Source organism: Myxococcus sp. AB036A, from assembly GCF_006547355.1.
Lineage (GTDB): Bacteria > Myxococcota > Myxococcia > Myxococcales > Myxococcaceae > Myxococcus > Myxococcus virescens.
The window spans coordinates 1-57,671 of sequence record NZ_VHLC01000039.1; the positions used below are offsets into that span (position 1 = coordinate 1).

The following is a 57,671-nucleotide window of genomic DNA, read 5'->3' on the forward strand; positions in this document are numbered from 1 at the left end:
GGGTGGGGGCCCGGGAGGGAGCTCCACACGGTGATGCAGGTCCGCACCTGGGTGCCCGCGAAGGCGCCGGGGCCCAGGTCCACCACCTCGCGCAGGGAGAGTGTCTCCAGTAGCGACTGGCGCAGCGGCGCGTACATGAAGGCGTCGAGGAAGCTCGCGGGGATGATGAAGGCGAGCGCGCCGGGACGGGTGGCCAGCCGGTGCGCGGCCACCAGGAGGAAGAAGGCGAAGTCGTCTCGCAGGCTGGTGCCAGGCATCAGCGCTAGGGGGAGCAGGGCGCGCAGCCGCGCATAGGTGCGCGGGTCCTTCAGCACGGAGGAGGTGCCGTTATAGGGCGGGTTGCCCACCCACAGCTCCTGGTGGTCCGGCGGAGTGGTGGCGAGCAGGGGCTCCAGTCCGTCTCGCAGCGCGTCTCCCGCGCGCACGGTGGCCTCGGGCACGCGGGCCTGGCAGAGGCGGGCGACCTCGGGGTCCAGCTCGAGGCCGCAGAGGCGGACGCCGGGCCGCAGCCGCGAAGCGGCGGTGAGGAAGGCACCCGCGCCGCACGAGGGGTCCACGACTGTGAGGGGGCCTCCGCCCACGTGCTGGAGCGCGAGCGCGAGGGTGCGTTCCGCCAGCGGTGCCGGCGTGAAGAAAGCACCCACGGCCTTGCGGTCCAGGCTGGGGAATTGAAGGACGAGCTTCTCCTCATCCACTTCCAGCGGCCTATGCGCGGTGCGAGGCATGGAACCGCATCCTACCCAGCGTGGTGCGGAGTGAACGTCGGGGGCCTGCTTTCTGACGGATGTTTCATCGAGTTGTGCGCTTGGCATCAACAGACCTGCCCTGGAGTCGCAGGAGGGTGTGATGTCTGGGTGGGGCTCGCTGCTGGGTTGTGACAGGTTGGCTCAGGAACGTGGCGGGTGCGCCAGGATTCCCGGCGGCTCGCGAGTCGATGTCATGGCGTGTTTGCGTGGGCTCCGGGCCGGATGGGCAGCTTGCTGTTCGGAAATGTCGGGGGTTTTCCGCCACAAATGTCCCGACATTTCCGAACAGCAAGCCTTGAGCCGGTGCCGTCCCCCCTGTACCTCAATGTGTGAGGCTGTCTTGCGCGCTGACCGGTGCCATCAGTCCACAAGCGCGGTTGGCGGGAACCGCCACGTCGATGAGCTTGGGCTTTGGCAGGCCCAGGTTGTTCATGAGCTGGATGAAGCCATCGCGGCTCCGGCCGGCCACGCGCGGGTTGTGTCGCTTCTCCTCGCCGATGGTCGTCACCGTCAGCCCTTTGTAGTCATGGGCCGGGTACACGAGCGTCTCATCGGGAAGCGCGAACAGCACCCGGGTGATGGAGTCATACAAGGTGCCGGCGTTCCCATTCTGGAAGTCTGTCCTGCCATTGCCACGGATGAGCAGGGCATCCCCGGTGAAGACACGGTCTCCCAACAGGTAGCTCACGCTGTCATCCGTGTGGCCCGGCGTCGCGAGCACCTGGAGCGTGAAGGTCCCGGCGCGCAGCGTGTCGCCATGCTTTACGTGGATGTCCGCGCACGGTGCCCCGGCGGGGCCGCCCACCACCTTGGCGCCCGTGCGAGCCCGGAGCAGGCCGGACGCAGTGACATGGTCCGCGTGCACGTGCGTGTCGAGCACATGGGTGAGGGAGAGGCCCAGCTCCCGCAGCAGCGTGAGGTCCCGGTCGAGCTTCTCCGCGACGGGGTCGATGAGGAGTGCCGTTCCTCGCTCCTCGTCCCCAAGCAGATAGGTGTACGTCGACGACGTCGTGTCGAAGAGCTGGCGGAAGAGCATGGTTGCCTCCAGGGAGGGCATCGAGAGCCAGGGCTCCGTCGATAAGTTTCACCCTGTGAGGCGCATCGGCCGGAAGCGGACGCTCGTTCCGCCTCCGTTCGGTCCAGGAAGCGCCCGGCCGCCGGTACGGGGGCGATGCGAGCGCCCGCGACCTAGAGCCCGTGACCGCAGTGCTTGCAGAAATGCGCATCCAGGTCATGCCCCTGCTGGCCACAGGCGGGGCACGCCCGGTTGTCCACCGCGTGCCGCGTGGCGGCGGCCAGCTCCACGGAGACGATGCCCGTGGGCACCGCGATGATGCCGTAGCCCATCACCATCAGAATGGAGGCGATGAACTGCCCCGGCACTGTCTTGGGCGTGATGTCGCCAAAGCCCACCGTCGTCACGGTGACGATGGCCCAGTACATGGCGCGGGGGATGCTGTCGAAGCCATTCTCCCGGCCCTCCACCACGTACATCAGCGCGCCCATGATGACGACGATGGTCAGCACCGTGCCCAGGAAGACGGTGATTTTCGGGCGGCTGGCGCGCAGCGCGGTGAGCAGCACCTCCGCCTGTCCGAGCAGGTGCGTCAGCTTGAGCACGCGGAAGACGCGCAGCAGCCGCAGCACCCGAATCACCAGCAGGGATTGCGCCCCGGGGAGAATCACGCTCAGGAAGGTGGGCAGGAGCGCCAGCAGGTCCACCAGCCCGAAGAAGCTGCGGGCGTAACGCAGCGGCTTGCTGACGGAGAAGAGCCGGAGCAGGTACTCCAGGGTGAACAGGCCCGTGAAGAACCACTCGACGCCGAGCAGCACGCTCCCGTACTGGGCCCGCACGGAGGCGACGCTCTCCAGCATCACCGCGATGATGCTGAAGAGGATGGCCCACAGGAGGCCGACGTCGAATGCCCTGCCCGCGGGCGTCTCCGCCTCGAAGATGATTTCGTGCAGCCGACCGCGGAGGCCCTCGGTGGGGCCCTGCTCTGAGGCGTTGGACACGGGCCCAGTGTAGGCGACCCGAGCCCCAGGGGAACGCCCGTCCTCAGGCCTTGGCCTCGCTGCCCGTGGCGGCGGGGCGGGGCGGCCCATCCGCGGGCTTCGATGCCACGGCGGCCACCGCGGGGACCGGCTGGGGCACCCCCACGTGCATCCGGTGCTTCACTTCGGCGAAGCGGGCGGCGGACTCGTGCTCGGGGAAGAGCAGCGACACCGCCGCGCCCACGATGAAGGCCAGGGGAATGGTGATGACGCCCGGGTTGCGCAGGGGGAACAGTGCGGACGTGTTGCCCAGGAGGTCCACCTGCACCGTGGGGGACAGGAAGATGAAGAGCACCGAGCTGATGGCGCCCGTCAGCATGCTGGCCACCGCGCCATTCGTGGTGAACTTCTTCCAGGCCATGGACAGGAGCAGCGCCGGGAAGTTGGCGCTCGCCGCGATGGCGAAGGCCAGTCCCACCATGAAGGCCACGTTCTGCCCCTTGAAGGCCACGCCCAGGATGATGGCCAGGACGCCCAGGAAGAGGCTGGCCAGCCGGGCCACCTTGAGCTGCTCCGCCTCGGGGGCCTGGCCCTTGCGCACCACGCTGGACCACAGGTCGTGGGACAGCGCCGCCGCGCCGGACAGCGTCAGGCCGGCCACCACCGCCAGAATCGTGGCGAAGGCGACGGCGGAGATGAAGCCCAGGAAGCCCGTGCCACCCACGACTTCGGCGAGCATGGGCGCCGCCATGTTGCCGCCCTTGTCCACGCCGGTAATCGCCTGACGGCCCACCAGCACGGACGCGCCGAAGCCCAGGATGAACGTCACCAGGTAGAAGTAGCCGATGAGCCCCGTGGCGTAGAAGACGCTGCTGCGCGCCGCCTTCGCGTCCGGCACTGTGTAGAAGCGCATCAGGATGTGCGGCAGGCCCGCGGTGCCGAACATCAGCGCCACGCCCAGGGAGATGGCCTCCAGCGGGTTGTTCACCAGCTTCCCAGGTGCCAGCACCTCCGCGCCGTATTGGGTGGCGGCCTCGTTGAAGAGGCGCAGCGGGCTGAAGCCAAACTTGGACAGCACCATGCCCGCGAGCCCCGTGGCGCCCGCCAGCAGCAGCACCGCCTTGACGATCTGCACCCACGTGGTGGCAATCATCCCGCCGAAGAGGACGTAGAGAATCATCACCGCGCCCACGATGACGACCGCCGCCTCGTAGGACAGGCCGAACAGCAGGTGGATGAGGTTGCCGGCGCCTACCATCTGCGCAATCAGGTAGAAGCTGACCACGGTGAGCGTGCCCACCGCCGCGGACAGGCGCACCGGCGTCTGCTTCAGCCGGTAGGCCACCACGTCCGCGAAGGTGTACTTGCCCAGGTTGCGCAGGGGCTCGGCGATGAGGAACGTCACGACCGGCCAGCCCACCAGCCAGCCCACGGAGTAGATGAGCCCGTCGAAGCCGGACGTGGCCACCAGGCCCGCGATGCCCAGGAAGCTGGCGGCGCTCATGTAGTCGCCGGCGAGCGCGAAGCCGTTCTGCGCCGCGCTCACGCCGCCGCCCGCGGCGAAGAACTCCGAGGTCGTCTTCGTCTTGCGCGCCGCCCAGTACGTAATCGCCAGGGTGATGCCGACGAAGAGGAGGAAGAACAGGATGGCCGTCGCGTTCGGCTGGCCGAGCTGCGTCGTCGTTTCTGCGGGGTTCATGCCTGCCTCACTTCCCACCGCGGAGTTGGTGCAGGGCGCGGTCGTACTTCCCGTTCGCCCACAGCATGTAGATGCCCGTCAGCGCCCAGGCCGCGACGATGACCAGCGCGCCCAGCAGGATGCCAATGGACAGGCCGGGGACGAGCTGCTGCCCCATGAGCGGCTTGTTGAACGCCACCAGCAGGATGAAGCCCAGGTACGCCACCAGCGTCGTCACGGTGAGCACGCCGGCCACGCGCCAGCGCGCCGCCGCGAGTGCTTCCAGCGCTTCCTCATTCGGATTCGTGGACATGGGATGCCTCCTCCGGTCAGCGCTTCGCCTGTGGGGGTGTGGCCTTCGCGAGCAGTTCGTCGAGCACCGACGGGTCCGCCAGGGTGCTGGCGTCACCCAGGTTCTCCACCTCGCCCGAGGCAATCTTGCGGAGCATGCGGCGCAGAATCTTCCCGGAGCGCGTCTTCGGCAGGCCGTTGACCAGCACCACCCGGTCCGGCGTGGCGATGGGGCCAATGACATGCCGAACCTGCTCCTTGAGCGCGCCCACCATCTGCTCGGAGGCGGACTCCTGCCAGTCCGGCTTCACCGTGACGAACGCGCACACGCCCGTGCCCTTGAGGTCGTGCGGGAAGCCCACCACCGCGGCCTCGGCGACGGCCTCATGGGCCACCAGCGCGCTCTCCACCTCGGCGGTGCCCAGGCGGTGCCCGGAGACGTTGAGCACGTCATCCACGCGGCCGGTAATCCAGTAGTACCCGTCCTCGTCGCGGCGGCACCCGTCACCGGTGAAGTACAGGTTGGGGAAGCGCGCGTAGTACGTCTCCTTGAAGCGCTGGTGGTGGCCATACAGCGTGCGGGCCTGTCCTGGCCACGAGCGCGCCAGACACAGGTTGCCGCTGACGCCGTTGCCTTCGATGACGCGGCCCTCGTCGTCCACCAGCACCGGCTCCACGCCGAAGAAGGGCAGGGTGGCGGAGCCCGGCTTGGTGGGCGTGGCCCCCGGCAGCGGGGCAATCAGGATGCCGCCCGTCTCCGTCTGCCACCACGTGTCCACCACGGGGCAGCGGCCTTCGCCCACGACGTCGTGGTACCAGCGCCACACCTCCGGGTTGATGGGCTCGCCCACGCTGCCCAGGAGGCGCAGCGACTGGCGCGAGGACTTCTTCACCCACGCGTCACCCTCCTTGATGAGCGAGCGCAGCGCGGTGGGCGCGGTGTAGAGGATGGTGGCCTTGAGGTCGTCCACCACGCGCCACAGCCGCCCCGCGTCCGGATAGGTGGGCGTGGACTCGAACATCACCGTGGTGGTGCCGTTCATCAGCGGCCCGTAGAGGATGTAGCTGTGGCCGGTGACCCAGCCCAGGTCCGCCGCGCAGAAATAGACGTCCTCCGGCTGGATGTCGAAGACGTAGCGGAACGTGGTGGCCGCGTAGACGAGATAGCCGCCGGTGGTGTGCAGCACGCCCTTGGGCTTCCCCGTGGAGCCGGAGGTGTAGAGGATGAAGAGTGGATCCTCGGAGTCCATCCACTCCGCGGGACAGACGCCGCGGTGCTTCGCCATCTCCGCGTCCAGCCAGTAGTCGCGGCCGGCGAGCATGGGCACTTCCTTGCCCGTGCGGCGCACCACGAGGATGGACTCCACCAGGGACAGGCCCTCCACGGCCTCGTCCGCGATGGCCTTGGTGGGCACGAACTTCGGGCCGCGCGGCCCTTCGTTGGCGGTGATGAGCACCTTGGCGCCGGAGTCGAGAATCCGCTCGCGCAGGGCCTCCGATGAGAAGCCGGCGAACACCACGGAGTGCACCGCGCCGATGCGCGCGCACGCGAGCATGGTGTAGGCCAGCTCCGGCACCATGGGCAGGTAGATGCAGACGCGGTCGCCCTTGCGCACGCCGTGCGCCTTCAGCACGTTGGCCACGCGGCCCACGTGGTGCTGGAGGTCGCGGTAGGTGATGGACTCGTACTCGCCCGGCTCGTTCTTCGCCCAGAGGATGGCGACCTTGCCAGGGCGCTCCGTGGCGTGCCGGTCGATGCAGTTGTAGGCCGCGTTGAGCTTGCCGCCGCCGAACCAGGAGAAGTCCACCTGCTCCGCGTTCAGGTCCATGATGGCGTCTGGCTTGTGGAACCAGGTGAGCTGTTCGGCCATCTCGCTCCAGAAGGCCTCGGGCTGCTGGATGCTGCGCTGGTAGAGGCGCTGGTAGTCCTCCAGGCTCTTCACGTGGGCTTTGCGGCTGAAGGCGTCCTTCGTGGGAATGAGCGCGTCCTGCGTCTGGGCCATCGTTGGCTTCCTTGGGAGTGGAGGAGGGTTAGTAGAAGAGCTGCAATTGGCTCGTGCCCGTCACGGCGGCACGTGCCTGGGAGATGTCGCCCGTCCACGCGACGGCGACTTCTGTCCGGAGGTTGAGCGTGTGCTTCTGGAACCAGATGTTGAAGCCGGGCTTGAGCGCGAGCAGGTCCTGACCTGCCACGCGCGCGTTGAAGTACTCGCCGGAGATGAGCGGCTGGAACTTGCCGAAGCGCCAGCCCGTCTCCGCGTAGAACCCTGTGCCGCTCTGCGGGTTGTCCAAGCCCTGGCGGTAGTGGAAGAGGGTGGCGTTGACGACGAACTCCTGGTCGTTCGCCAGGGGCACGTCGAGGAACACGTCCGCGGCCGTGCCCAACGCGTCATGGAGACCGGATTCCGTGGCCACCGCCTGGGGCTGGTAGTCGGCGCCGATGCCCACCGACAAGCGCGGCTCGGAGGCGAAGTAGATGCCTTGGAAGAAGAGGTCCTCCTCGCGCGTGAAGAAGTTCCAGCGCGCCATCGCCGTGACGCGAGGCAAATCGTCCGGGTTGAGCACGGTGCCCTCCGGGGTCGTCTTGCCGTTGACGCCATTGAAGATGGCGGCCCGGAACCCCAAGGGGCCGGCGAAGCCGCGGACCTGCACGCCGATGTCCCGCCACACCTTGCCCACGCCAGGTGCCCAGCGGACCAGGCTGGAGTGGTAGTCCACTGCCTGCAACGCGACGGCGCCCTGGAGGACATGGCGCGTCAGCGGCGGCAGCAGCATGCCCACGTCAATCCAGACTTTCTCCGCCACCTCATAGGAGATGAACGCGTCCTGGACGAAGAAGGCGACGTTCCAGTCGCCGTTCTTGCCGAAGTTGGGCTGGTCCGTCTCGGCGAAAAACGACAGCTTCTGGGTGACGTGGCCGAAGACGAGCAGGCGCGTGCGCCGCAGGAACATGTCGGAGCTGGGGCCGCCGGACGGCGCGCCTTTGTCGACAATCTGGAGCTGCGGCTGCAGGAGGATGGCGACGTTGAGGTAGGACTCCTCGCTGATGGGAATCTTGAATGCGCTCGACGGCGTGGCTGACAGCAGGACCGCGAGCGCGGCCATGAACGACAGCATGCGTGCGGGGGCAGTGCGCATGCCCCAGCACTGAGCAACGTGTCTGCCAACACGCCGCGCTCGGAGATTCAAGACGTTGCAGGTTGGCTCGGCGCGTCAGGACGTTACCGAAGGTGACGTTCGCGTTACCGCGGTAACGCTTCATGCGCTGCGTCGTAACGCTTCGCGCGCGGCGTCAGGTCTGCTTGGAGTTCGAGTGGTCGCTTGTCTTTCCTAGCAGGTATCCACCATGGCTGATGGCCAGCAGGGCGAGCATGCCTTGCGACAGGGCGGGCATCGCGTGGGTCGTCCCGCGCGCCACCGACATGGCCACGTCCATGAAGTAGCCCACCGCTGCGATGAGCGTGAAATAGAACATCTGCACCTTGGCCAGGTCGATGTGCGCGGTGTTGCCCACCTCGTCTCCCTGGAACATGTCCGCCATGCGCGCGTCCGTCATGTTCGCGTTGGCGTAGAGCACGCCCTGGCGGTGCGCGTCGATGTCCGCGGGGGCCTCCGCGAGCTGGACGGAGGTGTTCTGCACCAGCTTCTCGTCCGGGCTGCGCGCACGCTTGCCGCCCAGCACCAGCGGTGTGCCCAGCAGGGACGTGGTGGAGATGCCCATGGCAATCCAGAGCTCCTGGGGGATGTCGACCCCCACGGCGTTGGGCGCGCCAGACTTCACGCGGGAGAGCGTCATCGTCAGGTAGCCCGCCATCACCACCACGGTCCACACGAGCGCCTGGAATCGGGAGAGGCTCATCAGGTTGCGCTCACTGATGAGCAGCGCCAGCGGCACGCCCGCGATGGCCTTGCCCAACACCAGCAGGAAGCCGGTGAGCATGGCGGCCGTTCCGAGCAGGTTCCATCCCGGCGGCAGGAACCACGTCGTGGCGATGACGGCCATGGGCATGACCGTGGTGAGCACCACCATCCGCCCGTACTCCGCGCGAGGAATGACGCCAACGACGTCCCCCGCGCGATTGCCAGCCCCACTGCCAATCACAGGCACGCTGTCTGCCATGAGCTCCCCCCAACGGTGTGTTGGCGGAAATCCTAGCGATGGGGCGCGGCAGGCGTTCCGCCGTGCCGGGGCGGCGCCTCTGGCGGACGGGCTTCCAGCACTGGAGGGCAGTGGACAGGCGCGCAGGCGCCGTGCCTCAGGCGCGCGTGCGAGGGATGCCCAGCTTCTGGCGCTTCTCCCACAAAGCCTTGCGGCTGATGCCCAGGCGCTTCGCCAGCTCCGTCTCGCCCATGTGCTCCTGGTGCTCCATGACGAAGCGGCGGAAGTACTCCTCCATGGAGTCCGGCGAGGCGCCGCTGGCTTCCTCGGCGGCGGCAGGGCTCGTGTCGGCGGATTCGGTGGACGCTCCGAAGCTGTCCGCCGTGTCGGGCAGCTCCAGCGCCAGGAGTCCCGTTGTCACCACCGGGCCATCCGCGAGGATGACGGCGCGCTCCAGGGCGTTCTCCAGCTCGCGCACGTTGCCCGGCCAGGGATGGGAGGTGAGCGCTTCCAGGGCCTCGGGAGACAGGCTCGCCGTGGGGCGGCCGAGCTTGCGGCTCGCCTTCTCCAGCAGGTGCCTGGCCAGCGCGGGCACGTCCTCCGTGCGCTCCCGCAGCGGCGGCAGGCGGATCTCCACCACGCGCAGGCGGAAGTAGAGGTCCTGGCGGAAGGACCCCTCCTGCACCCGGCGGGGCAGGTCCCGGTGGGTCGCCGCGACGATGCGCACGTCCACCTTGCGGGGCCGCGTCGCGCCTACTCGCCGCACTTCGCCGTCCTGGAGCATGCGCAACAGGCGCGCCTGCGCGGGGGCGGGCAGCTCGCCAATCTCGTCCAGGAAGAGCGTGCCGCCGTGCGCCGCCTCCACGAGCCCCGGGTGCGCGGCCTGCGCGCCGGTGAAGGCACCCTTCTCGTGGCCGAAGAGCTCGCTCTCCAGCAGTCCTTCGGGAATGGCCGCGCAGTTCACCGCCACCAGCGGCCCGTCCGCCCGGGGGCTCTGGGCGTGGAGGGCCCGCGCCACCAGCTCCTTGCCCGTGCCGGACTCGCCCAGCACCAGCACGGTGGCGGGGGAGGGCGCCACCTTGCGGACGCGCTCGAAGACCTCGCGCATCGCGGCGCTGTTGCCCACCATGCCGCTGACGGGGTGGGCCTGCTCCACCTCGCGCTTGAGCGCCGCGTTCTGCCGCGTCAGCAGGCCTTCGCGCAGCACCCGCTCCACCTGCATCAGCAGCTCGTCGTGGTCGAAGGGCTTGGCGATGTAGTCCACCGCGCCCAGCTTCATCGCGTCCACCGCCGACTTCACGGTGGCGTAGCTGGTCATGATGAGCACCGGTACGCCTGGACACATGGAGATGATGTCCGTCCCCGGGGCGCCCGGCAGGCGCAGGTCCGACAGCACCAGGTCGAACGAGTCCAGCGGGTAGTCGCTCGATGCCTCGTGCACGGAGCCCGCTTCGGACACGTCGTGCCCCGCGCGCACGAGCAGCCGGCGCAGCTCCGTGCGGATGATGGGCTCGTCTTCGATGACCAGGATGCGGCTCATGCCGGGGCCTCCCGCTCGGGGTTCACGCTGGCTTCCATCCGGCGTGGCTCCGGAAGGCTCACCACGACGCTAGTCCCTCCCCCCTGCCGCTTGTCCACCTGCATCGTTCCGCCGTGCTCTCGGACGATGCCCGCCGCGAGCGCCAGGCCCAGGCCCGTTCCCTCGCCGGGGCCCTTCGTGGTGAAGAAGGGCTCGAACACGCGCTGCGCCAGCTCGGTGGGAATCCCGTGTCCCCGGTCCATGACGCGCAGGCGCACCGCGCCACCGTCGATGTCCGCTTCCAGCTCCACCACGCCGTGCTCGGGTGAGGCGTCCATCGCGTTGGTCAGCAGGTTGACGAGCACCTGCTCCAGCCGCTGGGCGTCGCCTTGCACCTCCAGGCCCTCTGGACAGCGATGCTCGAAGCTCACCCCATGCTGCTGCGCGCCAGCCGCGCCAGTTGCACGGCTTCGCTCAGCAGGGGCGCCACGGCGACGCGCGTGAAGGGCCGCGCCTGTCCGCCCACCGTGCCTTCGTGGCTGAAGCCCACCAGCGTCCGGACGATGGCGTCGATGCGCCGGCACTGCTGGAGGATGAGCCCCGCGCGCTCCTGCACCGCCGCCGGGTCCTCCAGCTCGTACTTGAGGTTCTGCGTCAGGCTGGCGATGGCCGTCAGCGGGTTGCCAATCTCATGGGCCACGCCCGCGGCCACGCGCCCCAGCGAGGCCAGCCGGTCCTGATGCGCCATGCGCGCGTCCACGGCCTTTCGCGCCGTGAAGTCCTCCACCAGGAGGGCCATGCCCTCGGACGTGCCCGTGCCCTGCTCCGCGGGAGAGAGCCGCGAGCGGTGCAGCCGGAGGATGCGCTCGACGCCCGCTACGGTGACACGCGTCTCCGTGTCTCCGTCCACACCGCTGGCGAAACCGGACAGCAGCGGGCCCCAGGGGGCGGGCAGGGCCTCCAGGGGATGGCCGCGCACGGTGTCCACCGGCACGCCGGAGAGCTGCTCGAGCGTCGCGTTCCAGATGACGACCTCACCATCCGGCCCCACCGCGCAGACGCCCACCGGGAGGTCCTCCAGGATGCGGCGCAGGTAGCGGCGCACGGCCTCCAGCGCCGGCACCGGGCCTTGCAGTCCCCTCGCGTCGCGGAGGCGCTCCTCGACGAAGCGGAGTTGTTCGGCCAGGGCCGTGCGCGCGCCGGGCTCCAGCCGCAGCGCCTCCTCCACCGTCATGCGTGCGAGCACGGGGCCCAGCAGGCCCGACAGGTTACGCTCCACGCCGTCGCGCAGGCGGCGCAGTTCGGAGGGCCGGCGCTCGTCCTGCGGCAGCGACAGAGACTTCAGCGCCCGGTCCACCTCCGCCGTCGCGGCCTCCTCACCCAGCAGCGGGGCCAGCTTGCGGCGGAACTCGTCGGGCGAGCCCGCCACCACGCCACCCGCGGCGGGCGCGGCCTCCTCGCGTGTGCAGGCCCGCGCGGCCTCTGCTTCCTCGGCGGACTGGCGCGTCGCCAGCGACACGCCGATGAAGGCCAGCCCGTTGAGCGTGAGCGAGGCGAAGGTGGCGAAGCCCCAGGGCTCACTGTCGGAGAACCCGAGCAGCGCCGCCATGCGGTGCGTCCACGCGACGACGCCCGGCGACGCCCATAGGGGCACCACCAGCGTCAGGAACCACAGGCTGGCGCCCGCCACCAGGCCCGTCAGCAGCCCGGCGCGCGTGGCACGCTTCCAGAACAGCAGCCCCAGCACGCCCGGGATGAACTGCGCCACCGCGACGAAGGACACCAGCCCCAGGTCCACCAGGCCCGTGCCGCGAATGTTCAGCAGCCAGTGGAAGCCGTAGCCGGCCAGGATGATGATGCCGATGAGCAGCCGGCGCGCCCACAGCAACCAGCCGTAGAGATTCGGCTGCCCGCGTGCGTAGCCCAGGGGCAGCACCAGGTGCGTGAGGCACATGGGCGCCAGGGCCAGCGTGGTGACGATGACCATGGCGCTGGCCGCGGAGACACCGCCCAGGAAGGCCCCCAGCGCCAGCCACGTGGCGCCGCGTGACGCGGGCACCGCCAGCACGTGGAAGTCCGCGGGCCAGGGCAGTCCCAGCGCCTCGCCGCTCCAGAGCACCACGGGGACGACCAGGTTCATCACCAGCAACAGCAGCGGGAAGGCCCAGGTGGCGGTGGCCAGTCCCTCACGCTCCGGGGCCTCGGTGAAGGCCACGTGGTAGCTGCGCGGCGTGAGGAACGCGGCCGCGCAAGAGAGCACCAGCAGCGGTGACCAGGAGGCATCTCGCGCCGGGCGCTGAAGTGCGTCGATGGCCTCTGGATGCGCGTCGACCCAGGCCAGCAGCCCGTCCACGCCGCCGAACACGTTGGAGACCGCCCAGACGCCCACGGCCACCAGTGCGACGAGCTTCACCGCGGACTCGAAGGCGATGGCCAGCATCAGGCCTTCGTGCCGCTCGCGCGGGGTGAGGTGCCGTGCGCCGAAGAGGACGGAGAAGACGGTGAGGACCGCGCAGAAGCCCAGGCCCACCAGCGTGGGAGACGCGGAGGGACTGAGCACGCGCGCGGACTCGACGACGGCCCGCACCTGGAGCGCCAGATAGGGGAGGCTGCCCGCCAGCAGGAACAGCGTCACCGCCGTGCCGGTGGATTGCCCCGGGTAGCGAAAGGCCAGCACGTCCGCTAGCGACGTGAGCTGCAACTCGCGGGACAGGCGCAGCAGCGGGCGCCACAGCACGGGAATCAGCAGGCAGGCCAGGGTGACGCCCAGGTAGATGCCCAGGTAGCGGAAGCCATGCCGGGCCGCGTAGCCCACGCTGCCGAAGTAGGACCACGACGTGGCGTACACACCCAGGGCCAGCGCGTAGACGAGCGGATGCTGGGTGATGCGCGCGGGGATGGCGCCTCGCTCCGCCGCGTAGGCCACCAGGAAGAGCACCAGCAGGTAGGCGACGGACGCGGCGACGAGCGAGCCGAGCTCGAGCGTCATGGGGCACGACTCCGGTGCGCCGCCCAGCCGCCCAGGAGGATGACGCCCAGCCACACCGCGAAGGGCAGGTACCCCGGCGCGCCCTCCGCCAGCCACAGTCGGCGCAGGGGAGAGCCGAAGAGGAGCACCGCGACGGCGAAGACGAGCAGCGACGGCATCACGGGGGCGTCGGGCTCGGTAGGGCGCTTCATGACGGCGAGGATACCAGCCGTGTCGCCTTCGGGTGACGAAGCCACCACACGCGTCGTGTGGACGCGGTGGGCCTGTTCGCCGGGCACGGGAGGCGCATCCTCACGGCGCACCTGCTGTCCGGACGTGGGCGCACGGGCCTGCCTGGTCGTGGATTGTGGCTCGACAGGCAGGCCGGGCCGTCCTGAGAATGCGGGCGGCCGAGCGGCGCCTGCGTGCGCCATCGGGGAACGGAGATGTGCGTGGAGACGCAGCCTGGCGGCTTCGGACCGCCGCGAGACGAACGTGAGATGGCCGCCGTCGCGGACATCATGATGCAGTCGTATGCCCTGTCACCCGCCGATATCGCCGCCTGGGTGCAGCGGGTGTCGCGGCCGGACCTGCGGTTGTTGCGCGAGGGCGGCGAGGTGGCGGCCACGCTCGTGTTCATCCGCATGGGGCAGTGGTACGGCGGGCGCAGCGTGCCCGTCATCGGCGTGGGCGGCGTGGGCGTATCTCCCGTCCACCGGGGACGCGGCACCGCCACGCGATTGATGCAGCACCTGCTGCGCGAGGCTCGCGCGACGGGCGCTCCGCTGTCGGTGCTCTATCCCGCGACGCAGCCGCTCTACCGGCGCGTGGGGTACGAGCACGCGGGCACGCGGCAGGAGATTCGCATCCAGGTCCCATCGCTGGACTTCAGTGAGCGGACGTTGTCGCTCCGGGCCATCGAGGAGAAGGACACGCAGGCCATCGTCCTGAGCTACCAGCGCCACGCGCGTCACCGGCCGGGCTGGCTGGACCGCGGGGACTTCTCATGGGGCCGCGTCCGCAACATGCGCGGCGAGGTGGCACATGGCTACCTGGTGGAGGGCAGCGCCGGTGTGGAGGGCTACCTCTACGTCATCCGCCGGCAGCTCAAGGACTTCAATCAGGAGCTGTTCCTCACCGACGTCGTGGCCCATACGCCCGCGGCGGCGCGGAGGATTCTGAGCTTCCTGGGGGACCACCGTTCCCTGGCCACGGATGTCTTCTGGTACGGCGGCGTGGACGACCCGCTGCTCCTGCTGCTTCGCGAGCAGACGTACGCGGTGAAGCAGGCCACGCACTGGATGGTGCGGGTGCTGGACGTGGCCTCCGCGTTGGAGGCGCGCGGCTGGCCGGAGGGACTCTCCGGCACCCTCCATCTGGACGTCGAGGACGACCTCTTCCCGGAGAACCAGGGCCGCTTCGTGCTGGAGGTCTCGGACGGTCAGGCGCGCGTGCGCCGTGGCGGCGACGGCGGCCTGCGGCTGCACGTGCGGTACCTGGCGCCGCTCTACACCGGCCACCTGTCCGCGGCGTCGCTGCGGGCCATGGGCGCGCTGGAGGGTGATGATGCCTCGGTGCGCGCGGCGGGCAGTCTCTTCGCCGGGGCGCCGCCCTCCTTGCGCGACATGTTCTGACCCGGGCCGGGCGCTCTATCGGGCCCGGCGCGGGAGTGCTAGGAGCGCAAGCAGTCCTTCACAGGAGCGTGCAGGCAATGCGGGCATTCGTCACCGGTGGTTCAGGCTTCGTGGGCAGGCACCTCCTCACCGCGCTGAAGGTGCGCGGGACGCCCGCTCGGGCCCTGGCGCGCTCGGCCGCGGCACTGGCCTCGGTGACGGAGGCCGGCGCAGAGGCCTTCGAGGGCGACCTGTCGGACGTGGAGAAGCTGAAGGCCGGCATGCAGGGCTGTGACACCGTCTTCCATTGCGCCGCGGTGGTGAAGAGCTGGGGCGCGCGCAGCGAGTTCTATGAGACGAACGTGCGCGGCACGGAGCGGGTGCTGGAGGCGGCACGCGCCGCGGGCGTCAAGCGGCTGGTCCACGTCAGCACGGAGGCGGTGCTGGCGGATGGCTCGCCCCTGGAGCGGGTGGATGAGACGATGCCCCTGCCTGAGCGCCCCATTGGCGACTACCCCTCCACCAAGAGCGAGGCGGAGCGCCGGGTGCTCAGCGTGAATGCGCCGGACTTCGTCACCGTGGCGGTGCGTCCCCGCTTCATCTGGGGCGCCGGTGACACGTCGCTGCTGCCGCAGTTCCAGGAGGCGGTGCGGACCGGGCGCTTCCGGTGGTTCGGCGGCGGCCGTTACCTGACGTCCACCTGCCACGTGGCCAACTGCGTGGAGGGCATGCTGCTGGCGGCGGAGAAGGGCCGCGGCGGCGAGGCCTATTTCCTCACCGACGGGGAACCCGTGGAGTTCCGGGGCTTCATCACCGCCATGCTCGCGACGCAGGGCGTGGACGCGGGCGAGCGCACCCTGCCATATGGCGTGGCCGCGACGGTGGCCACGGTGGGGGACTTGCTGTGGGGCACCTTCGGCCTGGGAGGCCGGCCTCCGCTCACCCGCACCGAGGTGTTGCTGATGGGGCGAGAGGTGACGGTGCGAGACGACAAGGCCCGCCGGGAGCTGGGGTACGAGGGCCGCCGCTCCCGTGAAGAAGGGCTCCGGGAGATGAAGGCGGAGCATCAGAGCACGGCGTCGCGTATGCTCTGAGGCATGCGAAGGTTCGAGTTCGTGGAAGGCTCCAGCTCCAAGTTCTGGGAGCCGGAGCTCAAGGGCAACACCTTCATCGTCACCTTCGGCCGCATCGGCACCGCCGGTCAGCGGCGGGAGAAGGCTTTCGCGGACGAAGCCGGCGCCCGGAAGGAATACGAGAAGAAGGTCGCTGAGAAGCTGCGCGAGGGCTACCTCGAGGTGACGGAGGGCGGCGCCGCGGAGGCCGCGCCCGCGCCACCGCCCGCGCCGAAGAAGGCGGAGCTTCCCCGCCGCGTGCCCGCGGCCACGCCCACGCCCGAGTCGCTGAAGGCCGCCGCCGAGGCGCTGGCCGCGCTCCGGGCCCGGCTGGGGTGGCGGAGCTGGGAGGTGACGTCGCGGGCCCGGCGTGCGAAGCGCGCGCTGCGGGCCCTGGGCGGCGTGGACCCCGCGGCCCACTCGGAGCTGGCGGGCACCTTCACCGCGTTGATGGAGCGCGTCGTCGCTCCGAAGAAGGATGGCCGGCTCCCGCTGCGGCACGCGCTCGCGTTGCTGGGCGAACTGGACGTGGCTGCCTTCACCCGCGCGGCCGAGGTGTGGCTCGCCGCGCCGGACGCCGTCCCCGCCGCGACGACCGTGGCCCGGCAGGCGTCGGCGCTGGGGCAGCCCGAGCTGGCGCTGCGCATGGGCATGCTGCTGGCGGAGCGTCCCGGTCAGGCGGGCGCGCCTTCCGAGGAGGGGTGGAGCAAGCGGTGGACGCGCCTGCGGCCGCACGTGGAGGAACAACTGTCCTCCAGCGGCGGCTCGCTGGCCACCTGGGCCCAGTCCATCGATGCCTCGAAGGACGCGCACCTGGCCAGCCGGTTGGCCCGCCTGGAGGCGTGAGGCGCCGGCGTCGTTGGCTTTCAGGAGCGCGTGGGAGTGCCCCACGCGCTCCGCGAGAGGCGGTGGGCTAGCCCGGGCCGCCGTCGCTGGGCGCGGTCGACTTCTTGGCGGCGCCCTGGCCCGAGGACGGGACGCTGTCGGGCTGTCGGTCCATCTCCGCCGTCGGATAGGCGCGCGCGGCATCCAGGTAGGACTGGGGCTTGATGCGCCGGCGCATGCGCCACGACAGGTTGTCGGGCTGCACGAGCACGGGCTCACCTTCGGCGCGCTGCTCCACCAGGTGTCCGTCGCAGAAGCGCCACAGCTTGCGGCCGTCCACCTCCTGCCGCGCGTAGAACAGGTCCGTCTGCCCCACCTGGGGGTTGGGCGGGCACCAGGTGCGGCGGGCGGCCTCCTCCCGCTCGGGCATCTCCTCGCGCCACTGCCGGCGGGCATCCTTCAGTGCCACGGCAGCCAGCACCTTGGGCCCTTCTTCCAGCCGGGCATCCACCTCCGTCAGCAGCTCCTGGCCACGACGGGCAATCTCCGGGAAGGCCCCGGTGTTGCGGAAGCCGCACTCCTTCAGGCGGTTGAGCGTGTAGCGGTGCACCTCCATGAGGGGCGGAAGTGAGCCGGTGGCCTCCCGCATCATCGCCAGTTGGCGAGCGTGGTCCGGCGCGTCCAGCTTGGAGAGGTTCTCCGTCTCCCGGAGGAAGCGGGCCATGGTTCCATTCACCGTCGTCAGCTCGTCCGCCAGCCACCGCGGTTCCGAGGACGCACAGGGGTCCGCTTTCGCCTTCTTGTAGTCCCGGTACTCCGCTCGGGACATGCCGAGCGAATAATGCTCCACCGGAGGAGCGGGCTTGGTCGCGCACGCGCTCAGCGCCGTGCCCAGGCCCGCAAGCACGAGCTGCCGAATGTTTGGCGTCATCCGCCCATTCTGGCATGTAATTTGTGTTCAAACAAACGTGCAGAAGCGGACACTTCGGGTTTCAGGCCCGGGGCCCAGGCGGGCGTGCCGCCTCTGTACGGCGTCGCGGAGGTTGCCTACAAGGATGCTCAGGCGCAGAGCACCCGTTCCCAGAAGTGCGAGCCGGTCCATGAAGCCCGCGGTCCTCATCATCATCGGGGTGCTCACTGCGTTGGGTGGGGCCCTCTACCTGTCTTCGCGGCGCGCCGCGGAGCGAACGGAAGAGGCGCGTCCCGCGGCGCAGGCGCCCGTCTCCACCCGCGCGGTGCGGACGGAAATCACGTTCCTCTACAGCACGGAGAAGAAGGCGTGGGTGGAGGAGGCCGCGGCGGACTTCCAGAAGGCGCATCCGCTCATCCGGGTGAACCTGGTGGGCCAGGGCTCGCTGGAGGCCGCGCGGGCCATCCTCGAAGGCCGTGAGCGGCCCACCGTGTGGAGCCCCGCCGACAGCGCGGTGCTGCGGATGCTGGAGTCGGACTGGGCCACGGACGCCACGCGCGAGCCGCTGTTCGCCTCGGAGGGCGAAGCGGCGCCGCGGCCGTTGGTGAAGACGCCGCTCGTCTTCGTGGCGTGGGAGGACCGGGCGGAGGTGCTCCTGCGCGCCAGCGGCGGGGGCGCGGTGTCCTGGAAGGTCATCCACGACGCGGTGTCCAGTGACCAGGGCTGGCCGGCGGTGGGCGGCCAGCCGGAGTGGGGCTTCGTGAAGCTGGGCCACACGGACCCCACGCGCTCCAACTCCGGGCTCCAGGCGCTGCTGCTGGCGTCGCTGGAGTTCTACGGCAAGCAGAGCGGATTGACGGTGGCTGACCTGCTGGAGCCGCGGTTCCAGACATGGCTGAGCCAGTTGGAGCGGGGCACGGGCCGCTTCGAGCAGTCCACGGGCGCGCTGATGGCGGACATGGTCCGCTTCGGCCCGTCCCGCTACGACATCGCCGTGGTGTACGAGAACCTGGCCATCGCCCAGCTCTCCCAACCGCCGGGGAACTGGGGGGCGCTGAAGGTCCTGTACCCGACGCTCACGTCCTGGAGCGACCATCCCGCGGCGGTGCTGGACGGGGACTGGGTGCTGCCTCGCCAGCGTGAGGCCGCGCTGGAGTGGCTGCGCTATCTGCACAGCCGGCCGGTGCAGCAGCGCGCGCTGGCCTTCGGCTTCCGCCCCGCGGATGCCTCCGTGCCGCTGACGCCCCCCGGAGAGGCCAGCCTCTTTCCCCCGCTGGCCGCGCGGGGCCTCCAGGTGGACGTGCCGGACGGCGCGGCAGTCCCTGATGGCGCGGTGGTCCGCAACCTCCTCACGCTGTGGACGCGGCGGGTGGGCAATGCGCGGTCGCCGTAGCCCGTCGCTTCGCCCGGTGCTCCGCCATCAGCCGCCGCGCGCCACCAGGTCGATGAAGCCGCGAATCCAGATGAGATTCACGGCGTCGCAGGCGTCACGCGGTGTCGGCGTCGTCGTCTCCAGCGCGGCCGTGTAGGGCACGCCCTGGCGCGTGTACCAGTCGGTGACGCTGCCGTCGTGGTACTCGATGAGGCCGTCCGCGTCGGTGAAGCTGTGGTCGTCCACCTTCTGGCTGCGCACCACCGCGACGTGCTTCGCGCTGGCTTCCACCAGCGGGCGGTAGGCGGCCTTGTCTCCGAAGGTGTACGCATACGTCGACGCCCCGCCCAGGTAGTCGTCCTGGTGGATGTCGAGCGCGGCGGCCGGAGCGGCATAGCGCGCCAGCTCGCTGCGTATCGCGCGCGTCTCCTTGGGGCCTCCGTCATACAGCGCCCAGCGGAGGAAGGGGCGCGCGACGTTCAATTCGCCTACCCACTCCCCGGGGGCGACTTCGTAGCGGAGGAAGTCGTTGTTGGGCTTCTCGCCGCTGCGGTTGTACCGGGTACCCGCCTCGAAGCCGGACGGGTTGATGCAGGGGTAGACGCGCAGCCCCACGCCGCGCTCCACCGCGTACGCCGCCACCGCTGGGAAGTGCTCGGCCAGGGTGAGGGGGCCGGCGGGTTCCTCTCCGTGGAAACCGGAGGTGATGACCAGCCAACGCTCTCCCGGGACGACGAGCCGGAAGAGAGGGTAGTCCTGGTCCCCCTCCGTCACGCGGCCGTATTCGGAGATGTCCGCGACCTGGGCGTGGGCGCGGATCCGCTTTGCGTAGTCGGTGTAATTCACGCACCTAAACTAGCCGTGCTCCGCCGCCCCGCCCACCCTTTCCCGCAAGCGCACACCCCACCTGTCCTGACGCCACGGTGGCGTGCGCGCGGACTACGGGCCTACGTGCTCGCGGTACTGTTCGGCCAGCGCCTTGCGCTGCTGCGGCGTCAGCGTGCCGTGGACCTCCAGGGCGGCGTCTGTCGCCTGGTGAGCGAAGGCGCGCATGGCCTCGATGCGCGCGTCCACCAGGTCGTGGAGCTTCTGCCGGTCCGGCGTGTCCGACGCGAGTTGTTGGAAGGCCTCTTCGCGCACCGCGCGGTGCTCCTGCATCAGCTGCACCCCGTCGGAGAACAATCGGTCCTTCACGGCGTGGATGGACTGACGCTGGGACTCCGTGGCGTCCAGCGTGTCCAGCTTGTCGTCGAGCTTCCACGTCACCAACTGCTTCACGCGCTCTGGGTCCTTGCCCCACCGGGGGCCTCCCCGCAGCGCGAAGCCGCTGAGCAGCGCGACGGCGAGCATCGCGGAACCGACGACGGCGAACCTCTTCATCATGGCCTTCTCCTGGGTGGAGCGCGGACGGCTCCACGTGAAGTCGCCACCCCTCGCGGCGACGGTGGCAATGTGCCGGCCCGCCGTTGCTGGGACTTGTACGAGGCGTGAAGAAGTATGAAGCCGCCCGTGCGCTCACCGGCCCAGGGGCCACGTCCCGGCGCCTGGGGTTGGACCCATCGTGATTTCCACGGAGACGGGCGGTGGGAAGGGCGGGCCGTTAGCGTTCCGTCCAGGGCTTCCGCTCATGGCGGAACGCCGCAAGAGGCCGATTTTCCGGCTTCCCCCGCGCTGCTCCGCCAGGGGCAACACTGGACTGGCGAGCAGGGGAGCACGGCCCTAGTGTTCGGTGTTCGGTTGCACCCCGGCCTCCAGGAGCGGAACGCGCTTATGTCCTTTACCCATCTCCACCTGCACACCCTCTACTCGCTCCTCGATGGGGCGATCCGGATGAAGGACCTCATCAAGACGGTGAAGGAGAAGGGGATGAGCAGCGTTGCCGTGACGGACCACGGCAACATGTTCGGCGCCATCGACTTCTACAAGAAGGCGAAGGACGCCGGCATCAAGCCGATTCTGGGCATGGAGGCCTACGTCGCCGGGCCCAAGGGGCGTGAGGACCGCTCCGAGAAGGTCTCCCACCACCTCATCCTGGTGGCGAAGAACGAGGAGGGTTACGCCAACCTGCGCTACCTCTCCTCCACCGCGTACATGCACGGGTTCTACTACCACCCGCGCATCGACAAGAAGGTGCTCGCCGAGCACAGCAAGGGCCTGTTCGCGCTCACCGCGTGCCTGGGTGGTGAAGTCACCAGCGCGTGCTTCCGCGGCGACATGGACCACGCCCGCCGCGCCGCGCAGGAGTACAAGGACATCTTCGACCCGGGGCACTTCTTCCTGGAGGTGCAGTCCAACGGGATGCCGGAGCAGGACAAGGCGAACGAGAACCTCAAGCAGCTCTCGCGCGACCTGGACATCCCGCTGTGCGCCACCGCGGACGCGCACTACATCAAGCGCGAGGACGCGCGGGCCCACGAACTGCTCATGTGCATCGCCAGCGGCAAGACGCTGGCGGACGGCAAGCGCATGAAGCACTCCACGGACAAGCTCTACGTCACCAGCCCCACGGAGATGCTGGAGTTCTTCAAGGACACGCCCGAGGCGGTCCACAACACCCAGCGAATCGCCGAGCAGTGCAACCTGGAGCTCAAGCTGGGCAAGCCGATGTTGCCCACCTTCAAGGTGCCGGACAGCCACACGCCGGACAGCTTCATGGCAGAGCTGGCGTACGAGGGCCTGCGCGAGCGCTTCAAGGAGCTGGCGGCCACCGTCACGTACCCCATCGACCGCGAGCAGTACCAGGCGCGGCTGGCGCTGGAGATTGGCGTCATCCAGAAGATGGGGTTCAGCGGCTACTTCCTCATCGTCCAGGACTTCATCAACTGGGCGAAGAAGATGAACATCCCGGTGGGCCCGGGCCGTGGCTCCGGCGCCGGCAGCCTGGTGGCCTACGCGCTGCGCATCACCGACGTGGACCCCATCCCGTACAACCTCCTGTTCGAGCGCTTCCTGAACCCGGAACGCGTGTCGATGCCCGACTTCGATATCGACTTCTGCCAGGACCGCCGGGACGAGGTCATCCAGTACGTCGGCCGGAAGTACGGCGAGATGAACGTGGGGCAGATCATCACCTTCGGCTCGCTCAAGGCGAAGAGCGTGCTGCGCGACGTGTGCCGCGTGTTCGCGCTGCCGTTCAGCGAAGGTGACCGCATCGCGAAGCTGGTTCCCGAGGTGCTCAACATCACCTTGAGGGAGGCCATCGAGATGGAGCCTCGCCTCAAGGAGATGATGGAGACGCCCTCCAACATCGGCGAGGTGGAGGGCAAGCCCGTCACCACCAGGGACGTGCTCGAAATCGCGCTCGCGCTGGAGGGCCTGCACCGCCAGCCCGGCATGCACGCCGCAGGCGTGGTGATTGCCGACAAGCCGCTGTGGGAGTTCGTGCCCGTCTACCAGCCGCCGGGTGAAAAGACGCTCATCACCCAGTTCGCCAAGGACGAGGTGGAAGCGGCCGGCCTGGTGAAGTTCGACTTCCTCGGTCTGAAGACGCTCACGGTGATTCAGCACGCGCTGGACCTGGTGAAGCGCAACCACGGCAAGGACATTCCGCGGCACGAGATTCCGCTCAACGACGAGAAGACCTGGGAGTTGATGGCCAAGGGCGACACGGCCGGCATCTTCCAGATGGAGTCCAGCGGCTTCACGGAAATGGTCGTGAAGCTCAAGCCGAACTGCTTCGAAGACGTCATCGCCGCCGGCGCGCTCTACCGCCCGGGTCCGCTGGACTCCGGCATGGTGGACGTCTTCATCAACCGCAAGCACGGCCGGGAGAAGGTGTCGTACCCGCACCCCGCGCTGGAGCCGGTGCTCAAGGACACCTACGGCGTCATCGTGTACCAGGAGCAGGTGATGCAGATTTCGCAGGTCCTGGGTGGCTACACCCTGGGCCGCGCGGACCTGCTTCGCCGCGCCATGGGCAAGAAGAAGGCCGAGGTCATGCAGGCCGAGCGGGCCGGCTTCCTCGAGGGCTGCGCGAAGAACAACGTCGACCTCAAGGTCGCCGGTGAAATCTTCGACCTGATGGAGAAGTTCGCCGAGTACGGCTTCAACAAGAGCCACTCGGCGGCCTACGGCCTGGTCACCATCCACACGGCCTGGCTGAAGGCGCACTACCCCTGCGAGTTCATGGCGGCCCTTCTCTCCAGCGAGAAGGACAACACGGACAAGGTGGTGAAGCACATCGGCGAGGCGCGCGAGTCGGGCCTCGAGGTGCTGCCGCCGGATGTGAATCAGTCCGACATGGAATTCGGCGCGGTGAGCGGGAAGATTCGCTTCGGCCTGGGCGCCATCAAGGGCGTGGGCGAGGGCGCCATCGAGTCCATCCTGGAGGCGCGCAAGGACGGCCCCTTCAAGAGCCTGTTCGACTTCTGCGAGCGCGTGGACAGCCGCAAGGTGAACCGGAAGGTGATGGAAGCGCTGGTGAAGGCGGGGGCCTTCGACTTCGAGAAGCGCTCGCGCCGGCAGATTTTCGACACCATCGAGAAGGCGATGAACCGCGGCTCGGCCAGCCAGAAGGACAAGGCGGCCGGCCAGAGCTCGCTGTTCGGCATGCTGGCGGGTCCGTCCTCGGACGGTGGTGGCGGCGGGCTGAAGGACGACTACGTCGAGGTGGAGGACTGGTCGGAGAAGGAGCGGCTGTCGCTGGAGAAGGAGGCCATTGGCTTCTACGTGTCCGGCCATCCGCTGCACCAGTACGACAAGGAGCTGAAGCGCTACGCGCGGCCGATTACGGCGGTGCAGCGCGCGCGCAAGGACGACAAGCTCACGGTGGCGGGCATCGTCACGGTGCTGCGCGAGCGGCCCACGAAGACGGGCAAGCGCATGGCGTGGGTGACGATTGAGGACTTGTCCGGCTCCATCGAGCTGGTGTGCTTCCCGGGCAAGGACGGCACGCGCAACGTGATGGGCCGGGACGGCAAGTGGGCGAAGCAGGGCCCCAAGCCGGGCTTCGAGAACTGGGAGCACCTGCTCAAGTCGGACGACCCCATCCTGGTGTCGGGCACGGTGCAGATCAGCCAGCGTGACGAGGACACGCCGACGCCGGAGCTCATCGTCGACGACATCCAGAGCCTCAAGGCGGTGCGTGAGAAGCGCACCAAGCGGCTGGAGCTGCGCGTGCCGGCGGACCTGCTCACGGAGGAGCGGGTGGCGAAGCTGCACGAGTTGGCGAAGAAGTACGCCGGCGCCACGCCCGTGGCGGTGAGCGTGCTCTTCAAGGGCGAGGGCGAGGCGCTCATCGGCAACACGTCCATCAAGGTGCAGGTGAATGACGACCTGCTGCTCGCGGTGGACCGCCTGTTCGGCATGCGGGTGGTGGAGTTCGGCTGACGTCTTGAATTGGAGGCCTGAATGGACGGGACCTACAAGTCGCTGCGCATCGAGAAGACTGAAGGCGTCGCCGAGCTGGTGCTCACCGGCCCTGGCAAGGGCAACGCCATGGGGCCCGACTTCTGGCGGGAGATGCCCGAGGCCATCCGCGCGCTGGATGCGGATGACTCCGTCCGTGTCGTGCTGGTTCGCGGCGAGGGCAAGCACTTCACCTTCGGCCTGGACCTAATCGGGATGATGGAGTCCCTGGGGCCGCTGCTCACCGGCGAAAGCAACCTGGCCCTGGAGCGCTTGAAGCTGCTGTCGCTGATTGGCGACATGCAGCAGGCCACCGAGGGCATGGCCCGCTGCCGCAAGCCCGTCATCGCCGCCGTGCACGGCTGGTGCATCGGTGGTGGCATGGACCTCATCGCCGCGTGTGACTTCCGGTACTGCTCCGAGGACGCGAAGTTCTCCTTGCGCGAGGTGAAGGTGGGCATCGTCGCCGACCTGGGCGCGCTTCAGCGGCTGCCTCGCATCATCGGCGAGGGCCACACGCGTGAGCTGGCCTACACCGGTGGCGACGTGGACGCGGCGCGCGCCCTGCGCATGGGGCTGGTGAACGAGGTGTTCCCCACGCCGGAGGCCCTGCTGGAGGAGGCCCGAGCGACCGCGAAGCGCATCGCCGAGAATGCCCCGCTCGTCGTCCAGGGCGCCAAGCAGGTCATGGAGTACTGCGCGGACAAATCCATCGCGGATGGCCTGCGTTATGTGGCGGTGTGGAACTCCGCGTTCCTTCAGTCCCATGACCTGGCCGAAGCCTTTTCCGCATTCGTGGAACGCCGTCCCCCTCACTTCCAGGGGCGCTGAGCCCCCCGGTCGAGGGGCTTCCTCCGCTTGCGCTGGCGATGCGAGAGTTCCAGGAGTACCTGGGATTCGGAGTCCGGCGACATGACGGAAAGCATCGCGCTGCTGGGGTACGGCCGCTTTGGCCGTGCCCTGTCTGGCCTCCTGCTGGGGGCGGGCCTCCCGCATCGGGTGTTCGAGCCGCGTCAGGATGACGTGCCCGACGCACTGCGGGCACCGACGCTCGTGGATGCTGTCGATGGCGCTGGGTTGGTGGTGCTCGCCATGCCCGTGTCTGGAATGCGCTCGGTGCTGGAGGAGCTTCGCCCGCGCCTTTCTCCAGCGCAGACGGTGCTCGACGTCGGAAGCGTCAAGGTGCGCCCTGTGCAGGTGTTGGCCTCCGTGTTGGGGCGGGACATCCCCTGGGTGGGCACGCATCCGCTGTTCGGCCCGGCCAGTCTGGCGAGGGGCGACCTGCCTCGCCGCACGGTGGTATGCCCGAACGAGCTGCACCCAGAGGCCGTGCGCAAGGCCCGGGTCCTGTTTGAACGCATCGGCTGTGAAGTGACGGAGCTGTCGCCGGATGCTCACGACGCGCTGATGGCGCGCACGCACGTGCTCACCTTCTTCCTGGCGCACGGACTGCTCAAGGCGGAGGCCGGAAAGGACCTGCCCTTCGCGCCGCCCAGCTTCCAGCCCGTGGCCCGCCTGGAGGAGTACGCACGGCTGGAGGTGCCCCATCTCTTCGGCGTCGTGCAGTCGGAGAATCCCTACGCGCGGGACGCACGCGTGCGGCTGCTGGATGCGCTCACGCAGCTCCACCTGGGTTGTGAATCAGGGCGCTCGGGCGCGCCGGAGCCTGTCGCCGCGCCGCCCGGGCTGACGGACGTCCGGGAGCGCGTGGATGCGTTGGACCGTGAGCTGGTTCAACTCTTGGAACGTCGCGCCCAGCTCATCCAGCAGGCCGCACACCTGAAGGCCGAGCACGGACTCCCGCTGCCAGACGCGGAGCGCGAGGCGAGCCTGCTGGAGACCCGGCGCCAGTGGGCCACGGAGCAGGGGATGGACGCGGACGACACGGAAGACGTGTTCCGCGCCGTCCTGCGCTTCTCTCGCCGCGCCGTGCCCACGGGCTCCCGCTGAGCGCGGTGGGCTTCAGCGTCAGCGCTGCACGGTGAAGGTGGGGTTGAGCACCTTCATCGTTCCCTTCGTCACACCGAACTGTTCATGCACCGCCGCGCGGCGCACGGCCTCCGCAGGGGAGATGCGACCGGCCAGCAGCTCCTGGTACGCGGAGAGCACGCGCGAAGCCTCCTCGCGGGACTCGCGCACGAACTCCACCCGGAAGCGCCGCACGCCCCGCGCGAGCAGCGACGGCACGAGCGAGGCCGCGCTCTGCGCCTGTGCGTTGAACACCGTGTTCCGGCACCCCACGTCCACCACCACCGGGTGCTCCAGCCCCTTGTGGTCCCTCAGGGACACGCGGTGCTTCTCACACGGACGTCCACAGCTCCGGTAGTCACGCCCGTGGGACAGCGTGTGGGAATACACGCAGTGCTCGGTGTGGAACGTGGAGATGTGGTGATGCACCGTCACCGTGAAGCGCTCCGCGGGCAGGTGCTCCAGCATGGCCCCCAACTGCACCGCGTCCAGGTCATGCGCGAACGTCAGCGTGTCCAGCCCAAGCCCCAGCAGATGCAGCGCCGTCACGGAGTTGGTGACGTTGAGCGAGAAGTCCGCGTGCAGGGCAGGGCGCGTCTCCCCGGGCGCGGGCGGCCGCTCCAGGAAGTGCATCATCGCGCCCCAGTGCCGCACCAGCACCGCGTCCGGCTTCAGCTTCGCGATGCGCGCGTCGTAGCCCTCTTCGCCCGGCTTCTGCACGCGCACCGTGGCAATCGTTACGCGCAGCCCCGCCGCGCGCGCACGCTCCACCGCGCGCTGCAGGCCCACCAGCTCCATCCAATCCAGCTCGACCTCGGGCAGCCCCGCGGCAATCACCGCTTCGAGCTGCTCGTCCGTGCGGCACAGCGGCAGCAAGCGCACGTCCTCCACGGCGCGGGGCGTCGGCTGCACACGCTCACGCAGCGACGCGCGCAGAGACTCCAGCGTGGAGCCTTCGTTCACGGTCCGCACCGGACCGCACGCCACGGCGTCCGACAGCTCCGCCACCAGCCGGCGACGCAGCGCCTTCATCTCCGACACCGGTAAATGCAGCCCCGCCGCCAGCCCGGACGTATCGAGCCCCGTCAGCGTGAAAGGCGTTCCGCCCAGCGCCGCCAGCTTGTCCCGCAGCAGCGCTTCGTCGATGCCGCCACCGCGCGCCTCGGCCAGCGCCACCTCGCTGGATACCGAATAGACGTGTCCACCGCGTGCCCGGCCCACCACGGTGAGCGGCGAACCGGCGGCGCCTGTCACGGTCAACTCCAGAGGCACGCGGCCTTCGGGCTCGCCGCGCCCCAGCAGCTCCTCCGTGCGCTTCGCCAGGGCCGGGTCGCTCGTCATCCAGACGCGCTGGCCCGGCTTCACCCGGCCCATGTCCGGACCGGGATTGCCGAAGCCCAGCACCCAGCCACGGCCCTTGCGCTCCACTCGGAACAGCGGACCGCCGGGCTCGTGCTTGTCCTCAGGGTGCCCGTCGTCGAACACCACGCCCATGCCGGGGCGGGGCGACACTTCGGCCGCCACCGGTGTCTCCGTCTCCAGTGGAGAGGACACCTTGCCCACGGGGGCATCCGGGCGCGCCTTCTCGTCGTCCTGGCCCAGCCCGCCCGTCCAGGGACGGCCCTCTGTGTCGTCCACCACGCGCACGTCACGGCCGTGCACGGACTCCACGCGGCCCAGGTACGCGCCCCGGTGCTTCGGGAAGCGCCCCTCCACCAGCGTCTGGTGGTCCGAGCCCGCGAAGAAGCCGTGCGAGAAGCCCCGGCTGTACGACAGCGTCATGTCCGCCAGGTCCTTGCGCAGCGCACCCGTGTCCGGCGTCCCCGCGGACACGCCATCGACCCAGCGCCGGTAGCCCTGCACGGCCGTGGCGACGTACTGCGGCCCCTTCTGCCGGCCTTCAATCTTCAGCGAGTGGACGCCAATCTCCACCAGCTGCGGCACCGCCATCACACCCGCGAGGTCCTTGGGGCTGAGCAGGTACTGCACGTCGCCCAGCTCCCGCGTCTGGCCATCCACCACCAGGTCGTACGGAAGCCGGCACGACTGTGCGCACTGTCCCCGGTTGGCGGAGCGTCCACCCCACGCCTCGCTCGTGAGGCACTGACCGCTCCACGACATGCAGAGCGCGCCGTGGATGAAGACCTCCAGCTCCACGTCCGTCTCCGACGCCAGCCGGCGAATCTCCGCCACGGACAGCTCTCGCGGCACCACCACGCGCGTGGCGCCCAGGCCCTTCGCGAAGCGCGCGCCTTCCGCGCTCGAAATGGTCATCTGCGTGGAGGCATGGACCTCCATCTGCGGACACACCGCGCGGGCCACCAGCGCAATCGCGGGGTCCTGGACGATGAGCGCGTCCACGCCGGCTTCGGCGATGCGGCGCAGGATGTTCTCCACCACCGGGAGCTCGGGCTCGAAGACCAGGGTGTTCAGCGTCAGATAGGCGCGGGCGCCGGCGCGGTGCACGAGCGCCAGCGTCTCCGGCAGGGTGGCGAGCGAGAAGTTCTCCGCGCGTGCGCGTGCGTTGAACCCTTCGTCCAATCCGAAATAGATGGCGTCCGCGCCACTGGCGAGCGCGGCCTTCATCGAGTCGAGGTCCCCAGCGGGGGCGAGGATTTCGGGGCGGCGGCGGGTCATGGCGCGACCTCTAACACACGGCCCCGGGTTCCGCTGTCCGTCCAGCGAACGTCATGGACGCAGTGCGGCAGGTTTGTTCAAGTCCCTGCCCGGTTGCTTCCACAGGAGACGGGTCCAAATGGCTGATGGCGTGTTCCGGGACGGGCTGCTCGCGGGCAAGGTGGCGTTCATTTCTGGCGGCAGCAGTGGCATCAACCTCGGCATCGCTGAGGCCTTCGTGAAGGCGGGCGCCAAGGTGGCCATCAACGGCCGCAACGTGGAGAAGCTCGAGGCCGCGGTGAAGGGGCTTCAGGCGCACGGCACCGCCATGGGCGTGGCCGCCGACGTCCGGGACTATGCCGCGGTGGAGAAGGCCCTCCAGACGGTGCGCGAAGCCTACGGTGAGCTGGACGTCGTCGTGTGTGGCGCCGCCGGCAACTTCCCCGCGCCCGCGCTGGGCATGTCCTCCAACGGCTTCAAGGCCGTCATGGACATCGACGTGCTGGGCACCTTCAACATCAGCCGCGCCGCCTTCGAGCACCTGCGCAAGCCGGGCGCGTCCCTCATCAACATCTCCGCGCCCCAGGCCTATCTCCCCATGGCCATGCAGGCCCACGTCTGTGCTGCCAAGGCCGGCGTGGACATGCTCACCCGCGTGCTGGCCATTGAATGGGGTGGCTCCGGCGTGCGCGTCAACGCGATTACCCCTGGTCCCATCGACGACACGGAAGGCATGCGCCGGCTCGCCCCCAGTGACGAGGGCCGCGACAAGCTCGCCCAGGCCCTGCCGCTCCAGCGTTTCGGGAAGAAGCAGGACATTGCCCAGCTCGCGCTCTTCCTGGCGTCGGAAGGCTCGTCCTACATCACCGGCTCCATCATGGTCTGCGACGGTGGCCAGTCCCTGCTGGGCGGCGGCGCGCTCATGGCCGCGCTCGGCATGTAAAGGAGACGCACTCAACGGGGCATGGGTCACGATAGCCCCGTGGGTTCCACCCGGGATGCAAAGCTCTGGTGGAGGTCTACGTGGTGAAGGGACTTGTCTGGTAGAAGGCACTGGGACCTCGCGAGTGCTCTCTTCCGTGCGGGGTCCGTTCGTTCCCGGAGCCGCTCATGTCCCGTTGTCCTCTCGCGCTCACCCGGTTGCTGGGGTTGGGCGTGCTGTGCCTCGGCGTTGTGCTGGTGGGGTGTGGTGACAGCGGCACGTCGCCGCTCCCGCCGCTAGCGAAGTCTCTGCCCGACGCGGCGCTCTCCACGGTGCAGGTGGACCGGGTGGAGCAGGTGCTGGCGGACGGCGTGGACCGGGTCACCATCACCGTGACGGTGCGGCAGAAGGACGGCGCTCCCATGGAGGGCCGCGCGGTGCGGGTGGAGGTCTCCGGCGACGGGAACACCGTGACGCAGCCCGCGGACCGGACGAATGCCCAGGGCGTGGCCACCGCGTCCGTGGTGTCCACGCGAGGCGGCTCGAAGCGGGTGACGGCCTCGGTGGATGCCGAGGGAGGCGCGGTGGTGCTGGGCTCGCGTCCCGTCGTCGGCTTCACCGCGCTGCGGGCTACGAGGCTGGCCTTCGCGGCGGCCTCGCTGTCGGCCCGAGCCGGTGCACCCATTGGCGGGCTGGACGTCGAGTTCCGGGACGCCGACGGCCGCCCGGTTCCGTCCGTCACGGGGGAGGTGACGCTCTCGCTGGCCGCTGGCCCGGGTGGGGCTTCCCTGGGAGGCACGCTCCGCGCTCAGGCCGTGGACGGCGTCGCCCGCTTCCAGGAAGTGGTGCTGACGCGCGCGGGCCAGGGCTATCAGCTCAAGGCTGAGGCCACCGGCGTCGAGGGCGCGGTCAGCCCTTCGTTCGACGTGACGCCGGCCGCCGCCGCCACCGTCGAGGTGACGGGGCTGCCGCAGACCGCCATCGCGGGCTCCACGCATGATGCGGAGGTGACGGTGCGTGACGCGTTCGGCAACGTCGCAAGTGGCTATCGCGGCACGCTGAGCGTGCAGTCCTCGGACGCCACGGCCACGCTGCCGGGCGGCCACACCTTCACGGAGGTGAACGCGGGCCGCTTCCGTTTCACGGGCATCACCCTGCGGCGGGCGGGCACCCAGCGCGTCGATGTACAGGACGCCGCGCAAGCGGGCCTGGCGGGGCGCCAGGACGTGCGCGTCTCGGCGGACCAGACCGCGGCATTGGCTTTCGCGCGCGTGCCCTCGCATGCGTCTGTTCGCGCCGCGCTGACCGCCGTGGAGGTGGTGCTCCAGGATGCGCATGGCAACCGGACGCCCGTGGGCGCACCTTCGGTGACGCTGTCCCTGGTGCCGGCGGGTGGCGTGCCACTGCGGGGTGTCACCGAGGTGGCGCCCATGGAGGGGCTGGCGTCGTTCTCCAGCGTGCACGTGGACACGGAGGGCCGCTTCCAGCTTCAGGCCACCGCGGATGGACTGGCGCCCGCCACGAGCACGGACATCGACATCATCGATAACGTGTTCCCCGCCATCCCTGTCCTCGCCGCGACCGCGGCCACGCCCGACAGTGTCACGGTTTCCTGGACAGCGGTGGGTGATGACGGCGACCAGGGGCGGGCCGCGTCGCATGCCCTGCGTTACTCGCTGAACCCGATTGAGACGGATGCGGACTTCAACCAGGCGACGCCGGTGGACGGCCTGGGCGAGCCCGCGGAGGCTGGCACGCAGGAGTCCGCCGTTCTCACGGGCCTTCAGCCCGGCACGAACTACTACGTGGCGCTGCGCGTGGCGGACAACCAGGGCAACGCGGTCCGCTCCTCCAGCTTGATGGTGCAGACGCAGGTGCAGGGCGTCACGCGGCTCGTCTTCTCCCAGCAGCCCGTGGATGGGGACGCGGGCGATACGCAGCCGGAGCTCCGCGTCTCGCTGTTGGATGAGGATGGAGCGGTCGTCACGACGGCCACGTCGCCGGTGACGCTCACGCTGGAGGACGAGCCCGGCTTCACGCCCTTGCAGGTGGCGGCGGTCGCGGGCGTGGCGACCTTCTCGGGCGTGGTGGTGGAGCAGGCGGGAACGCACCGCTTCATCGCGTCGGCCACGGGGTTGGATTCGGTCCCCAGTGACGCGTTCACCATCGCGCCGGGCGACGCCGTCCGGCTGTCGCTCACGGGCCTGGTCTCGCCGGTGGCCGCGGGCGCAGGGGGTAGCGTCGTGGTGACGGCCCATGACGCCTTCGACAACGTGGCCACGGGCTACACCGGCGCGGTGCATTTCTCGTCCACTGACGCCGAGGCGGAGCTGCCTGGCGACTACACGTTCACCGTGGCGGATGCGGGCCGGCGGACCTTCAGCGGCGTGAGGCTGCTGACCTCTGGGCCTCAGCGCGTCGCCGTGGTGGACACGGCGCGGCCGGAGCTGACCGACACGCTCGATGTGGAGGTGAGCACGGGTGCGGTCACCGTGTTGGAGCTGAGCGCGCTTCCCGCGGAAGTGGAGGCCGGCGAGGCGCAGAGCCTCACAGTCACCGCGCGCGACAGCTTTGACAACATCGTCACGGGCTACACGGGCACGGTGCACTTCGAATCGAATGACCCGGGGGCGACGCTGCCCGCGAACTACACCTTCGTTCCCGGGCAGGACGCGGGGCAGCGCATGTTCTCGGTGACGCTGGTGACCTCCGGCGCGCGCTCGGTGACGGTGCGGGAGGCGGGCAACACAGGGCTGGAGGCGGTGGTGAACACCCAGGTCCTGTCTGGTCCCGCTGTGCAGCTGACGCTGCAGTTGGACTCATCGACGACCCGCGCGGGCGAGCCCGTGGGGGCCACCGTGTCGGTGCGGGATGTCCATGGCAACCTCGCCTCGGGCTACCGGGGCACCGTCCACTTCGAGATTCCAGGGGACGCCCAGGCCACCGTGCCTTCGGACTACACCTTCACCGAGTTGGACGCCGGTCAGCGTCTCTTCAATGTGGAGTTCGCCACAGTGGGCACGGGTCAGCTCGTCGTCACGGACACCACGACGGCGACGTTGACTGGGAATGCCTCTGTGACGGTGCAGCCCGGGCTCCTCGCGGCGTTGTCCGTGGCGGGGCCGACGGAGGCCATCGTCGCGGGCGAGCCCCAATCCTTCACCGTCTCCGCGCGTGACCGCTTCGGCAACGTGCTGACGGCGTACCAGGGAACGGTGGCGCCTGCGTCCACGGACCCGGAGGCGGCGCCCCTGTCGGCGCACGTGTACACCGCGGTGGACCAGGGAGCGCACACCTTCACCATCACCTTCGAGACGGCGGGAGCGCAGTCGGTGACGTTCACGGACGGCGATGCCCCTGTGTCCGGTACGTCTGACTTCACCGTGGAGGCGGGCGCGCCCGTGAAGCTCGCGTTCGTCGCGCCTCCGGAGCCGGGCACCGTCCTGGAGCCGCTGTCCGAGACGCGGGTGGCCTTGCAGGATGCGTTCGGCAACGTCTCGAACGTCACGGCGCCGTCCGTGACGCTCCAGTTGGTGGGGGCGGTCGGGGTGACGCTGGGCGGCACCTTGACGGTGGCACCGGAGGCGGGCGTGGCCGTCTTCAGCGACCTCACGGTGGACCAAGCGGGCAGCTTCGTCCTCTCCGCGACCACGGAGAACCCGGCGCTGCCGTCCGTCGACACGATGGTCACCATCACCGACGACGTCGCGCCCGCCGAGCCCGTTCTGAGCGCCAGCCTGGTGGACGACACGACGGTTCGCCTGACGTGGCTGGCCACGGGAGACAACGGCGTCGTGGGCAACGCCGCGCGCTACGAGCTGCGCTACAGCGCGGGGCCGATTGACCCGCAGAGCTTCGCGCTGGCCAGCGAGGTGCCCACGGCGGCGCCCCGGGCGCCGGGACAGGCGGAGGAAGTGATTCACGCGGTGCCGCCGTCCCAGGCGGCCACCTGGTACTTCGCGCTCCGCGTCTTCGACGGCGCGAACAACGGCAGCACCGTGGCGTTCGTCTCCATCGCAGTGCCGGGCCCCTGCGGCGGTATCGTCTGCGCGCCGCGCGCGCCGGAGTGTGACGAGGACGGCGTGCAACGTGTGAGCTACGAGGAAGCGTGCGTGGTGACGGCGGGCCTGGCGGAATGCCAGTACACGGCCACCCCGGAGGTCTGCCCGGGGCAGGACGGCGTCTGCATCGCCGGTGTCTGTGAGACGGCGCCTGCGCCCGTGGCGGGTGAGTTGGTCATCAGCGAGGTGATGCACCGCCCGGACGCGAACACCACCGAGTACATCGAGCTGACCAGCACCGTCGACGGACCGCGGGACATCGCGAACCTGCGCATCCGCTTCGACAATGGCGCGGGCAGTGAGACGGACTTCAGCGTGCTGACGACCGGGGACCGGCCGCTCATCGTCCCGGGCCGGGGCACCTTCGTCCTCGCGAGCAACACGGATGAGGCCACCAACGGCGGCGTGGTGGCGCAGTACGGCTACGGGAGCACGCTCTTCGAGCTTGGCCACTCGGGGCACCTCTTCGTCGAGATGGGCGCCACGGTGGTGGATGACGTGGCGTACTCGGCCTCCTTCCCGCAGACGACGGGGCGCTCGATGAACCTGTCATCCGTGGTGGTGGGCACGCGGGCCAGCCAGCACGCCTGGTACTGGTGTGACTCGGAGGAGGTGCTTCCTGGCGGTGGACGGGGCACGCCGGGCAGCGCCAACGCGTCCTGCGGTGTGGAGATCACCGGCCCGGTGGACCACTGCGCCATTCAGTATCCGAAGTCCTTCGCTACCCCCATCCGGGCGGGCCGCGCGGAGTCCGTCTACAGCCAGTTCTACGAGCCCCAGGTGAGCACTCGGAACCAGAACGGCAACGACGGCTTCCCGCACCTCGTGGCGGAGCTGGGCTACGGGACCGATGCCGCGTCACCTGCATCGTGGACGTGGGTGGCGGCGGAGCCGAACGCGGGCTTCGCCACGCCGGGCAACGACGATGAGCGGGTGGCTCCGCTGAACATCGCGGCGCCGGGCAACTACATCTACGGCTTCCGCTACCGTTTCACCCAGGGGCCCGCAGCGGCCCAGGCGTGGGTGTACTGCGACCAGGACGGTGTCGTCGCGGAGGGGAGCACGGGCAATTACGGCACGGTGACGGTGGTGCCGCCGCCCCCAGTGGCGAACCACGTTGTCATCAGCGAGGTGAGCGGCGGCAACGGAAGCGGTGCCGCGGCGACCGATGAGTTCATCGAACTCTACAACCCGACGAATGCCGACGTGAACATCGGCGGCTGGCTGGTGCAGTACAAGTCCGCGACAGGGTCTTCGTACTCCGGCACCGTCACCATCCCCGGCGGGACTGTCATCCGCGCCCACGGGTACTTCCTGCTAGGGGGCGCCAACTACAGCGGCCCCGTGGCGTGGGATCTGGGCTATTCGTTCGACGTCTCGTCGTCCACGACGGCTGGTGGCCATGTTCGTATCGGTCCTGGCCTGACGACCGCCGTTAATGACGTGGCGGTAGACAAGGTGGCGTGGGGCAGCGGTAACTCGCCCGAGGGCACCGCCGCGCCCCATCACCCCGCGGCGGGCGGCAGCCTGGAGCGGAAGGCCCTGAGCACCTCGACCCCCGCCACCATGGCGGATGGCGGCGCTGACGCGTCCTTCGGCAACGGCTGGGACTCGAACAACAACAGCGCGGACTTCGTCACCCGGGCCATCCGTCAGCCACAGAACGCCCTGAGCCCGACGGAACAGCCGTAGCCGGGCTCGAAGCACCGCGTTTCACACGGAGGCCGCCGGGCGTGCATGCGCCGGGCGGCCTCTCGCATTTCCGCCGCCAATCCCTGCTGCTCCCCGGCGTCCGGCGCATTACCTTTGCGGCCGTACATTCGCCGTCATCACGTCCAGGAGCAGATTGTGTCAGAGAGCCAAGTCCCCGACGCCGCCCGCCTCGTCACCTGCCCACCGGCCGAATTCACGCGTGCCGGTGAGGAGGCCATGGCCGCCGCCCGAGCGGGAATCGCCCAGCTCAAGGCCCTCCGCCCCCCCTACGTCACGCGCGAGGTGCTGGAGCTCTACGACGAGGCCACGGCCGCGCTCGACGATGCGGGAGCCCGAGCCAGCGTCGCCCGCCATGCGCACCCGGACGCCGCCATGCGCGAGGCCGCCGAGGCCGCCGAGCAGGCCCTGGAGACGCTCAGCAACGACATCCGCATGGACCGGGGCGTCTATGACGTGCTGGCCGCGCTGGATTTGTCCGGCGAGGACGCCGCCACGCGGAAGTGGATGGAGAAGGTGCGGCGGGAGTTCCGCCGCGCGGGCGTGGACCGGGATGACGCCACCCGCGCCCGGGTGAAGGCGCTCCAGGAGGAACTGGTCCGCATCGGTCAGGAGTTCAGCCGCAACATCCGCCAGGACACGCGCACGGAGGCGCTGTCGCCGGCCGCGTTGGAGGGCCTGCCCGACGACTACGTGCGCGCCCACCCGCCCGGGCCGGACGGCAAGGTGCGCATCACCACGGACTACCCGGACATCGTCCCCTTCATGACGTACTCGCGTGATGCCCAGGCCCGCGAGCAGATGTGGCGCGTCTTCCGCCAGCGCGGCCATCCCGCCAACGCGGACGTCCTGCAGCGCATGGTGTCCCGCCGGAACGAGCTGGCCACGCTGCTGGGCTACCGGAACTGGGCGGCCTACGCCACCGAGGACAAGATGATTCGGGACGAGGGGGCCGCCTCGGACTTCATCGAGAAGATCGCCGCCGCGTCCGGTGCGCGCATGGAGCGCGACTACGCCACGCTGCTGGAGCGCAAGCGCCGTGACGTCCCTGGCGCCGAGCGCGTCAATCCGTGGGACCAGGCGTACCTGGAGGACCGCGTGAAGGCGGAGCAGTACGCCTTCGACTCGCAGGTCGTGCGGCCCTACTACGAGTACACGCGCGTGAAGCAGGGCGTGCTCGACCTGACGGCGCGCCTGTTCGGCGTCACCTACCGCCGCGTCGCGGACGCGCCGGTGTGGCACCCGGACGTGGAGGCCTACGACGTGTTCGAGGGGGCCACGCTGCGCGGGCGCTTCTACCTGGACATGCACCCGCGCGACGACAAGTACAAGCACGCGGCCCAGTTCACGCTGACCAGCGGCAAGTCGGGCCGGCGGTTGCCGGAAGGGGTGCTGGTCTGCAACTTCCCCCGACCTGGCGCGGAGCCCGCGCTGCTCCAGCACAGCGACGTGGAGACCTTCTTCCACGAGTTCGGCCACCTGCTGCACCACATCTTCGGCGGCCACACGCGCTGGGCGGGCGTGTCCGGCGTGCGCACGGAGTGGGACTTCGTGGAGGCGCCGTCGCAGATGCTGGAGGAATGGGCGCGTGACACCGCCAGCCTCCAGACGTTCGCGAAGCACTACCAGACGAACGAGCCCATCCCCGCGGACGTGGTGGAGCGCATGCGCCGCGCGGAGGAGTTCGGCAAGGGCCTGTGGGTGCGCCAGCAGATGTTCTACGCGGCGCTCAGCCTGGAGCTGTACCGGCGGAAGCCGGAGGGCGTGGACGCGGTGTCGCTCGTGCGCGAGCTCCAGGGGAAGTTCACGCCCTTCCCGTACGTGGAGGGCACCTACTTCCACCTCTCCTTCGGCCACCTCGACGGGTACTCGTCCAACTACTACACGTACATGTGGTCGCTCGTCATCGCGAAGGACCTGTTCACGGTCTTCCAGCAGAAGGGGATGCTGTCCCCGGAGCCCGCCCAGGCCTACCGGCGCGCGGTGCTGGAGCCGGGTGGTTCCGACGACGCGGCCCGGCTGGTGAATGCCTTCCTGGGGCGCGACTACGACTTCCGCGCCTATGAGGAGTGGCTCAATCAGGCGGCGTGACGTCCCGTCCGCGTTTCAGTTGCGCCCCCACTGCCGGGGGCGCGTGAAGCGGAAGAGGCCACTGGCCTCTTCCTGGGCGATGACGTCCGCCTCGGTGCCGAAGTAGCGGGCGCGCACCTCCTGGAGCCGGGCCTCCAGCGCATCGCCGGAGAGCGTCCGTGCCAGAGTTGTGCGCTCCGCCATGTACCGGAGGCCCGCTTCCCAGCGGGCATCCCGTGTCTGGTCCAGCGCGTCCCATCGCCGCAGCGCTTCGTCATTCAGCCCCATCTCCTGGCGCACGGCCCACAGGCTGCGCGCGCGTTCGGCCGGTGTCATGCCCGTCAGTTCACGTTGAACGGAGGGCAGCGCCAGGAAGCGATTCATCGTCTCCTGTGGATGCCGGGCGAGCTGCGCTGGTGCCCCGTCTCCGTAGACCTCTCCCAGCCGCGCCTTGTAGGCAGACAGCTTCTCCGAGAGGGGCAGGTCCTGCCTCGCATCAATCACCTGGAGCGCGTCCACCAGCGCCTGGTGTTTCAGCTCCGAAGCCCAGAGGCGTTGCGCCGTCTCCTTCCCGAAGAGGCGGTTGCGCGCATCCCAAACGGCGGCACGGCGCTGCTTCGAGTCCAACCCTCGCAGGTAGGCGTCGTTGTCCTTTACCCACTTCTCGTAGTCCAGACGGTCGCGCAGCAGGGTGGCCAGCGCTTCGTACTGGCCGGGAAAGGCTCTGCGGAGGAATGTCTGGAGTTCTTCTCGCCACCGGTCTGGTGAGCGCGTCTGGAAATACCGCATGAGCTGCTCCAGCATCCGGAGCTGGACGGACGGTTCGTGCAGGCGCGAGCCGAAGCGCTCGAGCAGCGAGAGGCGCAGTACCTCCAACTCCAAGGCCAGGGGTTCTGCCGCCGGGGCTGCTGCGTTGACGGCGCCTGGCGTGGGCGACGCACGGCTCGCCGGGGCCCCCACGAGCGTTGGACTGTTGCGGCCCTGGGAACTCACGGGGCCAGGGGCGGGGGGCGCGCCAGCAGTCTGTCCCACGGGGAGAATCCGCCATCCCAAGAGAAGGCCCAGGATGGCCGCACTCGCTCCCAGCACCCGGTTGGCTTGCAATCTCATGCCGCCAGGTCCTCGGACGTGACGACTCCAATGCCAATCACCCTCCAGTCCCTTGAGCGGAGCCGGAAGCCTCGGATGTTTTCCGTGTAACGAAGGTGATGGGCGAGTCCGTGAGTGTCTATGTTCTGATTTGGATTGTTCCCCGGGAAGACACCATGAAGTAGACGATGACCTTGTGTGCCAGCGTTCCGCTCGGATTCCTCGTCAGCGCGTGCGGCGGAGCGGAGCTGGAGGATGCCGACGGCTCGACGCTGACCACGGCGGCGCAGGCCATCTGTGAGGGCTACATCCCTGGCGCCATCTGCTCCGTGGGAGTTCGCAGGTGGCGTCGACTGGGGCAATTACCAGGATGTGGCGAACACCATCTGCGAGCGCACGGCCTACGGCGCGTGCTGGAGCTGGAGCTACTGAGCCCGTCCCAGCCTGACCTCAAGGCCTCCCACGTCGTACCAGGGGCAGCCCGGCCTGGGCATACGTCCGCTTCTCGAGCAGACGTCCTGCTTCCCAGTGCAGGACATCCAGCCCGTACCAGCCGAAGTGCTGGCCGTACAGCAGCCGGTACATGAGTTGGCGCGGGCCGCGGCGCGCGGACACCTCGTGCTGACAGCGCCAGCGCAACACGACCTTGCCCGCGGGCGCATCCACCACCATGTCCTCGGTGAGGAATCGGATGCGCCCGAAGTCACCGCGAAACTGCGCGGCGAAGGCCTCGCGCACCTGCGCGAGGCCCCGGCACAGCTTTCCGTCATACGTCTCGTACAGCGCGTCCGGCGTGAAGTACGCCATCACCGCATCGAGGTCGTCGCGGTTGAAGGCGTCGGTGAAGGCCCGCACCACGTCCTCGAGAGCCGTCCGGCCGGCGTCGTCACCGGCCGGGAGGGAAGGGGAGGCGGGCCCTGTGCTCACGGATCCACCGGCGTCTGCTGGATGCGCCAGATTTCCTCGGCGTACTGCTTGATGGTCCGGTCCGAGGAGAAGATGCCGCCGCGCGCCACGTTGATGATGCACTTGCGCGCCCAGCTGTCGGCGTCCTTGTAGGCGTGCGCGACGTCCTCTTGCTTCGCCATGTACGACGGGAAGTCCGCCAGCATGAGGTAGCGGTCCTCCTCCAGGAGGCTGTCCACCAGCGGCTTGAAGAGGTGCTTGTCCTCCGGCGAGAAGAAGCCGGTGGAAATCAGGTCCAGCGCCTCGCGCAGCTCCTGGTGCTGGTTGTACTCGTCGCGCGGGCGGTAGCCTTCGCGCTTGCGAGCAATCACCTCGTCCGCCGTGAGGCCGAAGAGGAAGAAGTTCTCGTCGCCCACCGCGTCGCGAATCTCCACGTTGGCACCGTCCAGCGTTCCCAGCGTCAGCGCGCCGTTGAGCATCAGCTTCATGTTGCCGGTGCCGGACGCCTCCATGCCCGCGGTGGAGATCTGCTCGGACACATCGGCAGCGGGGATGATGCGCTCGGCCAGGCTCACGCGGTAGTTGGGGGCGAAAACCACCTGCAGGCCCGTGGTGCCCGCGTCGCTGTTCACCACCTCGGCGATGCCGTTGATGAGCCGGATGGTCAGCTTCGCCAGGTGGTAGCCCGGCGCGGCCTTGGCGCCGAAGATGAACGCCCGCGGGTGGATGATGGTGGACGGGTCCCTGCGCGCCTTCATCCACAGCGCCACGATGTGCAGCGCGTTGAGGAGCTGGCGCTTGTACTCGTGCAGGCGCTTGATCTGCACGTCGAAGATGGCGTCCGGATTGAGCTGCACCCAGCGCAAGTCACGGATGTGCCGGGCCAGGTCTTCCTTGTTGGCGCGCTTCACCTCGCGGAAGGCCTTGCGGAACTCCGGGTCCTCGGCGTGCGCCTCCAGCTTCGTCAGCTTGTCCAGGTCCGTGACCCAGCCCTCGCCGATGCGGGACGTAATCAGCTTGGACAGGCGGGGGTTGCACCAGGCCAGCCAGCGGCGCGGCGTCACGCCGTTCGTCTTGTTGTTGAACCGCTCCGGGTTCATGGACGCGAAGTCCGTCAGCACGTCCCGGCGCAGCAGGTCGGTGTGCAGCGCGGCCACGCCGTTGACGCTGTGGCTGCCGACGACGGCGAGGTGGGCCATGCGAATCTTCTTCTCGGCCCCTTCCTCCACCAGGCTCATCCGCTGCATCTTCTCCTGGTCGTACGGGTAGCGAATCTGCACCTGCCGCAGGAAGCGCGAGTTGATTTCGTAGATGATTTCCAGGTGGCGGGGCAGCAGCCGCTCGAAGAGCGTCGCCGGCCACTTCTCCATCGCCTCGGCCAGCAGCGTGTGGTTGGTGTAGCCGAACGTCTCCTGGGTAATCGTCCACGCCTCGTCCCAGAGCAGGCGCTTCTCGTCCACCAGCACGCGCATCAGCTCCGCCACGCCAATGGCCGGGTGCGTGTCGTTGAGCTGGATGGCCGCCTTGCGGGAGAAGTCCTTGAAGTCCGTGTGGTTCTTCAGATAGCGCCGGACGATGTCCGCGATGGAGCACGCGACGAAGAAGTACTGCTGCTTGAGCCGCAGCTCCTTGCCGGCCTGGAACGCGTCGTTGGGGTAGAGGACCTTGGAGATGACCTCTGAGTCGTTCTTCTCCACCACCGAGCGCTCGTAGTCGCCCGCGTTGAACAGCAGCAGGTCGAACTCCTCGGAGGCGCGCGCCTGCCACAGCCGCAGCGTGTTGACGGTGTTGTTGTGGTACCCGGCGATGGGCGTGTCATACGGAACGCCCACCACCGTCTTGCCGCCCACCCAGCGCGCCACGGGCCGGCCATCCGGGCCCTGGTGGTGCTCCACGCGCCCGAAGAAGCGCACCGGCACCGCCTTCTCCGGCCGGACGATTTCCCACGGGTTGCCGAACTTGAGCCACTCGTCGGCGCGCTCCACCTGGTACCCGTCGACGATGTCCTGCGTGAAGATGCCGAACTCGTAGCGGATGCCGTACCCCATGCCGGGGTAGGCCAGTGTGGCCAGCGACTCCATGAAACACGCGGCCAGGCGGCCCAGACCGCCGTTGCCCAGGCCCGCGTCCGGCTCCATCTCCAGCAGGTTGGTGAGGTCCACCCCCACCTCCTGCATCGACTCGGCGGCCGCTTCGTACATCCCCAGGTTCAACAGGTTGTTGCCCAGGGCTCGACCCAGCAGGTACTCGGCGGAGAGGTAATAGGCGCGCTTGACGTCCTTTTCGTAATACGTGCGCGACGTCTTCACCCACCGGTCCGCCAGCCTGTCCCGCACCGCGAGCGACAGCGCCATGAAGCGGTCGTGGGGGGTGGACGACTCGTAGTTCTTTCCGCGCGAATAGCGGACGTGGTCGAGGAAGGAACGGCGCAAGCTGGCCGCGTCGTGCCCGAGCCCGCTGTCGTCGGTCGTGGCCGGCTGGGCTGGGCGGGGCTGCTGGGAGGCGGAGGCAGGAGGGGCCATGGCGCGGGTATCTCTGGACGGAGTTGCTGCGGGTTCATGGTTTCGCGGGCACCGGGGTTTCCCGGGTTCGCGAACGCGCGTCAGGCTAGCGCAGCCATGTCTCGCATCGCACCGGTAAAGCGCGTCCCAGCCCTTGGGGACAGCTCACCTGGAAGGGCGGCGGACTGCCTGCCGGTGGATGGCGCGCCAACCCGGAGACGGATTGATGTAGAGATCGATCCGCCATGGGCTTTCCGCAGAACGACCTCGAACAACGGTTGGCCGTCATCCGTCCCGACGACACGGTGCGCGGGCTCGTCTTCAACGCGGTGTTCAACCTGACAGAGAAGAAGCTGGGCATGGAGGCGGCCACGCGCCTGCGTGAGCCCTTCTTCAAGCGCTCGCCGGTGGACTTCTTCTCCTACCCGGCCGTGGATGCCCTGCGCCTCTTATACGCGACGTCGGAAGCGCTCACGCCCATTTACGGCTCCATGGAGGATGCGGTGCGGGCCTGCGGGGCCGCGGCTGTCACGCACTTCTTCCAATCCACGGTGGGGCAGACGCTCAACCGGCTCATCGGCAAGGGCGACCCCAAGCGGCTCCTCTCCCACGCGCCCACCGCGTACTCGACGCTGGTGAACTATGGCCGGCGCGAATTCGCCGTGCTGGGAGACAAGCAGGTGCGCCTAGCCTTCCACGGGGACATGCAGCCGGTGCAGTACCACGAGGGCGTCTTGACGGAGGCGCTGAGCGTCGTCGGCTGCAAGAGCCGGGTGGTGGGCACGCCTCGCGGCGTGACGGGCGCTGACTACGTCATCACCTGGGAGTAGACCCGCGGCGCGCGTCCCACGGAGGGGACGCGCACGGCGTCACAGCGTCACGGCATGGCTGCGGCCTGCCCGGCGACGGCGGCCACGGACACGGCCTCCATCTGCCCCGTCAGCTCCTGCGCCTTGGCGAGGAAGTCCGGCAGCAGCTCCTTGGGCAGTGGGTCCGCGCGGGGGAACTGCTGGTTGAGCGGGTTGGTGTACTGGCCGTTGCGCTTGAGCCCGAAGTGCAGGTGCGGCCCGGTGGAGCGGCCGGTGTTGCCGGAGTAGGCGATGACCTGCTTCTGCCGCACGCGGGCGCCCGCGCGGACGCCTTCGCCGAAGCGCGACAGGTGCATGTACTGCGTCTCGAAGCCGTTGGCGTGACGGATGACCACCATGTTGCCGGCGGCGCCCGCGTAGCCCGCCTGCGTCACCGTGCCGTCCGCCACCGCCCACACCGGGGTGCCGATGGGGGTGCCGTAGTCCACGCCATTGTGGGCCTTGAGATACTTGAGCACCGGGTGGAAGCGCGAGCCGAAGCGGCTGGTGACGTTGGCGTACTTCAGGGGCGTCTTGAGGAAGGTCTTCTTCGCGCTGGCGCCCTCCTCGTTGAAGTAGTTGGGCTGCCCGTCCGGGAGCACGTAGCGGTACACCTTCTTGTTGCCCACGAGGCCGCCCGCGTACGTCGCCGCCAGCACGTCGCCGTAGCGCAGCAGGCGGCCCTTGGAGACGAACTTCTCCACCAGCGCGCGCGCCGTGTCGCCCTTGCGCACGTCACGGTAGAAGTCGATGTCCCAGGCGAACACGTCCGCCAGCACCATGCCGATGGCCGGGTCCTCGCCGACGGCCACCGCCGCCTCGTACAGCGACGACTGGATTTCCAGCGCCACCACGGCGACCTGCTTCTCCACCTCGATGGCGCGCTTGCTGCCCACGTACTTCTCGCCGTCGCGGCGGACCTGCCACTCGTCCACCATGCTCTGGCGGTAGTCGAAGAAGTCCAGCTCCCCGTCGCGGATGACGAGCCGCAGCTGGTCGCCCACGCGCGACTTGCGGAAGTCGAACACGCCCTCAAGCGCGGAGATGACGGCGGCCACCTGCGCGTCCGGAAGCTGCGCATCGTGCAGCGCCTGCGCGAGCGTCTGGCGCGGCTCGATACGGCGGTTCTTGATGACGTGACGGACCGCGGCTTCGGACGTCGAAGCCAGCAGCGCGGCGGCCAGGCAGAGCAGGGGAGCGATTCTCATGGGAGCGGCGGCCGAGTGTAGTGGACACCCTGGCGCTCGCCCAGCGAAGGGCCGGGAAATTTCCGGGCTCGGCTGCCTGGCTGCTTGAAGCCCCCGCGGAGCGCCTGGCCCAGCCTCCCTGCGCCCCCGAGGGAGACGCTGCCCACCCGGTGTCCTCAGGGGCTCCGGCGCATCGAGGAGGCCCGTGTCCGCGGGCCCGCGCTACCGCGAACAGGCGATGCCGCCGGTGAACCTTCGACGCACCGCCCGGGGCCGGGCACGGCTGCTCAGAGTTCCACCTTCCGCTCGGAGTGGCTCTGCCCGTCGAAGCGCAGAATGACGCCCTTGTTGTCGTACCGCGTGAGGATGTTGACGGGCCGGCGCCACAGGGACTGGAGGTTGCGCAGCGTCTCGCGGGCGTAGTCGCCCTTGAGGTCCTGTCCGTCGTGGCGGTGCGCCAGCAGCAGTTCGCTGCGGTTCTCGAAGTTGCCGTCCACCACCTCGATGATGGGCTGGCCGAAGTTGGTGAGTCCCTGGAGGAGCTTGTTCTTCACCTTCTTGAACTCGCGGTCGAGGATCTCCCACGAGTTGCGCTTGTCGTTGAAGCCGTACACGAAGAGCTTCTGCTCCATCGCGAACTCGGGCGTCAGGAACGTGTCGATGAAGGTGATGTCGTTGTAGTGCTTGCGGACCTCGAAGATCTTCTCGCGGCCGGCGCCCAGCTTCTTGTCCCAGGAGCGGCGCGCGCGCAAATCATCGCACTCGTCCCACTCCTTGCCGAAGCGGCCCTTGTTCCACCGCTCCTCGATGTCGCGCCACAGCTCGATGCCGAGCTTGTACGGGTTGATGGCGCCAGGGCGGGTCCCCATGGTGCCGGAGTGGTGGTCCGCGTAGTCGATGATTTCGTCGTCCTTGAGGGCCCGGCGCGTCATGATGGTGGAGTGCCAGTAGCTGGCCCACCCCTCGTTCATGATTTTCGTCTGGCCCTGGGGCGCGAAGTAGTAGGCCTCGTCGCGCAGAATCGCGAGGATGTCCGCCTCCCACGGTTCCAGCGGCGCCTCTTCCAGCAGGAAGAGCAGCACGTCGCGCTGGGGGCGCTCGGGGAACTTCTTGGCGCGCTGCTTCTCGTCCTCCACCTTCTTGCGCTGGGAGTCGAGGAACTCGGACGGGTTGATGTAGCCGCGCATGTATTCGCGGCCCACCTTGAAGCCCTCCACGCGCTCGTTGGCCTTGAGTTCGTCCTCGGCCTTCTTCGGGTCCGGGTTGCGCCGGATGTGCGGCGCGTGCTGGTCGATGAGGTTCTCCAGGCTCAGCGTCCGGTCGATGAAGTCCTCGACCTTCTCCACGCCAATCTTGTCCACCCAGCGCCTCACCCGCGTGGCGTGGTTGGCCATCTCATCAATCATCCGGCGGTTGGTGTGCCGGAAGGAGAAGTTGTTCTTGAAGAAGTCGCAGTGGCCGTAGACGTGGGCCATGACGAGCTTCTGGTCCACCTCCGGGTTGCTCTCCATCAAGTAGGCGTAGCAAGGGTCGTTGTTGATGACGAGTTCGTAGATCTTGCTCAGCCCGTACTCGTAGCCCTTGGCGAGCTGCTCGTACTCCATGCCCCAGCGCCAGTGGGGATAGCGGGTGGGAAAGCCGCCGTAGGCGGCCACCATGTTCATCTCGTCGTAGGACACCATCTCGAAGTGGGTGTCGAAGAAGTCCAGGCCGAACTCCTTGGCGTAGCCATGGATTTCGTCGCGGAGCGAGGCGAGGCGAGGTGGGAGGCTCTTGGGCATCGGGCAGTCGCTCCGGTGGGAAAGGACCGCTGAAGTCAGCGGCCCTTGCCGAGGAAGTCCTTGATGGACGCGTAGATGGCGTCCTTGTCCGCGATTTCGCTCAGCGCGACGTTGGGCGTGTCTCCCACCGCCTCGCGCAAATCCTTGATGAACTGGCCGCTGCCGTAGGGTGACTCCACCTGGCCGTAGGCGAACTGGTTGACGTTGGGCAGCACGTCGTTGCGCAGCATTTCAATGCACTGCCGCGTGTCGTCCGCGCTCCAGTTGTCCCCGTCGCTGAAGTGGAACGGGTAGATGTTCCACGCGCTCTTCGGGTAGTCCGCCAGGATGATGTCCCGGCAGAGCTTGTAGGCGCTGGAGATCATCGTCCCGCCGGACTCGCGGGTGTGGAAGAACGTGTCGCGGTCCACCTCGCGCGCCACCGCGTCGTGGATGATGTAGCGCGCCTCCAGGCCCTTGTATTGGTGGCGCAGCCACGTATCGAGCCAGAAGCTCTCGATGCGGACGATCTCCTTCTGCTCGTCACCCATGGAGCCGGACACGTCCATCATGTAGATGATGACCGCGTTTGTTTCAGGCAGCTCCTGGAGCTTGTAGCTGCGGTAGCGGCGGTCCTCGCGCGTGGGGATGATGACGGGCCGCGCCGGGTCATACGTGCCAGCGGCAATCTGCCGCCGCAGGGCCTGCTTGAAGGTCCGCTTGAAGTGCCGCAGCGACTCCGGTCCGGTGGTGTTGACGCCGGTGTAGCGGATCTTCTGGGTAATGATGCGCTCGTTCTGCCGCCGCTCGATGTTGGGCAGCTGCAGTTCCTCGCCCAGAATCTGGGCGAGCTCGTCGAGCGTGACGTCCACCTCCATGGCGTGGTCGCCTTCGCCCTGGCCGGCCTGCTTGCCCTCCCCGGGCTCCACCGCCCCGGGGCCGAGCTGCTGGCCGACGTCGCCGTCACCCTGTCCGACGCCCCCCTGTTCCTTGTGTCCGTACTTGAAGCGGGGGATGTCGATGAAGGGGATGGGGATGGAGATGGCGTCCTTCCCCTTCTTCCCAATCATCTCGCCCTTCTGCACGTACTTGCGCAGGTTGGCTTTGATCTTCCCCCGGACGATCTGTTTGAAGCGGGAGTGGTCCTGGTGGATCTTCAAGGTCACGACGGCTCGCCCCTCTCTGGTGTTACTCCTTCGCGTCGCCGCGGGCGAAGATGCTGGCCACGAAGTTCAGCACGTCCGTGGAGCAGATTTCGCAGTAGCCGTAGTTCTTCATCATCCGGTCCTTCACCAGGTCGATCTTCTCCTGCGTCTCCTTGTCGACGACGGAGGACACCAGGTTCTTGAGCTTGATGCTGTCCTTCTGGTCCTCGAACAGCTTCAGCTCCAGCGACTTGTGGAGCCGCTCGTTGGTCCGGTAGTTGAAGGTCTTCCCCTCCACCGCGAGCGCGCCGATGTAGTTCATGATTTCGCGGCGGAAGTCGTCCTTGCGGGTGTCGGGGATGTCGATCTTCTCCTCGATGGACCGCATCAGCCGCTCATCGGGCTCTTCGTAGAGGCCGGTGTACTTGTTCTTGACCTTCTCCTTCTGGGTGTAGGCCTTGATGTTGTCGATGTAGTTGCCGCACAGCTTGGCGATGGCGTCCTCGTCCGCGGAGATGGCGCGCTGGACCTCGTTCTTGACGATGTCCTCGTACTCCTGCTTCACGGACGTGAGCAGCTCCTTCATCCCCTTGCGCGTGTCCTCGTTGTTGATGAGGGAGTGCGTCTTGAGGCCGGCCTCCAGCTCGTTGAGGACCATGAAGGGGTTGATGCAGCCCTCGCCCTTGTCGCTCACCAGGGCGTTGGAGATCTTGTCCTGGATGTAGCGCGGGGAGATGCCTTCCAGGCCCTCGCGGTTGCTCTCCTTGCGCAGCTCCTTGATGTTGTCCTCGGTGAAGTTCGGGAGCGTCTTGCCGTTGTAGAGCTTGAGCTTCTGGAGCAGCGACAGGTTGTGCTTCTTGGGCTCCTCCAGACGCGTGAGCACGGCCCACATGGCGGCCATCTCCAGCGTGTGCGGAGCGATGTGCTTGCCCTTGATGGCGCGGGAGTTGAAGTCCTTCTCGTAGATCTTCACCTCTTCGGACAGCTTGGTGATGTACGGGACGTCAATCTTCACCGTGCGGTCTCGCAGGGCCTCCATGAACTCGTTGTTCTCGAGCTTCTTGTACTCGGGCTCGTTGGTGTGGCCGAGGATGACCTCGTCGATGTCCGTCTGCGGGAACTTCTTCGGCTTGATTTTGTGCTCCTGCGACGCGCCGAGCAGGTCGTAGAGGAACGCGACGTCCAGCTTCAGCACCTCGACGAACTCGATGATGCCGCGGTTGGCGATGTTGAACTCGCCGTCGAAGTTGAAGGCGCGCGGGTCGGAGTCGGAGCCGTACTCGGCGATCTTCCGGTAGTTGATGTCACCGGTGAGCTCGGTGGAGTCCTGGTTCTTCTCGTCCTTGGGCTGGAAGGTGCCGATGCCCACGCGGTCCTTCTCGCTGAAGACGAGCCGGTTGACGCGGATGTGGCTCATGACCTTGGCGAAGTCGCCCTGGTACTGCGTCATCAGGTCCTTGAAGACGAAGCGGCAGGCGGGGCACAGCTCGGAGCCATCCGGAATGGTGTAGCCGGACTCGGGCGGAGACAGCTCGGCGTAGATCTTGGAACGCCACTCCCGGGGGATGAGGTTGAGCGGCTCCTCGTTCATCGGGCACTTCATCTTCTCCTTCACCGGGGCGCCGTCCGAGTCCTTCTTGTCGGTGAGCCAGGAGAAGGTGTACGCGGCGCCCTCCGGCGTCTTGGAGTAGTCCTCGGTGCCCTTCTTCAGCAGGCGCGCGATGGTGGACTTGGACGAGCCCACGGGGCCGTGGAGGAGGATGACGCGCTTCTCGGTGCCGTAGCCCTGCGCGGCGGACTTGAAGACGTTGACCAGCTTCATGAGCGGGACATCGAGCCCGAAGATGGCGTCACGGCCGCCGAACTTCTCGTCACTGAAGAAGTGGTAGCGGATGAGCTTCTTCTTGTTGTCGATGTACTCCGTCTTTCCGTGGCTGAGGATCATGTCGTAGATCCTCTGGAAGGCGGTGCGGGTGACCTTGGGGTTCTGCCGGACGATTTCGAGGTACTCCTCGAACGAGCCTTCCCAGTTGAGCTCCGCGTAGGTCTTCACGTCCTGCAACGCGGCAATTCTGGAGACCCACGAACCCTTCTCAGCGTCCTTCATGTCTCTCCCTCGGAGCCACCCGGGGACGCGGAAAGCCGCGCCGACTGGGGGGCCAAAATGGTCAACCTGGAGGGCATGACTGCCATTCCACACCCACCCCGACGAGGTCCCAGGCACGACAGCCCTGCTGCCCCTTCGGGACCCCGCCGCGGAGTGGGACCGCGCGTTACGCTCGTGTCAGGGGTGGAACGCCCGAAGGCGCACCCCCTCCACGGGGTGAAAAGGCATCTTGATTATAAGGGCCCTCGCCCACGGGGGTAGGCGCACACCGGCTGCACGAAGGGTAGTGAACGCCTGAACGGTCATTTCCCAGGCGCCCGGCAGCAGCAATGCTCGTGTGGGTTGTGGGGCAGCGTGCCCTTTCACTCCACATGTCGGCGCGGAGCCTTCACGGACGAGGCTGGCGTTGCATGCATGAAAGCAGTCGGGCGGCCGTGCGGGATGGGCGTCGGGTACCGAGTGAGTGTCGTGCGGCGGACGCGCGTCTCACGAGGTGACAAGGGGATGATGCGCCGCTCACGTCACGGCAAGGCGCGACGGACATGGCGCATGTCATGCCAGGTATCGGGCAGGCGGGAATGGGCTCGTGGTCCAGGGGCTCGTCGCCACAGGCATGCCGGGTGAGACATCAGGGCGTGTAGGAAGGCGACCCGTGGCTCGAAAAGGTGCCGCCAGAAGCCGGATGGGACTTTGAGGCTTGCTGGCAGGCGGCTTGTCGCCCGCATTCAAGCTCATCGCATGAGACATCAAGGACTGCGGAAGGTGGCTCGTCGCAGGCCCTGCTTCACTCGAAGGGTCTCCCATTCTGGACGGCTCAGGGGCGTGCACGAGAGGACGGCCACTGAGCATGGCGTATGCAGTGGGGCATGGGCGCGTGTCCTTCCCTGGAGCCTCCTGGTGCCCGTCCTGCTCGTCGCAACCTGTCTTCTTGGCGCATGGGTCCAGGCAACAGTCCCTCATGCGGACGGAGGCGTGGTGGCGACGGCACTGCTCGATGCAGGGCGCTCACCTCGCCGCGCGCTGCGGCTGGAGCAGCGGCCAGGGTGGGGCCAGGGCATGGTGGTGTCTGTCTCTCCCGAGGTTGAGACGGTGCTGGGCGTGGGGGCCGGCCGTGAGCTGCGAACGGAGTATGGCCCCGAGGTCTCGGTGCCGCTCTATGTGGAATGGCAGGCGGGGGCGGGGAGGGGACAGGCGCGCTACCACGTGCGGGTGGGGCGTCCCGAGGTCCGCGCCATGGACGATGAAGGCATGGAGCCCGCGTGGAGGTTGGCGGAGGAGCTGGGCGCGGCGAGTGGCCGAGATGGAGCCGTGGTGCTCTCCAACCGGGGGGCGCCGGTTCAGGCATGGGTGCAACTGGGGCCCGGGGCTTCCGCGGCATTGAGTAGCCTGGTGCGGGCGGCGCTGTCCTCGGACTGGCTCGTCACCCCACGGCTTCCGGAAGAGCCGGTGGGCGTGGGCGCGCGCTGGGTCGTGGCGCGAGCCCAGGAGGAAGGGCTGGCCGTCGTCACCTATGAGTTGGTGGAGCTGGAAGGAGCCCGAGGCCGGGTGCGTTTCCTCCTCCAGTCCCAGGGGGCGGAAGGTCCGCCGGCTCCCAGGGCCGAAGGCGAGCTGCGTTTCGACCTGCGCCGCCCATTTCCCGAGCGGCTGGAGGTTCTCTACACGTCGCGCGCCGAACTGGGGACGCAGGGCCCCCGGCGGCTGGAGGTGGTCCGCCGCACGCGGGTGACGCTGGAGTCCGGCAGCCCCTTGGCCCCGGCGGACCCTGAAATGATTGCAGCCCCCTGGATATCGGAAGGGGAGCAGGTTCGCGCACCGTGAAGTCGGCCGCGCTCCCCGAGCAAGGGAACAATGGGCGTTGGCTTGGCTTTGGGCCGTGCCTGCGTATCCTGCCGCGCGTCATGGCCACCGCCCCCGCCCCCTTCTCCGTTTCGACTCCCCACGCACCTGGCCTGTCGGCGGTGCCTGCCCCTCTGCACGAGCCAGGCACCCGGCTGCTCGTCGGGCTGTTGCTGGTGGCGGCGCTGGTGCCGCGGCTGGGCGTGTTCTTCGTCAACGAGAACCTCTTCGGTGACGCGGTGGTCCGCACGGAGCTGGCGGAGCGCTGGTTGCGGGCGCCGCACCTCATCACCGCCTACGGGGACGGGGCCTACCAGTTCGGTCCGTTGCACATGTACCTGGTGGGCGCGGCGCTGTCGGTGTTCGACCGGGAGGTCGCGGGCCGTGTGGTGAGCCTGCTGTTCGGCGTGCTGTCGGTGGTGCCGCTGTTCGCGCTGACGCGCCGCCTCTTCGGCTGGCGCGCGGGCGTGGTGGCTGGCCTGTCCTTCGCGGCGTGGGGCATGCACATGCAGTTCTCCACCACGGCCAGCAGCGAGGCGGTGTCCCTCTTCTTCATGCTGGCCACCTTCGCGCTGTACGCGGAAGGCGTGGATGACAACCGCTTCCTGCCTCTGTTCCAGGCGGCGTTGATGCTCAACCTGGCGTGCGCGCTTCGCTACGACGCGTGGATGTACATCCCGCTGCTCACGGTGGCGCTGTGCTTCAGCAGCCAGGACAAGGTCGTGTCGCTGACCCGGGCCGTGGGCTTCGGCCTGGTGTGCCTGCCGTTCCCCCTGTTGTGGATGCAGGGAAATGAGCTGATGCACGGCAACCCGTTCTTCCCGGTGATGGCGGTGGAGGACTTCCACCGTAACTGGGTGAAGTCGTCCCTGGGCTCGGGGTCGAACGTGCTCTGGCGGCTGCAGCAGCTGGGGTTCTGGCCCGGCATCGCCTTGCTCACGCTGTCGCCTCTCGTCGCGCTGCTGGGCATGGCGGGCATGGTGCGCGCGTGGCGCTCGCGTCCGGACACGCGCTGGCTGGTGGCCGCGGCGGTGCTTCCCGCTGCCTACTTCACCTTCCGGGCGGCGGTGCTGCTGACCTTCGTTCCGCTGGGCCGCTTCACGGTGACGCAGGTCGCGCTGCTCCCCGTCTTCGTGGCCTTCGGCTTCGCCGGGCTGGTGGCGACGCGTGGAGGGCCCGTGCTGCGCAAGGCCCTGGCGGGCGTGACGGTGCTGGTCGCCGTGGCAGCGCCGGTGGCGATGGGCATCTATACGTTCCGTGCCGACGGGCCACTGCAGACGACGATGCGCCCCATCAGCCCCACGTCCACGAATCCCGTGGCGCTGATGCAGGTGGCGAAGTTCCTGAAGGCGGAGGTCGCCGCCAAGGGTGGGGCCGCCGCGCTCGACATCGACCCGAACTACATGGACCTGCAACTGGCCTTCTTCTCCGGCCTTCCCGAGGAGCGGCTGGCGCGCGTGCGCTGGGACACCTTCCGCCAGCGCATGCAGGAGACCCGTCCGGAGGTGCTGGTCCGCTTCGACGGTGGAGCGCTGGCGAAGGCCGCGGGCGTGAAGCTGGAGGAGCGCTCGCTGGTGCTGGACGGCGTGGCCTACCAGAAGCTGGATGGCTTCACCGCGCCGCTGCACGTGTACCGGCGTCAGCCGTAGCGCGGTTGCCTGGAGGGGCCCTCAAGCCCCTCAGGGCTCCGAGTCGTAGTCGTCGGGGTGATAGTCGGTATCCGGCGGCCGGTGGGCATCCAGCCATCCCTGGAGGATGAACTGCGCGGCCACCTGGTCGATGACCTCCCGGCGGCGGGCCCGGCTGACGTCCGCCTCGAGCAGGGTCCGTGTGGCGGCCACGGTCGACAGCCGCTCGTCCCAGAGCTCCACCGTCACCCCCAGCGACTGGGCCAGGGTGTCCGCGAACTTCCGGGACGCCTCGGCGCGCGGGCCCTCGCTGCCGTCCATGTTGAGCGGCAGGCCCAGCACGACGTGGGTCACCTCGTGTTCGCTCGCGACGGTGGCCAGCGCCGCGAGGTCTGCCTTGAGCGACGTGCGGCGAACGGTGGTGACGCCTTGAGCCGTGAGGCCCAGTCCGTCCGAGACGGCCACTCCAATGGTTTTGGTGCCCAGGTCCAGGCCCATGGTGCGCATGCCGCGGAACTTAACCGCAATCCTTCGTCGTGGACCGCTCCGTCCGCGCCTGGGGACGTGCCCCTGCTTCTGTGAGTGCTAACCGCCGGAATTCGCTGGGTGCCTCCCACGCCCACGGACGGCACCGCTGCTGCAATCCAGCGGTCCCGTCCGAAGGACGACTGCGCGGCGTCCACTTCAACCCCGTCGCGCGAGAGGGTTCATGCTCGACTTCCTCAAAGGTGCGGCCAACCTGCTGGCTGGCCCCATGTCCACCGCGGTGGATTTCGCGGGCAACGCGCTGGGATTGCCGCCGCTCATCACCAACTCCATCAAGGCCGCGGCGGGGGCCGCGACGGGCAACGTCATGCTGGCGGCCAGTGGCGCCATGGGCGTGGCGCAGGAGTTGTCGAAGAACCCGCCCGCGAAGACGGAGTACCACGCGTCCTCCTCGGGCAGCTCGAAGGCTGACAGTGGCTACGCGCGCTCCGCGTCCTCGTCGCCCATCCTGAATCCGGGCAGCAGCCCGTTGGATCCGAAGATGCTCGACTACTCGGACGCCTTGAAGGTGCTGGAGGCGAACTTCCAGCAGTTGGACCTGCTGGATGGCAAGAAGAACGGCTCGCTGTCGAAGAAAGACCTGCAGCGCATCTCCACGGACGCCAGCCTGTCTCCTCAACTGCGGGACGCGGCCCGCTTCATGGTGGAGAACACGGCCCTCTTCGAGCGGCTCGACCGGCAGGGGCCGCTGGCGAGGATTGGCGTCTTCTCGCCGCTGTACAACCTCGACACCTTCTCGGTGCAGGACCTCCAGCGCGAGCTCAAGGCGGTGGATGCGGAGTTCGCGCGGTACGGCCGGCCCGTGCGCCCTGGAAGCGGTGGCACGACGCCTCCCGGGACGGGATGCACGCCCGGCGGTGGTGGCACGACGGCGCCGGGGACGGGCGGCACGTCCGGCGGCGGTGGCTCCTCGCCTGTGTCGGGCAGCCCGCCGACGTCGGCGCCGAGCCCGCTGGACCCGGACTTCCACGAGTACCACGACGCCTTGCGCGTGCTGAGCGAGAACTGGGACACCTTCGATACCGCGGTGGGGGCCCGGGACAACCTGCTCACGCGCGACAACCTGGACGCCATCCTGAAAAGCCCGGGCGCATCGTCGACGCTGAAGCGCGCCGCGCAGTTCTTCAAGGACCATCCCGTCTACTACGACCGGCTGGAGATGGCCGCGGGCGTGGGGCGGCGGGACGGCATCGTGGGCCGGCCGGATGTCACGGCGGCGCTGCGACAGGCGGACGCGGCGCAGGCGTCATCCGGAACGCAGCCCGCGAGTGGCGCTGGCGGAAGCCGGCCGGTGGGCGGCGCTTCGTCGAATGTGCGGAGCATCGTCGACAACCCCAACATGAGCATCGAGGACAAGATTCAAGCCATCTTGATGTCCATCTCCAGCGACACGGACGAGGAGATTCTCGACGTGATGGAGCAGATGGCGAACGTGCGCGACCAGCGCGCCTCGCTGGGCACCGGTGAGGCGGACCGGAAGGCGGGCGCGAAGCTGGAGAGCAGCATGCAGGAGCTGGAGCTGCGCCTTCAGCGGCTGGTGGAGAAGCGCAAGGCGATGTTCGACCTGATGAGCAACATGTCCTCGAAGTTCCACGAGATGGCGAAGACGGCCATCTCCAACCTGCGGAGCGCCTGAGCCGTCATGGGACGCATCATCAAACACGAGGGAGCGGTGGCCATGCGGATGCAGCGCGGCGCGGTGCAGGGCTTGAAGGCGTTTGCCCGGGGAGAGGCGACGTGGGCCGAAGTGGAGGGGATGACCTTCGAGGAAGCGAAGGCCATTGCCCAGGTGGGGTGTGACCTGGCGGCGGCGGGACGCCTGGAGGAAGCCCGCATCCTCTTCGAAGGCCTGGTGGAGGGAAACCCGAAGGACGCGGCGGCGCGGGCGGCGCTGGGCACCGTGTACCAGAAGCTGGGCAAGCTGGATGACGCCATCGCCGAGTACAGCGCCGCGCTGGAGCGAGAGCCCGACAACCCGGTGGCGCTGGCCAACCGGGGCGAGCTCTACCTCCGCAGGGGGGAGCGCCAGGGCTTCACCGACCTGGCGAACGCGGTGGAGGCGGACCCGCATGGCGAGACGGCGGGCGGCCGCCGGGCGCGGGCGCTGGTGAAGGCCATCACCTTGGTGGCGGTGGAGAAGCTGAAGGAGGACTCGCAGCCGTAGTGCCGGAGTCGGGGGGAGTGGGGCCACCCGGCTGTCTGGGAGTGGCCGGGTGGAGGCAGTCGGCGGGTGGGCTCGGGGAAGAGGCGTGGCCGGAAGGGGAGGGGGGAGCCCACCTGTCGACCGCTGTTTCAGGGCGTGGGAAGAGATGCAATCCGTTCGCCGATGGGTGGATGGCTCATGCCCTTGAGGACGACCCAGCGGGGGGGCTCGGGGTCCATCTTGTTGACGCGTGCGGCCTTCACCAGCATGCGCCGGAAGGCGTCCACGTCACCCGTGAGCCGCAGGGCATAGCGGTCCGCTTCACGCTCACGTTCCCGGGAGAAGGCGCCCGAGATGGGCTTGGCCGTCAGCACGAGGAGGAAGAAGAGCAGGGAAATGAGGGGCAGGTTGCGGATGTCCGCGAAGTGGGTGGCGCCGAACCAGCCCCGCGACGCGGACAGGCGCAAGAGGCGGTCGAGCGCGAAGAGCAGGGCCACCAGCATCAGCGATGAGGCGATGCGGGCGGGCCACTTCGACTCGTTCACGTGGCCCGCTTCGTGTGCCACCGCGGCCAGCACTTCGTCCTCCGAGAGTTCCTTGAGGATGATGTCGTTGAGGACGATGGTGCGCGTGGGGCCCTGCCCGGCGAAGTAGGCTTGCAGCCGGCGCGAGGCGACGGAGGTCTCCTCCACGAGGACGTCGGCGAAGGTGATGTCCGCCTGCTCCATGAGGCCCACGATGCGGGTTCGCAGGGGCCCCTCGGGCAGCGGTTTCTGGTTGAAGAAGAGCCTGCTGCGATACGGGTCCAGTGCCCCGGAGACGAGGAGCAGCAGCGCCACGGGCACGCCCAGCACCAGCCACCACTGGCGCAGCTTGCGCGCCAGGCCGAACATGCCGATGACGAGCGCGGAGAGGGCGAAGGCCGCCAGCAACTGGGCCTTGACCATGTCATAGGCGAAGGTAGCGGGCGTCTGCGTGGACATGCCGTGCCGGTGCTCCAGCGTGTAGCTGAACCAGACGTCCACCGGCAGGTAGACGAGCGACACGAACAGGTCCGTGAAGAGGGCGAAGAGCACCGCCGCGCCCCAGCCGGGCTTGCCCCACAGCCGGTCCATGGCGTGGAAGAAGGCGCGGCTGACCGGCGCCGTCCGAAGGAAGCCGAGCCGCCGCTCCAGGCCCGCGGCGGCCGCCACGGCCAGGCGGTGGAGCGGTTGGACGAGTACGCCCAACATGAGCAGCATCAGGGCCAGGTTGGCGAAGGGGCCCACTGCGGCCCGGATGTAGTAGGGCCGGTGGAAGGCGTGAATCTCCGCCAGTTGCTCGGGCGTGAAGAGGGGCTCCATGGAAGCCCCAGGCTACGCCGTGCGCCCCCGGCCTGCCCAGCCAGGGGCGTTGCTGCTGCGCTCAGGTATGGGGCTCGCTCGCGGAGGAGGGCGCCGCCGACGCGGGCTCGCCCTCCGCGTCCGCCAGCAGCAGGGCCTTCACCTTGGCCAGGCTCTCACGCGTGCGGTCCACGAAGGTGCTCTGCGAGCCGATGCGCTCGGCCGTCTCCAACGTGCGCTCATAGATGTTGATGGACTTGGTGAGCAGCACCCGAATCTTCTTCCGCAGCTCCTGCCGGTAGATTTCGGCCTCGCTGGCATCCAGCTCAGCGGGGGCGGGCGAGTTCACCATGTGCTCGTAGAGGTTCTCGTAAAGCGAACCAATCTGCGTCCCCGCGGCGGTGGCCCAGTAGCCGTTGCCCACGCGGATGGAGCGCAGGTAGTGGCCCTGCGCGGACAGGAGCAGCTCGGCTTTGTAGTTGAGGTCCTGGGCGAGCTTGTCCGCGCCCTTCGCCGGGTCCAACTTCACGCCCTCGTAGTGGAGCCGGTACAGCTCGCCGATGAAGAAGTGGGCCTGGGCGGGGAAGTAATCGTCCACCTCGCCCTTGTCCTCCAGGGCGTCATAGGTGGAGAGCGCCTTGCGCAGGGTGACTTCGGCGGTTTCCGGTGCGCCGCTCTCCAACTGGCAGATGCCCTGCTGGACCTGCGCTTCGAGGCGGCGATTGAGGGGGAGGTCCTCGCGCGCGGAGATGATGCCCAGCAGCTTCGAGGCCTGTTCGTAGCGCTCTAGGTGGTAGTCCACCGCCGCCACGCGGAAGGCCGCGTCCAACGC

41 protein-coding genes (1 of these 41 running past the window's edge) are annotated in these 57,671 nt (G+C 68.7%); 15 read left to right on the top strand and 26 right to left on the bottom strand.

The genetic code is table 11. From position 1 onward, the window contains the following. From FL344_RS17515 to FL344_RS17565, 12 genes are all read right to left on the bottom strand, one after another. The coding region (locus FL344_RS17515) for a class I SAM-dependent DNA methyltransferase (protein WP_194863141.1) at positions 1 to 725 on the bottom strand (725 nt) is incomplete at its 3' end. 343 nt (positions 726 to 1,068) lie between these two features. Then, positions 1,069 to 1,782, bottom strand: coding sequence for an MBL fold metallo-hydrolase (locus tag FL344_RS17520; RefSeq protein ID WP_141619331.1), 714 nt, complete (start codon positions 1,780 to 1,782; stop codon positions 1,069 to 1,071). Positions 1,783 to 1,934: 152 nt separating this feature from the next. Then, a complete protein-coding gene (locus tag FL344_RS17525) occupies positions 1,935 to 2,762 on the bottom strand; it encodes an ion transporter (protein WP_141591466.1) in 828 nt (275 codons plus the stop codon). Positions 2,763 to 2,805: 43 nt separating this feature from the next. Then, positions 2,806 to 4,440 (bottom strand): sodium/solute symporter, encoded by a 1,635-nt coding sequence (locus FL344_RS17530; RefSeq protein WP_141619332.1) that lies wholly within the window; start codon positions 4,438 to 4,440, stop codon positions 2,806 to 2,808. 7 nt (positions 4,441 to 4,447) lie between these two features. Next, on the bottom strand, positions 4,448 to 4,732 hold the full coding sequence (locus FL344_RS17535) for a DUF485 domain-containing protein (protein ID WP_140856764.1): 285 nt from the start codon (positions 4,730 to 4,732) through the stop codon (positions 4,448 to 4,450). Positions 4,733 to 4,748: 16 nt separating this feature from the next. Further along, the gene (gene acs / locus FL344_RS17540; RefSeq protein WP_141619333.1) at positions 4,749 to 6,713 is read right to left on the bottom strand and encodes an acetate--CoA ligase; all 1,965 of its coding nucleotides are present in this window, start codon (positions 6,711 to 6,713) and stop codon (positions 4,749 to 4,751) included. Positions 6,714 to 6,741: 28 nt separating this feature from the next. After that, positions 6,742 to 7,815, bottom strand: coding sequence for a hypothetical protein (locus FL344_RS17545; RefSeq protein WP_228565137.1), 1,074 nt, complete (start codon positions 7,813 to 7,815; stop codon positions 6,742 to 6,744). A 187-nt stretch (positions 7,816 to 8,002) separates the two neighbouring features. Then, entirely contained in the window at positions 8,003 to 8,830 is an 828-nt protein-coding gene (locus tag FL344_RS17550; protein ID WP_141619335.1) for a hypothetical protein, read from the bottom strand. A 136-nt stretch (positions 8,831 to 8,966) separates the two neighbouring features. Continuing rightward, positions 8,967 to 10,349: a sigma-54 dependent transcriptional regulator gene (locus FL344_RS17555; protein ID WP_141619336.1), complete on the bottom strand. Its 1,383-nt coding sequence runs from the start codon at positions 10,347 to 10,349 to the stop codon at positions 8,967 to 8,969. Continuing rightward, the gene (locus tag FL344_RS39145; RefSeq protein ID WP_228565138.1) at positions 10,346 to 10,759 is read right to left on the bottom strand and encodes a PAS domain-containing sensor histidine kinase; all 414 of its coding nucleotides are present in this window, start codon (positions 10,757 to 10,759) and stop codon (positions 10,346 to 10,348) included. The genes FL344_RS17555 and FL344_RS39145 overlap by 4 nt, the downstream gene beginning before the upstream one ends. Next, positions 10,756 to 13,317, bottom strand: coding sequence for a histidine kinase dimerization/phospho-acceptor domain-containing protein (locus FL344_RS39915; protein ID WP_305021756.1), 2,562 nt, complete (start codon positions 13,315 to 13,317; stop codon positions 10,756 to 10,758). Before FL344_RS39915 ends, FL344_RS39145 begins: the two co-directional genes overlap by 4 nt. After that, positions 13,314 to 13,508, bottom strand: coding sequence for a hypothetical protein (locus tag FL344_RS17565; RefSeq protein ID WP_090490395.1), 195 nt, complete (start codon positions 13,506 to 13,508; stop codon positions 13,314 to 13,316). Before FL344_RS17565 ends, FL344_RS39915 begins: the two co-directional genes overlap by 4 nt. 234 nt (positions 13,509 to 13,742) lie before the next feature. On the opposite strand from FL344_RS17565, the gene eis reads away from it, so the two are divergent. From eis to FL344_RS17580, 3 genes are all read left to right on the top strand, one after another. Continuing rightward, positions 13,743 to 14,930 carry an enhanced intracellular survival protein Eis gene (gene eis, locus FL344_RS17570; RefSeq protein WP_228565144.1) on the top strand — a complete coding sequence of 396 codons (1,188 nt, stop codon included), beginning with the start codon at positions 13,743 to 13,745 and terminating at the stop codon, positions 14,928 to 14,930. A 77-nt stretch (positions 14,931 to 15,007) separates the two neighbouring features. Beyond that, positions 15,008 to 16,003, top strand: a complete 996-nt coding sequence (locus tag FL344_RS17575) for an NAD-dependent epimerase/dehydratase family protein (protein WP_141619338.1) — start codon at positions 15,008 to 15,010, stop codon at positions 16,001 to 16,003. A 3-nt stretch (positions 16,004 to 16,006) separates the two neighbouring features. Then, positions 16,007 to 16,867 (top strand): WGR domain-containing protein, encoded by an 861-nt coding sequence (locus FL344_RS17580; RefSeq protein WP_141619339.1) that lies wholly within the window; start codon positions 16,007 to 16,009, stop codon positions 16,865 to 16,867. Positions 16,868 to 16,934: 67 nt separating this feature from the next. Here the strand turns inward: FL344_RS17580 and FL344_RS17585 are convergent, their stop codons facing one another. Then, on the bottom strand, positions 16,935 to 17,777 hold the full coding sequence (locus tag FL344_RS17585; RefSeq protein WP_194863142.1) for a hypothetical protein: 843 nt from the start codon (positions 17,775 to 17,777) through the stop codon (positions 16,935 to 16,937). 169 nt (positions 17,778 to 17,946) lie between these two features. On the opposite strand from FL344_RS17585, the gene FL344_RS17590 reads away from it, so the two are divergent. Continuing rightward, positions 17,947 to 19,149 (top strand): substrate-binding domain-containing protein, encoded by a 1,203-nt coding sequence (locus FL344_RS17590; protein WP_141591443.1) that lies wholly within the window; start codon positions 17,947 to 17,949, stop codon positions 19,147 to 19,149. A 27-nt stretch (positions 19,150 to 19,176) separates the two neighbouring features. On the opposite strand, the gene FL344_RS17595 is transcribed toward FL344_RS17590, so the two are convergent. Both FL344_RS17595 and FL344_RS17600 read right to left on the bottom strand, forming a co-directional pair. Further along, entirely contained in the window at positions 19,177 to 19,974 is a 798-nt protein-coding gene (locus FL344_RS17595; RefSeq protein WP_141619341.1) for a M14 family metallocarboxypeptidase, read from the bottom strand. A 93-nt stretch (positions 19,975 to 20,067) separates the two neighbouring features. Beyond that, the gene (locus FL344_RS17600) at positions 20,068 to 20,511 is read right to left on the bottom strand and encodes a Spy/CpxP family protein refolding chaperone (RefSeq protein WP_228565139.1); all 444 of its coding nucleotides are present in this window, start codon (positions 20,509 to 20,511) and stop codon (positions 20,068 to 20,070) included. 387 nt (positions 20,512 to 20,898) lie between these two features. Here FL344_RS17600 and dnaE point away from each other — a divergent pair, with 387 nt between their 5' ends. The 3 genes from dnaE (at position 20,899) to FL344_RS17615 (ending at position 26,424) form a co-directional block, all read left to right on the top strand. After that, positions 20,899 to 24,456, top strand: coding sequence for a DNA polymerase III subunit alpha (gene dnaE, locus FL344_RS17605; RefSeq protein ID WP_090490387.1), 3,558 nt, complete (start codon positions 20,899 to 20,901; stop codon positions 24,454 to 24,456). A gap of 21 nt (positions 24,457 to 24,477) precedes the next feature. Next, positions 24,478 to 25,305 (top strand): crotonase/enoyl-CoA hydratase family protein, encoded by an 828-nt coding sequence (locus tag FL344_RS17610; RefSeq protein ID WP_141619343.1) that lies wholly within the window; start codon positions 24,478 to 24,480, stop codon positions 25,303 to 25,305. An 81-nt stretch (positions 25,306 to 25,386) separates the two neighbouring features. Beyond that, the gene (locus FL344_RS17615; RefSeq protein ID WP_141619344.1) at positions 25,387 to 26,424 is read left to right on the top strand and encodes a prephenate dehydrogenase/arogenate dehydrogenase family protein; all 1,038 of its coding nucleotides are present in this window, start codon (positions 25,387 to 25,389) and stop codon (positions 26,422 to 26,424) included. Between the two features lie 18 nt (positions 26,425 to 26,442). On the opposite strand, the gene FL344_RS17620 is transcribed toward FL344_RS17615, so the two are convergent. Then, positions 26,443 to 29,079 (bottom strand): U32 family peptidase, encoded by a 2,637-nt coding sequence (locus tag FL344_RS17620; RefSeq protein WP_141619345.1) that lies wholly within the window; start codon positions 29,077 to 29,079, stop codon positions 26,443 to 26,445. A 118-nt stretch (positions 29,080 to 29,197) separates the two neighbouring features. Here FL344_RS17620 and FL344_RS17625 point away from each other — a divergent pair, with 118 nt between their 5' ends. From FL344_RS17625 to FL344_RS17635, 3 genes are all read left to right on the top strand, one after another. Further along, on the top strand, positions 29,198 to 30,001 hold the full coding sequence (locus tag FL344_RS17625; RefSeq protein WP_090490381.1) for an SDR family oxidoreductase: 804 nt from the start codon (positions 29,198 to 29,200) through the stop codon (positions 29,999 to 30,001). A gap of 167 nt (positions 30,002 to 30,168) precedes the next feature. Beyond that, the gene (locus tag FL344_RS17630) at positions 30,169 to 35,733 is read left to right on the top strand and encodes a lamin tail domain-containing protein (RefSeq protein ID WP_141619346.1); all 5,565 of its coding nucleotides are present in this window, start codon (positions 30,169 to 30,171) and stop codon (positions 35,731 to 35,733) included. A 156-nt stretch (positions 35,734 to 35,889) separates the two neighbouring features. Further along, positions 35,890 to 37,842 carry a M3 family metallopeptidase gene (locus FL344_RS17635; protein ID WP_141619347.1) on the top strand — a complete coding sequence of 651 codons (1,953 nt, stop codon included), beginning with the start codon at positions 35,890 to 35,892 and terminating at the stop codon, positions 37,840 to 37,842. Between the two features lie 15 nt (positions 37,843 to 37,857). Here the strand turns inward: FL344_RS17635 and FL344_RS17640 are convergent, their stop codons facing one another. The 3 genes from FL344_RS17640 to FL344_RS17650 all read right to left on the bottom strand — a co-directional run bounded on the left by FL344_RS17640 (position 37,858) and on the right by FL344_RS17650 (position 42,338). Next, a complete protein-coding gene (locus tag FL344_RS17640) occupies positions 37,858 to 38,703 on the bottom strand; it encodes a lipase secretion chaperone (RefSeq protein ID WP_228565140.1) in 846 nt (281 codons plus the stop codon). Between the two features lie 657 nt (positions 38,704 to 39,360). Further along, positions 39,361 to 39,837: a nuclear transport factor 2 family protein gene (locus tag FL344_RS17645; RefSeq protein ID WP_141619349.1), complete on the bottom strand. Its 477-nt coding sequence runs from the start codon at positions 39,835 to 39,837 to the stop codon at positions 39,361 to 39,363. Beyond that, positions 39,834 to 42,338, bottom strand: coding sequence for a glycogen/starch/alpha-glucan phosphorylase (locus tag FL344_RS17650; protein WP_141619350.1), 2,505 nt, complete (start codon positions 42,336 to 42,338; stop codon positions 39,834 to 39,836). The genes FL344_RS17645 and FL344_RS17650 overlap by 4 nt, the downstream gene beginning before the upstream one ends. A gap of 224 nt (positions 42,339 to 42,562) precedes the next feature. Between FL344_RS17650 and FL344_RS17655 the strand changes: the two genes are divergently transcribed. Beyond that, entirely contained in the window at positions 42,563 to 43,147 is a 585-nt protein-coding gene (locus tag FL344_RS17655; protein WP_141619351.1) for a DUF2378 family protein, read from the top strand. Between the two features lie 47 nt (positions 43,148 to 43,194). On the opposite strand, the gene FL344_RS17660 is transcribed toward FL344_RS17655, so the two are convergent. The 4 genes from FL344_RS17660 to FL344_RS17675 form a co-directional block, all read right to left on the bottom strand. Beyond that, complete coding sequence (locus tag FL344_RS17660; protein WP_141619352.1) at positions 43,195 to 44,373, bottom strand: M23 family metallopeptidase; 1,179 nt, start codon at positions 44,371 to 44,373, stop codon at positions 43,195 to 43,197. A 266-nt stretch (positions 44,374 to 44,639) separates the two neighbouring features. Beyond that, positions 44,640 to 46,133 (bottom strand): SpoVR family protein, encoded by a 1,494-nt coding sequence (locus FL344_RS17665; protein ID WP_141591410.1) that lies wholly within the window; start codon positions 46,131 to 46,133, stop codon positions 44,640 to 44,642. 35 nt (positions 46,134 to 46,168) lie between these two features. Continuing rightward, a complete protein-coding gene (locus FL344_RS17670) occupies positions 46,169 to 47,278 on the bottom strand; it encodes a DUF444 family protein (RefSeq protein WP_141619353.1) in 1,110 nt (369 codons plus the stop codon). Positions 47,279 to 47,300: 22 nt separating this feature from the next. After that, the gene (locus FL344_RS17675) at positions 47,301 to 49,364 is read right to left on the bottom strand and encodes a PrkA family serine protein kinase (RefSeq protein WP_141619354.1); all 2,064 of its coding nucleotides are present in this window, start codon (positions 49,362 to 49,364) and stop codon (positions 47,301 to 47,303) included. A gap of 975 nt (positions 49,365 to 50,339) precedes the next feature. Between FL344_RS17675 and FL344_RS17680 the strand changes: the two genes are divergently transcribed. Both FL344_RS17680 and FL344_RS17685 read left to right on the top strand, forming a co-directional pair. After that, on the top strand, positions 50,340 to 51,182 hold the full coding sequence (locus FL344_RS17680; RefSeq protein WP_228565141.1) for a hypothetical protein: 843 nt from the start codon (positions 50,340 to 50,342) through the stop codon (positions 51,180 to 51,182). An 80-nt stretch (positions 51,183 to 51,262) separates the two neighbouring features. After that, on the top strand, positions 51,263 to 52,849 hold the full coding sequence (locus tag FL344_RS17685) for a glycosyltransferase family 39 protein (protein ID WP_228565142.1): 1,587 nt from the start codon (positions 51,263 to 51,265) through the stop codon (positions 52,847 to 52,849). 30 nt (positions 52,850 to 52,879) lie between these two features. Here the strand turns inward: FL344_RS17685 and ruvX are convergent, their stop codons facing one another. After that, on the bottom strand, positions 52,880 to 53,335 hold the full coding sequence (gene ruvX / locus FL344_RS17690) for a Holliday junction resolvase RuvX (protein ID WP_141594615.1): 456 nt from the start codon (positions 53,333 to 53,335) through the stop codon (positions 52,880 to 52,882). Between the two features lie 202 nt (positions 53,336 to 53,537). On the opposite strand from ruvX, the gene FL344_RS17695 reads away from it, so the two are divergent. Then, the gene (locus FL344_RS17695; RefSeq protein WP_141619356.1) at positions 53,538 to 55,010 is read left to right on the top strand and encodes a hypothetical protein; all 1,473 of its coding nucleotides are present in this window, start codon (positions 53,538 to 53,540) and stop codon (positions 55,008 to 55,010) included. A 6-nt stretch (positions 55,011 to 55,016) separates the two neighbouring features. After that, entirely contained in the window at positions 55,017 to 55,538 is a 522-nt protein-coding gene (locus FL344_RS17700; RefSeq protein ID WP_141619357.1) for a tetratricopeptide repeat protein, read from the top strand. 128 nt (positions 55,539 to 55,666) lie between these two features. Here FL344_RS17700 and FL344_RS17705 read toward each other — a convergent pair whose 3' ends face one another. Continuing rightward, positions 55,667 to 56,860: a M48 family metalloprotease gene (locus tag FL344_RS17705; protein WP_141619358.1), complete on the bottom strand. Its 1,194-nt coding sequence runs from the start codon at positions 56,858 to 56,860 to the stop codon at positions 55,667 to 55,669. Positions 56,861 to 56,921: 61 nt separating this feature from the next. Further along, positions 56,922 to 57,671, bottom strand: the 3' portion of a protein-coding gene (locus FL344_RS17710; protein ID WP_194863144.1) for a tetratricopeptide repeat protein. Its footprint extends 363 nt past the window's final position; only the last 750 of its 1,113 coding nucleotides appear in the window; its start codon lies beyond the right edge, outside the window; it ends in the stop codon at positions 56,922 to 56,924.

What these genes read in the sequence shown, in the direction of transcription:
- FL344_RS17520 (WP_141619331.1), bottom strand. Translation starts at nt 1,782, where the DNA reads ATGCTCTTCCGCCAGCTCTTCGACACGACGTCGTCGACGTACACCTAT.
- FL344_RS17530 (WP_141619332.1), bottom strand. Translation starts at nt 4,440, where the DNA reads ATGAACCCCGCAGAAACGACGACGCAGCTCGGCCAGCCGAACGCGACG.
- FL344_RS17535 (WP_140856764.1), bottom strand. Translation starts at nt 4,732, where the DNA reads ATGTCCACGAATCCGAATGAGGAAGCGCTGGAAGCACTCGCGGCGGCG.
- acs (WP_141619333.1), bottom strand. Translation starts at nt 6,713, where the DNA reads ATGGCCCAGACGCAGGACGCGCTCATTCCCACGAAGGACGCCTTCAGC.
- FL344_RS17545 (WP_228565137.1), bottom strand. Translation starts at nt 7,815, where the DNA reads ATGGCCGCGCTCGCGGTCCTGCTGTCAGCCACGCCGTCGAGCGCATTC.
- FL344_RS17550 (WP_141619335.1), bottom strand. Translation starts at nt 8,830, where the DNA reads ATGGCAGACAGCGTGCCTGTGATTGGCAGTGGGGCTGGCAATCGCGCG.
- FL344_RS17555 (WP_141619336.1), bottom strand. Translation starts at nt 10,349, where the DNA reads ATGAGCCGCATCCTGGTCATCGAAGACGAGCCCATCATCCGCACGGAG.
- FL344_RS39915 (WP_305021756.1), bottom strand. Translation starts at nt 13,317, where the DNA reads ATGACGCTCGAGCTCGGCTCGCTCGTCGCCGCGTCCGTCGCCTACCTG.
- FL344_RS17565 (WP_090490395.1), bottom strand. Translation starts at nt 13,508, where the DNA reads ATGAAGCGCCCTACCGAGCCCGACGCCCCCGTGATGCCGTCGCTGCTC.
- eis (WP_228565144.1), top strand. Translation starts at nt 13,743, where the DNA reads ATGTGCGTGGAGACGCAGCCTGGCGGCTTCGGACCGCCGCGAGACGAA.
- FL344_RS17575 (WP_141619338.1), top strand. Translation starts at nt 15,008, where the DNA reads ATGCGGGCATTCGTCACCGGTGGTTCAGGCTTCGTGGGCAGGCACCTC.
- FL344_RS17580 (WP_141619339.1), top strand. Translation starts at nt 16,007, where the DNA reads ATGCGAAGGTTCGAGTTCGTGGAAGGCTCCAGCTCCAAGTTCTGGGAG.
- FL344_RS17585 (WP_194863142.1), bottom strand. Translation starts at nt 17,777, where the DNA reads ATGACGCCAAACATTCGGCAGCTCGTGCTTGCGGGCCTGGGCACGGCG.
- FL344_RS17590 (WP_141591443.1), top strand. Translation starts at nt 17,947, where the DNA reads ATGAAGCCCGCGGTCCTCATCATCATCGGGGTGCTCACTGCGTTGGGT.
- FL344_RS17600 (WP_228565139.1), bottom strand. Translation starts at nt 20,511, where the DNA reads ATGATGAAGAGGTTCGCCGTCGTCGGTTCCGCGATGCTCGCCGTCGCG.
- dnaE (WP_090490387.1), top strand. Translation starts at nt 20,899, where the DNA reads ATGTCCTTTACCCATCTCCACCTGCACACCCTCTACTCGCTCCTCGAT.
- FL344_RS17610 (WP_141619343.1), top strand. Translation starts at nt 24,478, where the DNA reads ATGGACGGGACCTACAAGTCGCTGCGCATCGAGAAGACTGAAGGCGTC.
- FL344_RS17615 (WP_141619344.1), top strand. Translation starts at nt 25,387, where the DNA reads ATGACGGAAAGCATCGCGCTGCTGGGGTACGGCCGCTTTGGCCGTGCC.
- FL344_RS17620 (WP_141619345.1), bottom strand. Translation starts at nt 29,079, where the DNA reads ATGACCCGCCGCCGCCCCGAAATCCTCGCCCCCGCTGGGGACCTCGAC.
- FL344_RS17625 (WP_090490381.1), top strand. Translation starts at nt 29,198, where the DNA reads ATGGCTGATGGCGTGTTCCGGGACGGGCTGCTCGCGGGCAAGGTGGCG.
- FL344_RS17630 (WP_141619346.1), top strand. Translation starts at nt 30,169, where the DNA reads ATGTCCCGTTGTCCTCTCGCGCTCACCCGGTTGCTGGGGTTGGGCGTG.
- FL344_RS17650 (WP_141619350.1), bottom strand. Translation starts at nt 42,338, where the DNA reads ATGGCCCCTCCTGCCTCCGCCTCCCAGCAGCCCCGCCCAGCCCAGCCG.
- FL344_RS17655 (WP_141619351.1), top strand. Translation starts at nt 42,563, where the DNA reads ATGGGCTTTCCGCAGAACGACCTCGAACAACGGTTGGCCGTCATCCGT.
- FL344_RS17660 (WP_141619352.1), bottom strand. Translation starts at nt 44,373, where the DNA reads ATGAGAATCGCTCCCCTGCTCTGCCTGGCCGCCGCGCTGCTGGCTTCG.
- FL344_RS17665 (WP_141591410.1), bottom strand. Translation starts at nt 46,133, where the DNA reads ATGCCCAAGAGCCTCCCACCTCGCCTCGCCTCGCTCCGCGACGAAATC.
- FL344_RS17675 (WP_141619354.1), bottom strand. Translation starts at nt 49,364, where the DNA reads ATGAAGGACGCTGAGAAGGGTTCGTGGGTCTCCAGAATTGCCGCGTTG.
- FL344_RS17685 (WP_228565142.1), top strand. Translation starts at nt 51,263, where the DNA reads ATGGCCACCGCCCCCGCCCCCTTCTCCGTTTCGACTCCCCACGCACCT.
- ruvX (WP_141594615.1), bottom strand. Translation starts at nt 53,335, where the DNA reads ATGCGCACCATGGGCCTGGACCTGGGCACCAAAACCATTGGAGTGGCC.
- FL344_RS17695 (WP_141619356.1), top strand. Translation starts at nt 53,538, where the DNA reads ATGCTCGACTTCCTCAAAGGTGCGGCCAACCTGCTGGCTGGCCCCATG.
- FL344_RS17700 (WP_141619357.1), top strand. Translation starts at nt 55,017, where the DNA reads ATGGGACGCATCATCAAACACGAGGGAGCGGTGGCCATGCGGATGCAG.
- FL344_RS17705 (WP_141619358.1), bottom strand. Translation starts at nt 56,860, where the DNA reads ATGGAGCCCCTCTTCACGCCCGAGCAACTGGCGGAGATTCACGCCTTC.